The sequence below is a fragment of the Arthrobacter pasteuri genome (genome assembly GCF_054510955.1).
The window spans coordinates 1,025,835-1,083,505 of record NZ_JBTNDO010000001.1; the positions used below are offsets into that span (position 1 = coordinate 1,025,835).

The following is a 57,671-nucleotide window of genomic DNA, read 5'->3' on the forward strand; positions in this document are numbered from 1 at the left end:
GCGTGCCTCTCTCGCCCTCACGCTGCGCCTACGCGGGGGCTGCGGACTGCATCGGGGAGCGGCCCTGGCATTCCGGAGGTGTCAGGCGCGACGGCGCTGCAGCACGTCGTCGAGGTTGATGCGCCCGGTGGCGGGATGGGAATCGACCGATGCGTCCACGGTGCCGGCGGTATCCGCTGCGGTGTCGGCTGCGGTGTCGGCTGCTGCGGCGACGCGGGCAGCAGCTTCCGATGCCTTGATCGGTGTCCTGGTCGACGGCTTCGGCGCCTCGGGGAGGTCCAGGGGGGCCGGCGCCTGGCGTTCGGCCTTCGCCGCATCGACGTAGGTGGGACGGGGTACCTCGACGGGAGCCCACGCCGTCGCTCCTGCCGGCTGGGCCGCCTCGGAGGCTTCGGAGGCTTCGGCCGGCACTGCCTGGTCGCGGACCTCCACCACGGAGGAGCCCGCCGCGGCGAGCGCCGCCGTCCGCCGTTCCATGGCCGTCAGGGGCCGTTCAGCGGTCTCTTCGGCGTTGAACAGGGTGGTCGGGCGTTTCGGTGCAGGCGGGAACGCCGGAGGCACCTCGGCGCGGTCCGGTGCAGGTGCACGCACCGGTGCCATGGCATCGGCGAAGGCACGATTGACACGCGCCTCCCGGCTACGGACGGCGAGCAGCCTCAGGACCGCGACAGCCACAGCGGCGATGCCGACGCAGGCGAGGGGAACGAGGAGGGAGACGATGCCTACGGCTCCGAGGACGAGCGTCACGAGGGCGGCGCAGAGTGCGAGGAGTCCTACCAGCGCCACGGCGATGCGTCCCCACCGCGGCGTGAAGGGCCTGGGCGAAGGACCCGGCCGCGCAGCGGCTGGCGACGGGACCGTCGTCATGGAGTGCGGTTCCAGGGTCTCCCCCGGTCGTGCGGCATCGTCCTGCGGCGCGGTTCTTGTCATCATGCTCCCTCCAGGACTGCCCGTCCTGGCTTTCGGCGATCGGCGTCTGCTGCCGGCGGCCGCCGGCACGGTCTTTCGAAGGACGGACGGCGCTACCCACACCAGCCACAATCCGACGATTGCGGCGAGCACCAGCGAGCTATCCAGGGAGAAGACCACACCTAGAACCGTAGGAGCAGTTGCTCCCCTGCTCCCGCATTGATCCCGGTGTGTCGGCACGGAGTATGCCCCGGAGGGCATTTGAGCGTTCAGTCGGACCGGGTCTGCCGGCCCTCCAGCCACGGCTCCAGCAGGCCCCGCGGGACCTCCTCGGCGGTCAGGGCGAAGCTCCTGTGGTCCGCCCAGTGTCCTGCGATGTGGAGGTAGCGCGGGCGGAGCCCCTCATCCCGGAAGGAGAGTTTCTCCACGACCCGGAGGCTGGCGCGGTTCTCGGGGCGGATGTTGATCTCCATCCGGTGCAGTCCGAGGTCGCCGAAGCAGTAGTCGGTGGCAAGGGCGACCGCGGTGGGTGCGATTCCGCGTCCGGCCCGGTCGGAGTCCACCCAGTAGCCGAGCGTCGCCGTCATGGCGGACCCCCAGGTGATGCCGGAGACCGTCAGCTGGCCCACCAGTCGATCCTCCCGCCAGCCGGGCTCCTGCTCCGTGATCAGGAACGGCAAGGCCGATCCGGCCCGGGCCTGTGCCGACAGGGAGCGCACCATCTGGTGATAGGTGGGCAGGAACCCCTCGGGATCCGGATTGGATGCCTCCCAGGGCGCGAGCCACTGGGCGTTGCGGTGGCGCAACGCCGTCCAGGCCGCCTTGTCCCTGTGGCGGATAGGCCTCAGGGACAAGGCGCCTGTCCTCAGGGTCACGGGCCAGCTGCTCGCCGACCACATGGCGTGCTAGACCGAGATGTCTTTGCTGAAGTCCTTGATCCAGGCGCGGAGGCCCGGACCGAGGTCCTCGCGCTCCGATGCCAGCGTCACAACGGCCTTCAGGTAGCTCAGCTTGTCACCGGTGTCGTAGCGGCGGCCACGGAAGACGACGCCGTACACGCCGGACCCCTCGCCATCGGCGGCAGCAAGGGTCTGCAGCGCGTCCGTCAGCTGGATCTCGTCGCCACGGCCCGGCTTCGTGGTCTCGAGGACCTCGAACACCCGGGGGTGGAGCACGTAGCGCCCGATCACGGCGAGGTTCGACGGCGCGTCCTCGACGGAGGGCTTCTCCACGAGCTGGTTGACGCGGACATGGCTCTCGCCGTCGATCTCCGTGATGTCGGCACAGCCGTAGGCACTGATCTGTTCGGGATCCACCTCGATGAGGGCGATCACGGAGCCGCCCGTCTTGGCCTGGACGTCGATCATGGTCTCGAGCAGGGCATCCCGCTCGTCGATCAGGTCGTCACCGAGCAGGACGGCGAACGGCTCGTCGCCGACGTGCAGCTTGGCGCGGAGGACGGCGTGCCCCAGCCCCTTCGGATCGCCCTGGCGCAGGTAGTGGATGTCCCCGAGCTCGGACGGACGGCGTACCGCGGCGAGCTTGTCGTGGTCACCCTTGGCCTCGAGGGTCTGCTCGATGAAGGGGACGCGGTCGAAGTGGTCCTCGAGCGCGCGCTTGTTCCGCCCCGTGATCATCAGGACGTCGGACAGGCCCGCATCGACGGCCTCCTGGACGACGTACTGGATAGCCGGCTTGTCGACGACGGGCAGCATTTCCTTCGGCATCGCCTTGGTGGCGGGGAGGAAACGGGTCCCGAGGCCGGCCGCTGGGATAACGGCCTTCGTCACACGTGATTGCAAAGTCATGAAGACCACACTACATAACGGCCGCAGGATTCCCGGGTCGTTGTCACAATGGTGACATGACACCTCCCACTCGTGATACGGAGAAGGCCCGCTTGCGCGCCTCGCTGCGCAGTGCCCGTGGAGCCCTGGACCCTACGGACCGGCAGGACCAGTCACGGGCACTGGCCGGGGTCGTGGTCGAGTACGTCCGCAGTCTCCCCTCTGCCCCGAGCGGCACCCCGCGGCAGGGGCCGACCGTCGCCGCCTATCTCGGCGTCGACCCGGAGCCGGATACGGCGCCGCTGCTCGAGGAACTGCACGGCCTCGGCTTCGGCGTCGTCGTTCCCGTCTGCGAGCCGGAGTACCAGCTGTCCTGGGCGTCCTGGTTGCCCGGGATTCCCCTGCAGCGGTCGGTGCGCGCGCCCGTCCATGAACCGACAGGTGCGCGTTCCTCCTTCGACGAGGTGCCCGACGTGGCCGTCATCCTCGTACCGGCGCTGGCCGTGGACGGATCGGGCCACCGCCTCGGCCAGGGCGGGGGCTACTACGACCGCTTCCTGGCACGCTATCCGCTCGGCGCACCGGGAGCCGTCCCCCGGCTGGGCGTGGTGTACCGGCCAGAGGTCCTCCCGGCGGGCACCATCCCGTCCGGGCCCCACGACCAGCCGCTGGGCGGGGTCTTCACCCCGGACGGACTGCTTCGCTTCGGGACGGCCGGCTCGTCGGTGTAGACTGGCACTCGACCCCGGAGAGTGCCAACAGCAGTCGTCCGAAAGAGCCATCCGGGGACCGCGAAGTTCGTCCAGGAGGATTTCCATGCCCATGTACGCCTATGCCTGCAAGGACTGCGGCCACGCCTTCGACATCCAGCAGTCGTTCTCCGACGACTCCCTGACCGACTGCCCCGAATGCGGGGGAACGCTGCGCAAGAAGTTCAACAGCGTCGGAGTCGTCTTCAAGGGCTCGGGCTTCTACCGCACCGACTCGCGCGACACGAAGTCGAGCTCGGATGCCGGATCGTCCTCGACCACCAAGGCGCCGAGCACGACGGCGTCCTCCCCGTCCCCCGCTGCGGCGTCCCCGTCAGGCAAGGCTGCCGCGTCGTCCTGAGCCACGCGTCGTCCTGAGCAGGCGCGCTGTCCTGCACGAACCTGGCGGGCGCTGAGCGCCCGCGCGGGTTCCACGGGCCCGATGCCCACCCCGATGTCCACATAGCCCGGCCACCGGGGTCGCGTGCGGGTCCTGCCGCCTAGGGTCGGTTTATGACCCCGTCCACCCGCCTGCCACGGGCCCCGCTCCGGTACCGGCTCCGCCGGCTCGTGCACCGCCACAAGCGGCTCCTCGCCTGCCTGCTCCTCAGTGCTGCGGCGGGGGTCGCCGTCGAGGCGGCGGTGGGCGACGACCACCCGACGACGGCGGTGGTCAGCGCATCGCATGACCTCGCGGTCGGGACGATCCTGACGGAGGCCGACGTCGCCATCGTCCAGCTCCCCGAAGAGGCCCTCAGCAGGGACACCTTCAGCCTGCCCGAGCAGGTGCTGGGTCAGCAGCTGGCCGCTCCCCTGTCCCAGGGGTCACCCCTGGCTTCGACCGCCCTCGTGGGGGACGGACTCCTGACGGGCACTGCACCCGGCACCGTCGCGGTCCCCCTCCGGCCGGCCGATCCCGCCACCGTCCAGCTGCTCGCCCCGGGCCAACTCGTCGACGTGGTCCTCAGTACGGGCAACGGCTACGACGTCGCTGCGGAGTCCACCGTCCTGGCCCGCTCCGTCGCCGTGCTCTGGACGTCCCCGGGCGGTACCGGGAGCACCTGGCCCGGCGCCGGGGACGCAGGCGGGCTGGTGGTCGTCGCCGCCCGCACGGCCGACGCCGAGTCCCTCGCCGGATCCTCCAGCTCGGGCGACGTCCACCTCGTCCTGACCACCGGCCCCTGAACGCCTACGGCCGCCTACGGACTGGAGGACGCCTATGGCCGCCTACGGACTTGAGGACGCCTATTAACACTGCGACGGACACCGACGGACACCGACCGGTGATCAGCCCCAGTGCGGCGGACGCTGCTCCTTGAGCCACTCGTCGTGGTTGCTCTCGGCGTCTCCCCAAGACCGGGGATCGTCCTCGCCCGCGGTCCTCGGGATGACGGGCGACGAATCGCCGGCCTTGCCGGGCTCGCCGCCGGCGGTGATCCCGCCTTCTGGAGCCTGTTCGTCCTTCCGCATCCCGGCGGGGTCCTTTCGTGTTCGTGGCTGGTCCGGAGTCTCACGTGGCGGCAGCCCGATGAGGGCCGACGCACGCTCCGCGCAACCATCCGGGTCCGTGAAGACCTCGATGGTCCAGAGCGGCATGTACCGCCAGCCCATGCGTTCGAGGACCTGGGGTCGCAGGCGGCTGCGTTCCCGCACCGACATCGACCCGTAGCGGCCGGTGCCGTCCGATTCGATGGCCAGTGGAGCGGGGCGCTCGTCCTGGACTGCGGCGGCGCTCCCGTCCGCCCGGAGGTCCGCCGGCCGTACCGCGACGATGTCCAGGACGCCCGCGTAGTGGTCCCACACCTCTGCGCCGCGGTGCCGCAACCGGTCCACAAGGTCCGCCACCAGCGGATCCTCGTTGCTGCCTGAGGCAGCAGGGCTTCGCCCTGCGCCGCTGCCGAGTTCCCGCTGGAGCAGCTCGAAGAAGTCCAGGGCGCCCGTGGTGAGCCGGTCCGGATCCAGGTCGGACGGCTCGAAGCACGTCAGCACATGCTGCAGGCGCCGGGCCCTCGTCATCGCCATGACGAAGTTGCGGCGGCCGTCCGGGCCCGACAGCGGACCGAACGTGTGAAGTGCCCGTCCGTGCGGAGTCCGGCCGTACCCGAGCGAGAAGATGATGTCGTCGCGGACGAGGCCGCCCGCGCGCTCGACGGGGACGACACGGAATGCCTCCCTGCCCGGGGTGAAGAAGCCGGCGGCCCATGGGAACTCCGCCATCTGCATGCGGATGGCTTCCCCGACCCGGGCCGCGTGCCGGGCGCTGGCCGTCACGACGGCCAGGGAGAGGTTCGGGCGGCGGCGGATGTGCTCGAAGACGAGTTCGACGACCCGGTTCACCTCGACGGCGACGCTCTCCACGCCGTCGTGCTCGGAGCTCGGCATCCCGGTGCCGTTCGGAAGGTATTCGACCACGAGGCCGCGTCCTTCCCCCGTCACCTCGGAGGCCTGCGGAAGCCGGGAGAGCTTGCCGCCGTAGAACGATTCGCTGAGGTAGGTGTCCAGGGCCCGGTCGACACCGCGGTAGATCTCGGTGAGTCCGCGGACGGGCAGCACCTCGCGCAGGGAGTCGAAGGCACTGGGCAGGGGCTCGAGCGTGGACGCGCGGTCGGCGGACTGCACCTCGATGCTGAAGCGGGTGGGGCCGGCGAGGCGATCGTCGCCGAACACCAGGACCTGGGAGGCCCGCGCCACGCAGGGCACCGCACTCTGCAGCGACATCGACTCGCCGTCGAGGATGACGGCGGTGTCGAAGGTGTACCCCTCGGGAACGGCGCCACGGATCGTGAGCGGGCTGACCGCCCAGACGGGCAGCAGCGCAGCCACGAGGTCCCTGTGCAGGCCCGCGAAGACCTCGAGGGTGAGCGTACCGTCCTTGAGTTCCTGCCGCAGGCGAGCGGCGTCCTCCGGGTGGGCCTCCACCGCGGCGCGCCAGCGCTCAGCGAGCGTCCACCGGATACGGGCCGGCCCGGAAGCGACGTGGGCATCGTCCGCGAGGCGGTATTCGGCCTCCAGCCTGCGGAGGCTGTCGCCGTCCGACATGGCGAGGTAGTCGTCGCCGCTGATCATCGCCTCCAGGGCGGACTGCCACCAGGCGAGCTCGAGTTCGGGCCCCACGCGCTCGGCGGGGACCTCCCGCGCGGCGAGGTCGGCGAGCAGTTCACCGAGCCCCTGCTCGCGCATCTCGTCGAGCAGCAGCGTGCGCTCCGGCAGCGTCTCCAGGGTGTCCTTGTCCAGCGCGAGGTCGCGCAGGAGGGCTTCGAGGCCGTCCAGGTCGAGTGCGGCGAGGTCAGGGCTGCCCGCGGTGGGCCGCAGGATCGTGGTCAGCTCGGCGAGGAGGACCTCCACGGAGCGGTAGGACGTGTGGATCTCCGCCAGACCGGTCGGGACCGACGGGTGCCGTTCGGTGAGGGCGTAGCGGGTCCACAGCGTGCGCTGCTGCTGCACCTCGAGCAGGGAGGTGTGCAGGTCCGAGATGTGCACACCCGGACGGATGTACTCCTTGGCCACGCGCCGCAGCCTCGACCTCGTCATCGAGCTCATCTCGATGTCGCGTTCCTTGCGCCACGACGAAGGCGCCGTGGCGGAGATCAGGTCGGTGACGGGACGGTCGAAGATGTCCGACGTGAACTTGTCGAGGCTCTCCCGTACCGCGACCAGGAGTTCGAGCTGCTCGCCCCACTCCTTGAACGTTCCGCCGAGCGTGATGTGCGAATGCTCGGCGACGCGCTGCACCTTGCCCCGGAGCTCGGGGATCTCAGTGGACAACTGCTCCGCGAGGCCGTGCGCGTGCTCGGTCTCCTTGCGGTTGAGCAGTTGCGCCCCGTACCAGGGACTCTCGGTCGAGGCCTTGCTGAAGCTGCCCAGCTCGGCGGCCCGCTGGAGCCGCTCGGTCAGGTCCCTGCGGTCGGCGATGGAGTCGAGCACGCTGCGCTTGAGCCGCACCGTCGTGGACGGCGAGGGGTCGAGCGCGGTGAGTCCAGCGAGGGACTGCATGGCCTGGTAGGGCGAGCATCCCCAGCGGCTGCGGACGTTGTGGAGGCTCCGGACGTGCTCCATCAGCTGGTGGCGGTGTCCGGTCAGCGTGGCATGCAGCGTTTCCAGCTGCGGCTCGGCGGCCTTCTCGTTACGGACGAGGGCACGGATGACGGCCTCGCGCAGTTGCGTCGGACCTGTCTGGCTGCCCACCTGGAGCACGAGGGACCCGAGGTTCAGGCCGTCGAGGTCCTGCACGAATTCATTGAGACTGCCACGGCGCTCCGCCGCGACGACGACGCGCCTGCCGGCGGCCGCCGACCTGGCGGCCACGTTCAGGGCGGTCTGGGTCTGCCCTGTGCCCGGCGGGGTGGCGACGGCGACGCTGATGCCGGCGGAGGCGAGGTCGAGCACATCCTGCTGCGCCCGGTCCGCGTCGAGGATCATGAGTTCCTCGGCGGGGTCCCGCTCTTCGGCCGGAGGGAAGGACACGTCGTCGGCGCTCCCCGACAGGGCCGAGGCGGCTTCGGCGTCGCCCCTGGCCGAGGCCATGAGGGCGGCGAGGACCGGGTGGTCGGGGCGCAGGGCCGGATCGCCCCTGACGCCGGCGAGGTCGGCGAAGGTCGATACCAGGATCCGGTGTTCGACGGACATCCCGCGAACGTCTGCGCTCAGCGCACGCATGCGCTCCAGGACCGGGTGCGGATCGAAGCGTGCGGTGCCGTAGGCCAGCCGGGCGATGGCGGGAGGATCCACCTGGAGACCCTGGTGGTGGCGCAGGTGGCGCACGAGGGCAGGGTTCATCCGGGCCTGCTCGGTGATCTGCAGCTCGTAGTCGTCCTGCGACGGGTGCACCGTCAGGGAGACCGCCGTGAGGAGGATCGGTGCGTTCAGGGTCTCGGAGCGTCCGGAGTCGTCCACCGAACGCCACGACGCCGTGCCGGCCGCGAGGTACCCGACGTCGATACCGCGCTCGGTGCCTAGTTCGAAGATCTTCGCGCGCAGGGCACGGGCAGCGGCTTTCGCGGCGCTGTACTGGACGGGATCACGCAGGAGCGTCGACAGGCGCGTGCGGCGCCCGGCGAGGAGCTGCGCGAGTCCCGAGGGGTGCGCGTGGGTCAGGTCGATGCTCGTCCCGGCCGAGGGCCGGAAATGCAGCAGCGTATCCCCCATCGCCTGGGGTCCGAGGCCCTCGAGCCACGGCAGGAGGAAGTCCTGGGCGGCATCGTCGGACGGTGCCGGGCGCTGCTCCGACCGGGCGCCCTGTCGGTCCGCGTGCGGCTGATCCGCCGGCGTCCCTCCTGCATCCCGCTGGTCCTGCTCCGGCACGACCGCCTTCTTTCCTGCATTGTCACGTGCTGATCTCGACCAGATGGGCATGTCTTCCAAGCTATCCGAAAAGCGAACGGACCCCGCGGATAGCAACGCGGCCCGTGCGGACCGGAGTGGGTTTGATCCCGCTCCGGAGTCCGCCTACTCCCATTCGATGGTTCCCGGCGGCTTGCTCGTCACATCGAGGACCACGCGATTGACGCCGTCCACCTCATTGGTGATCCGGTTGGAGATCCGGGCCAGGAGGTCGTACGGCAGGCGCGACCAGTCGGCCGTCATGGCGTCCTCGCTCGATACCGGACGCAGCACGATCGGGTGGCCGTACGTGCGTCCGTCACCCTGGACACCGACGCTGCGTACGTCGGCGAGCAGGACGACCGGCATCTGCCACACCTCGTTGTCGAGCCCTGCCGCCGTGAGCTCGGCGCGGGCGATCGCGTCGGCCTTGCGCAGGAGCTCGAGGCGCTCCGCGGTCACGTCGCCGACGATGCGGATGCCGAGCCCCGGGCCGGGGAACGGCTGGCGTCCCACGATCTCCGCGGGCAGGCCGAGCTGGGCACCGACGGCGCGCACCTCGTCCTTGAAGAGGGTCCGGAGCGGTTCCACGAGCTCGAACTGCAGGTCCTCGGGCAGGCCTCCCACGTTGTGGTGGCTCTTGATGTTGGCGGCGCCTTCGCCTCCGCCCGATTCGACGACGTCGGGGTAGAGGGTGCCCTGCACCAGGAAGCGGATGGGCTCGCCCTCGGCTTCCGCCTCGCGCATGATGGCGCGTTCGGCCTCCTCGAACGCGCGGATGAACTCGCGCCCGATGATCTTGCGCTTGGTTTCCGGATCCGAGACGCCGGCGAGTGCGTCGAGGAACCGCTTCTGCTCGTTGGCGACGTAGAGCTTCACCCCGGTCGCTGCGACGAAGTCGCGCTCCACCTGCTCGGCCTCGCCCTCGCGGAGGAGTCCGTGGTCCACGAAGACGCAGGTGAGCTGGTCGCCGACCGCACGCTGCACGAGCGCGGCGGCGACGGCGGAGTCCACGCCTCCGGACAGTCCGCAGATCACGCGGGAGTCACCGATCTGCTCGCGGATGCGCTCCACCTGTTCCTCGAGGATGTTCCGCGTGGTCCAGTTCGGGTCGAGCCGCGCACCCCGGAAGAGGAAGTTCTCGATCACGGCCTGGCCGTGCTGGGAATGCTTGACCTCCGGGTGCCACTGCACGCCGTAGAGGCTCTTCTCCTCGTTCGCGAAGGCGGCCACCGGGGCGCCTGCGGTGCTGGCGAGGACGTCGAAGCCCTCAGGAGCGGACTGGACGCTGTCACCGTGGCTCATCCAGGCATTCTGGTGTTCGGGCGTGCCGCTGAGGATGGACCGGGCCTCGCCGTCGGACCGGACGTCCGTGGATCCGTATTCCCGCAGGCCCGTCTTCGCGACGGTGCCGCCGAGGGCGTTGGCCATGGCCTGGAAGCCGTAGCAGATCCCGAGGACGGGCACGCCGGCGTCGAACAGGTCCGCGTCCACCCGGGGCGCACCTTCCGCGTACACGCTGGAAGGACCACCGGAGAGGATGATGGCCGCGGGGTTCTTCGCGAGGATCTGCTCCGTGCTGAGCGTGTGCGGCACGATCTCGGAGTAGACGTCGGCCTCGCGGACGCGGCGTGCGATCAGCTGGGCGTACTGTGCGCCGTAGTCCACGACGAGGACAGGGCGGTGTTCAGAGCCGTTCTCGGGGGTAGTCACCCATCAACAATAGTCCGCGGGAACCGGCGCCGCACATTGATGAAGGGGCAGCGGGGCAGGTGGGGCTGCGGCCGTCAGTAACGGGGCGCGGCCTCGGGGTGCGCCGTGAGGTCGTCCTCGGCCTGGCGGTGGATCCGCTTCTCGACGACGAACGACAGCAGCGGCACCACGCCGCCGAGCGCGATGAGGACGAAGCGGCTGAACGGCCAGCGCAGAAACTGCCAGAGCCGGAAATCGGCGATAAGGTAGACCACGTACAGCCACCCGTGCACGATCAGCACCGCCGTCGACAGGTTGAAGCCGCCGGCCGTCTCCGCGACCACCTCAGGCAGGAACTGGAGGGGGGCACCGCCACCCGCGACGATCTCCGAGCCGAAACCGTACTTCGCGACCATCTCGACGACGACGAGCAGCAGCATGATGCCTGTGGCGTACGCGAGCACCTTGTAGAACGTCAGGGCCGAACGGATCTGTGCATGCGTGCCGCCGAACCGCCGCTTCGGTTTGCCCTTGGTCGGCATGCGGCCGGTTCCGGCAGGGTCGAGGGCTGGCTCAGTCACGGTGGGCACCGCTTTCATGGTCGGATACGGGGGTGGAGAGAACGACGGCGGGGTCGGCGGCGCCGGGATGGGCTGGGCGGGCTTCCTCGGCCGCGTCGGCCTCGTCCTCGAGCGTGCGGCGGTAGTCGTCGGCGACGAGGCGCCACCAGAGGAAGAACGCGAAGCCGGCGAAGACCACCCACTCCACGGCGTAGAAGATGTTCAGCCAGTTGACGGGCGTCTCCTGCGGCTGGGGGCCGACGACGACCTGCTCCAGTCCGGCCGCGAACGGGACCTCCACGCCGTCGACCGCCACGTCGGACGCCACGACGAAGGCCGCGTACGTGGAGAGGTCCCACAGGTTGGACAGCTCGGCCGTCGACAGGGTGGGGACCTGTCCTTCCACGGGACGCTGCACCTCGGGAGCCTCGGGCGGCAGCAGGCGTCCGACGACGGTGGCCGCACCCTGCTGCTCGGGCAGGGACGCGGCATCCCCGGCATCGGGCACCCACCCGAGGACCACGGGGATGACCGAGGCTCCGTCTGTGCGGTCCGGGGCTCCGGATCCGTCGACCTCGAAGGCCTGGAGGACCCAGAGGCCCTCCTCGTCACCGAGGAGCCGGTCCTGCACCAGGACCCGGGTATCGGCCAGGAAGGCGCCCTCCAACGAGACCATCTGGTCGGCGTTCGCAGCGGACAGCGGAGTCCCTGGCTGGAGGACACCGGTCAGGGAACGGACGTTCTCCGTGGTGCTCGGGGCGGGCGGCGGCGCCTCCCGCGAGGAGTTGAACTGCCACTGGCTGAGGAGCACGAAGACCGCGGCGATCGTCATCGCGAGGATCAGCGTGAGGATCCATCGAGGCTTGAGGGCGGTCTTCAACACCCCTTAAAGGTACTTCGTGCCGCTGTAGAACAACGAATGCCGCGGGCGCCGGAGGCCGCGGTCCGGCAGGTGCTCCAGCGGCCGGAAGCCACGGGAACAGCCCTGAGCGTCCGGGCCTAGTGGTCGAAGAACACCAGCGACGAGTTGATGAGTTCGGCGATGACCTCGGCGTCGTGCGCGCGGCGCAGGGACTCGCGGAAGTTCTCCTTGAAGAGGCTCCGCGCGATCGTGGCGAGCACTTCGAGGTGCTCGGAGAAGGACTGGGCCGGCGTCGCCATGAGGAGCACGAGCGTTGCCGGGCCGTCCACAGCACCGAAGTCGAGGCTGTACCCGAACCGCGTGACACCCACGGCGATCGAGGTCTGGTTGACGAATTCGCTGCGGGCGTGCGGGAGCCCGACCCCACCCGGGAGCCCCGTCGCCATCTGGTGCTCGCGCGAGTTGACCTGGTCGAGGAACGCCTGGAGGTCGGAGATGCGTCCTGCCTCGTGCATCCGTCCGGCGAGCTGCGCCGCGGCGTCCTCCTTCGAGGCAGCCTCCATCTCCAGGATCACGAGGTCGGGGGTGGTGAGTACGGCGTCGTGCAGCTCAAGGGACAGGTCGCTCACTGGATGCCTTTCGAAGTTCCGGCCAGCATCGGAGGTCCGGGAACCGGCCGCCGCGCACCGGCGGGGCCGCCGATTGCGGCCTCCCCCGACCCTTCTAGCTTAGCGGGACGATGTCGTGCACACCCATGCGGGCGCTGTCGGCGGAGATGTCGTCGGGCTGTTCCTGGCTGAGCCGCTCGGCAGCTACGCGGGCCTGGTAGTGCTTCACCTCGCGGTCCACCTGCTGGTCGCTCCAGCCGAGGAACGGCGCCATCAGGTCGGCGACCACCGGCGCGGCGGAGACCCCCCGGTCCCACGACTCGATGGAGATCCGCGTGCGGCGCGTGAGGACGTCGTCCACGTGCCGGGCGCCCTCGTGCGTGACGGCGAACACGACTTCGGCGCGCAGGTAGTCGTCCGCCCCCGGCAGCGGCTGCCCCAGTCCGGGATCCTGCCGGATGAGGTCCAGCACCTCGGTGGCCTGCGTGCCGAACCGCTGCAGGAGGTGCTCGACGCGCGCGACGTGCACGCCGGCGTCGTCGGCGAGCCGGGCGCGCATGTTCCACGCGGCCCGGTACCCCTCGGCGCCCAGCAGCGGCACGGTCTCCGTGCAGCTCTCGGGTACCTTCTCGTCGAGCGCGCGGGTGGCCTCGTCGACGGCGTCCTTGGCCATGACGCGGTAGGTGGTCCACTTGCCGCCGGCGACGACCACCAGCCCGGGGACGGGGTGCGCGACGACGTGCTCGCGGGACAGCTTGGCCGTCGAATCGTTCTCGCCGGCGAGCAGCGGACGCAGGCCCGCGTACACGCCCTCGACGTCCTCACGCGTCAGGGGCCGTTTGAGCACCCGGTTCACGTGTTCCAGCACGTAGTCGATGTCCTTCGAGGAGGCTGCGGGATGGGCCTTGTCGAGGTTCCAGTCCGTGTCGGTGGTGCCGATGATCCAGTGGCGGCCCCACGGGATGACGAACAGCACGGACTTTTCGGTGCGGAGGATGAGCCCGACCGTGGACTGGAAGCGGTCGCGCGGCACCACGAGGTGGATGCCCTTGGAGGCCCGTACCTTCAGCTGCCCGCGGTCGGTGACCATGGCCTGGGTCTCGTCGGTCCAGACACCCGTGGCGTTGACGACCTGCTTGGCGCGGATGGCGAACTCGTCGCCGCTCTCCTGGTCCCGGACCCGCGCGCCGACGACGCGCTCGCCTTCGCGGAGGAAGTCCACCACGCTGACGCGGTTCGCCGCCCGCGCGCCGTAGTGCTGGGCGGTGCGGACCATGTTGACCACGTACCGCGCGTCGTCGACCTGCGCGTCGTAGTAGCGGATAGAGCCGACCATCGCGTCGTCCTTGAGGCTCGGCGCCGCGCGCAGCGTGGCCTTCCGGCTTAGGTGCTTGTGGAAGGGGACCCCGCGCGAGTTGCCGCCGCTCATGCTCATCGCGTCGTAGAGGGCGATCCCGGCGCCGACGTAGGGACGCTCCACGAACCGTCTGGTCAGCGGGTACAGGAACGGGACCGGCTTCACGAGGTGGGGCGCGATGCGCTGGATCAGCAGCCCTCGTTCCTTGAGCGCTTCCTGGACCAGGGCGAAATCCAGCATCTCCAGGTAGCGCAGCCCGCCGTGGATCAGCTTGGACGACCGCGACGACGTCCCGGACGCCCAATCACGGGCTTCGACAATGCCGATGGAGAGACCGCGCGTGACGGCGTCGAGCGCAGCTCCGACGCCCACCACGCCTCCCCCGACGATCAGCAGGTCGAGTTCCTGCCCTGGCTCGGAGGTCGCCCTCAGCGCCCGGAGCGCGTCGTCACGGTTCTGCGGACTGAGTGCGCCGGATGCCATGGCCAGACCCTTCATTGGGAGGTTGAGCGCCCCTGGGGAGCTAGGCCAACTCTAATCCCATCAGTCGTTGGAGATATAGGGCGAGAGCACCACTTCTACCCGCTGGAACTCCTTGAGGTCCGAGTAACCGGTGGTGGCCATGGCCCGGCGCAACGCTCCGATCAGGTTCGATGTGCCGTCCGTGTGGTGGGACGGCCCCCACAGCACTTCCTGGAGGGGGCCGACCGTACCGATGTTGACCCTGTCGCCGCGCGGGAGTTCGTGGTGGTGCGCTTCCTGGCCCCAGTGCCAGCCCTTGCCGGGAGCCTCCTCCGCGCGGGCGAGCGCGGAACCGAGCATGACGGCGTCAGCACCCATGGCGATGGCCTTCACGATGTCACCGCTCGCACCCATCCCACCGTCGGCGATGACGTGCACGTACCGGCCACCGGACTCGTCCATGTAGTCCCGACGGGCACCGGCGACGTCGGCGATGGCCGAGGCGAGCGGCGAGTGGATGCCGAGGGCCCTGCGCGTCGTCGTCGTCGCTCCTCCGCCGAAGCCCACGAGCACGCCCGCGGCACCCGTGCGCATGAGGTGGAGCGCCGGGGTATAGCCGGCGGCGCCGCCGACGATCACCGGGACGTCGAGTTCGTAGATGAACTTCTTGAGGTCGAGCGGCTGCTCGTTCTTGGACACGTGCTCGGCGGAGACGGTGGTGCCGCGGATGACGAAGATGTCGACGCCGGCCGCGAGGACCGTCTTGTAGAACTGCTGGGTCCGCTGCGGCGTGAGCGAACCTGCGACCGTCACGCCGGCCTCACGGATCTCGGCCAGGCGGCTGGTGATGAGTTCGGCCTGGATCGGCGCGTCGTACAGCTCCTGCATGCGCCGGGTGGCCGCGGGGCTGAAGTTCTCGGTGCTGAGGCCGGCGATCTCGTCGAGGACCGGCTGGGGGTCCTCGTAGCGGGTCCAGAGCCCTTCGAGGTTGAGGACGCCGAGGCCGCCGAGCCGGCCCATCGCGATGGCCGTGGCCGGCGACATGGCCGAGTCCATCGGTGCCGCGACGACGGGCATCTCGAACTGGTAGGCGTCGATCTGCCAGTTCACGGAGACGTCGAGCGGATCACGGGTGCGCCGGGACGGCACCACCGCCACGTCGTCCAGCGAATATGCCCTGCGTCCGCGCTTGCCTCGGCCAATCTCGATCTCGTAAGTCACTGCTCTAGGTTAGCCGAGCGTCCCCGGCGGTATCGCCGTCTGGTCCTGACCCGACCCGCCGACACGTCCGGCAGCGGCGTAGCAGCGCTCGTCCGCCGCTGGACCTCGCGATGGACGGGGCCTCATCATCTACCGTTGGAGCACCGCTCGAAAAAACCTCTGAGCACGCGCTGCTTGCAGCGGGACAGGAACATCATGGCCGGCGAAACGACTCTCCAGGCACTTCTGCGCACCATGTCACCGGTGCTCAACGAGGGATCCTACGTGTTCTCGATCGTGGAGTCCGACATCCCTTCCGGCGTCCATCCGGTGGTCACGGTCCGTGAGAAGGAGGGCCTGGCCCTCGTGGTCGAGCAGAGCGAAGCCGACACTGCGGGGCTGTCCTACGAGTACGTGGCTGCATGGATCACCCTGGAAGTGCATTCCGCACTGGAGGCTGTCGGGCTGACCGCTGCGATCAGTAACGCCTTGACGGACGCCGGCATCAGCTGCAACGTCGTCGCCGGGTACACCCACGATCATCTGTTCGTGCAACACGACGGGGCACAGGACGCCCTGGCAGCCCTGCGCTCCCTCGGCTAGTTCCTGCTGCAGACCGAGCGGGCCGGCACGGCAGCCGGCACACCACGACGCATCGGCGGCGTCCACCCACGGCTCTCGCCCGCGATGTTTCCCGTATCGGCGCTCACCTGAGAAAGTAACGGCATGACCCTGGACATCGCGGCCTTCCGCGCGCACTTCCCTGCCCTACTCACCGGTACCGCCTATTTCGACGGCCCCGGCGGAACGCAGGCTCCCGCCGTCGTAGGAGCCGCGATAGCCGACGCCGTCACCGGGCCGCTGTCCAACCGCGGTTCCGGCATGGGCTCGGAGAGGAACGCCGAAGCGGCGGTCAGCGGATTCCGGGAGGCGATGGCCGACCTGCTTGCGGCGCATCCTCGCGGTGTCGTCTACGGGCGAAGCGCCACGCAGCTCACCTACGACTTCTCCCGCCACCTCGCCAAGACCTGGCAGCCGGGTGACGAGGTCGTCGTGTCACGCCTGGACCATGACTCCAATGTCCGCCCCTGGCTCCAGGCAGCCGACGCGGCCGGCGCTACCGTGCGCTGGATCGATTTCGACCCGGCGACCACGGAGATCGACGAAGCGTCCGTCGCAGCCGCGATCACCGTACGCACGAAGCTGGTGGCGATCACCGCCGCGTCGAACCTGCTCGGCACGAAACCGCCGGTGCGCCGCATCGCCGATGCCGCGCACGCGGTCGGTGCGCTGGTCTACGTGGACGGGGTGCACTACACCGCTCATGCGGCGGTCGACGTGAAGGCGCTGGCCGCTGACTTCTTCGCCTGCTCGCCCTACAAATTCCTCGGACCTCACTGCGGTGTCCTCGTGGCCGACCCGGAGCTGCTGGAGTCGCTGCAGCCGGACAAGCTGCTGCCGTCCACGAACGCGGTCCCTGAGCGGTTCGAGTTCGGCACCCTCCCGTACGAGATCATGGCCGGTGCCACGGCGGCCGTGGATTTCCTCGCCGCGATCGCTCCCGGTGCCGAGACCGGCCGCCGTGCGCGCCTTCTCGCATCCGCTCACGTGGTCGACGAGCACGAGCACGCGCTGCGCTCCCGCATCGAGGCAGGGCTGGCCGACCTGGGCGACGCCGTCACGCTGCACTCCAAAGCCGAGGATCGGACACCGACACTGCTGGTGACGTTCCCGGGCCGGTCCTCCGCGAACGCCTACCGATTCCTCGCGGATCGGAATATCCTCGCGCCGGCCGGTTCTTTCTACGCGTACGAAGCCTTCCGTCGCCTGGATCTCGAGGACAGCGCCGCCCTGCGGATCGGCCTGGCGCCGTACAACAACGACGACGACATCGACCGCCTCCTGGCCGCGCTCGGCGAATTCGTCGCTTCGTAGCGCGGAATGAGGTCTCAGCGACGATGTTCCTGACACTCTCACCACGCCAAGGCGGGTCTGAACTCGGAGTGATCCCTGTCGAGCTCGACGACTGTGGACTGCTGTACAGCAACGGGAGCGAAACTCGCACGCTCCCGGCTGACGTGCGCGACGTGCTCGCTACACAAACCTGTAGCTGAACGACTATCCGTCCGCGGCCAGGACGCTCAGAATATTGCCTGACGGGTCGGTGAACCAGGCAATGAGCGGCCCACCGTGCCGGTTCACACCCTTACTGTCCGTCATACCCTCGTAGTGGAGGAACTCCACACCCTTCGCGGTGAGTTCATCGACCGCGGTGTCCACATCCGCCACCGGGAAGTTCAGGACGGTGAACGACGCCGGTTCATGGGTGGCGCCCTTGGCATAGACGAGGACGCGGTGATCGGCGGCCAGATCGATCCACAGCATTCCGTGCTCTTCCGTGACACTCAGCCCCAGTACGCCCTCGTAGAACGCCTTCGCTTCCGGGATCTCCCGCACGGAGAAACCGCTGAATGCCTTCGCTGCATCGATCATGCGCCCAGTGTTCCACCACATCTCAACCGCTACCAGCCCCACAGGCAGGTCGATCACCTTCCACGGGCTGCCCGGCACACCGTGGACCTTCGGGTGCGCGCACTGCATCCGGTGACGGCCACTTCCCGCGCAGATCTCGACTACGTCTCAAGGAGGACATTCCTGGGAGGACGCACGTGACAGGAACCGCACATAAGCTCGGGCAATGGAGCAAGAGTCCCCGATCCAGGAGCGCTTCCGGAAGGTGATCGAACCCAAGGTGACGGCCCATCCTGTGAGCCTCGCACTCGACGGCCTGCACACCGGCCGCCGGTCCGATCCCGCGCGGAAGGGGCGCCTCGGCGTGCTGGTCGCCGGCGCGCTGGGAGCAGGGGCCGTCGCCGCATTCGCGTTGGGAGCGGCCCCCTTCATTCCGGCGACGGAGAGCGGTGTAACCGGCGGCGTCCTGGTGGGGTCCGCACTGGGGTGGGCCCTCGTGGCGGTGCTCTCAGTGAGGTTCAGTGACCAGCCGCAGCGATGGGCCGGGGCTCCCGCTCTGTTCCTGGGCGTGAGCGGCATACTCCTGGTGGCATTCGGCGCCCCGATGCAGGACGCACTCGCCTGGGTCTGGCCTCCGGCGCTGCTGGTGCTGGTGGTCTGGATGGCCGTCAAGATCCGGGCGGCAGCCGGCCGAAGCGTACGCGTGCTGCTCCATCCCGTGCTCGCGCTGCTCGTCCTCGCCTCGTTGGCGAGCGGGTACGAAACCGTGCGCGGAGCGGTGTCGGCGGCAAGTCCTCCCGATCAGGGGCAGTTGATCGACGTCGGAGGTCACCGCCTGTACCTGGACTGCACCGGCTCGGGCAGCCCTACCGTCGTGATCGAGCCAGGCGCGGGCCTGACGTCGTCGGATCTCGCCCTGATCGCGCCGACCGTGGCCCGGGACACTCGGGTGTGCGTCTACGACCGCGCGGGGCGTGGGTGGAGCGATCCGGCGACCACGGTGCAGGACGGCGCGCACATCACCGCCGACCTGCACACGCTGCTGCAGCGCGGGAACGAGCCCGGCCCTTACGTGTTAGCCGGGCACTCCTTCGGCGGTCTCTACGTCCTCACGTTCGCGGCCCGCTACCCCGAGGAGGTCGCCGGACTGGTGCTCGTGGACTCGACCGCGCCGGCAGCGGATCCGGTGCCCGAGCCCGCAGGGCCGATGCGCCCGGACGCGACGACCCGTCTCTCCGCGCTGGTCGGCGCAGCAGGGCGGCTCGGCATCGGCGGGCTCCTCCAGATGAACTCGGGCAGTCACCTGCGAAGCACGGTCGACGAATACCTTCTGGCCGCTTCCTCGGTACAGCAGGGCGCCGAACTGAAGACCTTCACCGACAAGCCCCTGGTCGTCCTCACGGCCGGCAGCGGTACCCGACCCGGATGGAACACGGCGCAGGACGCCCTTGCCACGCTGTCGACCAACAGCCTGCACCGCGTCGTCGACGGGGCGACGCACGGGTCCCTGCTCGGCGACGAGCGGCACGCCGCCGCAACCGCCCGGGGGATCCTCGATGCGGTCTCCGCAGTACGGACCGGGATCCCGCTCACCCCCTAGATCGACCGCGGTCACGACGCACGGGGAGCAGCACGCAAGCCGGCTCATCCGACGCGAACCGCGGGAAGACGGCCATCATCGGAGACTTATCCGCTTTCAGCTCCATGGAGGAGGCTTACGTTGCAGTCGATGGAGCAGAGACCGTGCTCGGAGAATGTCCAGATAGATCTGTATCCGGATGAGGCCGCTCTCGCAAGGGGCTTCGAGATGTGGAGCGGTGCACATCAGGGGGAAGTGCACCTCGTCCGTGGCAGTAACTGGATGGTCGTGGACGTGACTGGTGTGGCGACCGGGCAGCCAACTACCTGGGACATCGAACGCTTAGCCGGCGAGTTGCACGGTAATTACTCCGTCGCTGGCACATAGCCGATTGTGCACTCCCATCAGGACTGCAGGTGACCGCAACGGCGCTTATCGTCGTGCCATGGAACTTGCACCCCTGACGTCGGAGAACCTCGGCAGAGCAGTCAGGATCAGACTCCGGCCCGAACAGGAATCGTTCGTCGCACCGGTTGTGCACTCGATAGCCGAGGCTTATGTGACCCCTACAGCCTGGCCACGACTCGTGGTCGAAGGAGATGAGGTGCTGGCCTTCATCATGGGCAACTTCGATCCCGTCCACGAGATCGAAGCATTCCGTGCCGGCATCTGGCGACTCAATGTAGCCGCGTCCGCGCAAGGACGCGGCGTGGGACGGTTCGCCGTCGCTGCCTTGGAGGAGGAGGCGCGAGCACGCGGCGTGGAGCGCATCTCTGTCCTGTGGCAGCGCGGCGAACATGGTCCGGAGAAGTTCTACCTCAAGCTGGGTTTCGTTCCTACCGGAGAGGAACTCTTCGGAGAGGTGGTCGCGTTCAAGGACCTCAGCATCGGAGGAAAAGCGTCCCCCTAGGGGATCGTCCGCAACCACCAGACCCGCGAGGAGTCCCTCCCCGGGAGGCCGTACGCGGCGAAGGGGATGCGGGACGACTGCACGGCGAACCACCTCTATCCCAACGCGGCGGCGCGGGGCTACCGTAAGTGCATGTCAGGCCCTTCAGAGAATCCGCTCGACCACGACGCCGATACGACCGGCGTGCGCATGCGGGATGTGATGGGGCAGTTGCTCCAAAAGCTGAGATACGAGCCGACCGTGAAGCGCATTCGCGCCACGCTCGGCGGGCAGACCGTTGTCGACACCACGCGAGCGATGCTCGTGTGGGAGCCGCGCCGGGTCGTGCCCGGGTACGCCGTCCTGGAACAGGACATTCGCGCCGAGATATCGCTCGGCACGCCAGCGCCGCTCGCGGACAGTGCGGCTGGATTCATGCTTCCCGACCTGTCGAAGATCCCCGTGTTCGACCCACGTATCCCGTTCGATGTGCGCACGACGCAGGGCGAGCCGGTCGAGGTGCGCGTTGCGGGAACGGACGCCGTGGCAGCTGGATTCCGCGCGCGCGATCCCGGTCTCGCCGACTACGTGGTCCTCGCGTTCTCCGACTTCGAGAGCTGGTTCGAGGAAGACGACGAGATCATCAGCCATCCGCACGACCCGTACGGTCGCATCGACATTCGAGGTACCTCCCGGCACGTGCAGCTGATGCTCGACGGCCACATCCTCGCCGACACCACCCGAGCACGGATGCTGTTCGAGACGACCCTGCCTGCCCGGTACTACCTTCCGATCGAGGACGTCGTGGCGCCGCTCGAGCCCAGCTCGACCACGTCGATGTGCTCGTACAAAGGTCACGCGACCTGGTACTCCGCAATCGTCGGCGACAGGAAAGTGGATGACATCGCGTGGCAGTACAGGCACCCACTGAGTGACGCAGCCGACGTGCGGGACTACGTCGCGTTCCTCGACGAGCGACTCGACCTCGTCATCGACGGCGAGCAGCAGAAGCGTTCGCTCACTCCGTGGTCGTGACCTCCGTGGACGATCAGCCAACGAAGTGGACGATCAGCCAACGAAGTGGTTCGGCCTCGGTCCTCGTCAGCTGGAACTAGGCAGGTTTGGCATACGCGGCCGCGCTCATGATCTCATAAGCCACGAACGTCTCATCGTTCTCGACCCAGGCATCATGGCCCGCGGGGATCGAATACGCGTCGCCGGCGTGGATGGTGGTGCGGCTTCCGTCTTCCATTTCCACTTCCAGCGTTCCAGCGGTGCAGATCCCCAGGTGGTTGTTCTGGCAGCTCTCGGTGTGAACCACGGTCTTGATGGTCTCGGACCATCTCCAGCCGGGCTCGAAGGTGAACCTGCCCAGGGTGGTGTTGCCGAGGCTGACCACGTCGACTTCGGTCTTGGGTGGACGGCGCTTCTCATCGGGTTCGTTGAACGACTTCGTTTCGAGAGCATCGACAGCTATGGCGGGCATCTTGTCCTCCTCGGTGGGTCAGTTGTAACCGTTGATCCGGAGCAGAAGCCAGGCCCCGGGAATGAGGCCCGGCGGGACCGGTAGAGGCGCCCCGTCAGGGCCGAACGCTCGCGAGTGGGGCTAACAGCGTGCTCCCAGCCGTCACGGATGTCAACGGGGACGGGCGCCTCAACACCGTCGAAGGCGTACCGGCCTACCGGCCCGTCGTCGTGTCACTGGATAGGACCGGAGACACCACCCCGGCCGGCTTCCTTGACGTTGCGCATTTTCCGGTCTCTCAAGGAGGAAGACCTAGCACGTCAGCGACCCTGAAGGCGGCAGCGAACTGACTGCGGACCTGCCCGCCGGAGCCACAGACCCGGCCGTATGCGGCGTCCTGCGCTGACACCCTGACCGAACTAGCCGCTGCTGGGGGCTGCCAGTTCCAACCTCCCCCCGATGGAGCGCCGTGGGTTCTAGACGGTCTGCGCGGTCAACTTCGCCAGGGCGACCAGTTCCGCGATCTGAAGGGCATTGAGGGCTGCGCCTTTCCGGAGGTTGTCGCCGCTGATGAACATCGCCAGTCCCTTCCCTTCTGGTGCTCCCTCGTCGGCCCGGATCCGACCGACCAGAGAAACGTCGATCCCCGTCGCTTTCAACGGTGTCGGGACATCTGTGAGGGCGACGCCGGGCGCATCACTCAGGAGCTCGATGGCCCGTGCGACGGTGAGAGGCCTGGCGAACTCGGCGTTGACGGAAAGCGAATGTCCGGTGAAGACAGGCACGCGCGTGCAGGTGCCGCTGACGAGCAGATCTGGAAGCTCGAGGATCTTCCGGCTCTCGTTGCGGAGCTTCTGTTCCTCACTGGTTTCGAAGGAACCGTCCTCGACGATGTCGCCCGCGTAGGGAATGACGTTGAACGCGATCGTCTCGGCGAAGACCTTCTCCCCCGGGAAGTCGACTGACGAGCCGTCGTGCAGCAAATTCAGAAGGCCCTGCTCGGCAGCAGCTTCCACTTCGCGAACCAACCCCGGGCCGGCGCCGATCCCAGCACCGGATACCGCCTGGTACGTGCTGACGACCAGGCGTTGCAGTCCTGCTTCACGGTCGAGGACCTTCAAGGCTGGCATGGCGGCCATCGTCGTACAGTTCGGGTTGGCGATGATGCCCTTGCCGGCGTCGTCGACCGCGTGGGGGTTCACTTCACTGACCACCAGCGGAACATCGGGGTCCATGCGGAAGGCCGATGAATTGTCGATGACCGTTACTCCCGCAGCAGCAAACCGTGGGGCCAGGACCCGGGCCGTCGAGGCGCCGGCCGAGAAGATAGCGATGTCCAGCCCCGCCGGATCTGCGGTCTCAGCGTCTTCCACGAGAATCTCCCGATCACCCCAGGAGAGGGAGGTGCCTGCACTGCGAGCAGAAGCAAAGAAGCGTACTTCCGCAACGGGGAAGTCACGTTCGTGCAGCAGCTGCCTGACAAGAGTCCCGACCTGGCCTGTGGCCCCTACAACTCCGACACTGATTTTACGTACCACGAGAATCAACTCCACCGTCTACCGTCGCCCAGGATCCACGCGACCTGGACAGGTAGCTGGAAGGACATGCTTCGACCCGCTTGGAATGCATGCCATTCCCACCCTAACCAGTCCGGCAGGGCCAGGGCCCTTAGCCCACCTTGTGTTGCAGGAGATTGGCCGGAGTCGGTGTCGGCCGCTCGTTTTCGAGGTCGTGGACGTCCGCTGACTGAGCCGTCATGGGACATCGCTGCCGCCGCCCCACAGTCCGTGGTGCTGGCGGTCTAGGGTGAATGGATGGATGCAGCGACCGCAGTAATGCAAGCCCTGATCACCAGCGAGCAAGCTGGGTTGGTCATGGATTTTGACGGGGTACTCTCGCAGATCACCGATGATCCAGGCGCCAGCGAACTCTTGCCCGGCACGGGAGAGATCCTTGCCGGGCTGGCGGCTAAGCTCCCGGTCGTCGCCCTTCTCTCAGGACGGCCGGTCGCATTCCTTGCTGCACGAGCCAGCATCCCCGGAGTAGAGCTCTATGGTTCCTACGGGCTGGAGCACCTCACCGGTCACGGTATCGAGGTCGTACCGGAAGCACAGCAGTGGATGACGGCTGTCGAGGAAGCCACGGCGGTGTTGCACCAGCAGCTGGACGGCGTCGAAGGAATACATGTCGAGGACAAGTCCCTAGCAGTCGCCGTGCACTGGCGGCGCGCACCTGACAGGGACGGTGCCATGAAGCTCATTGCCCCGCTCATTCAGGGAGTCCTCGACACGTACGGGCTACGGCACGAACCCGGCAAGTTCGTGGAGGAACTCCGGATGCCGCTGGAGCAGGACAAAGGCACCGCTTTGCGGAGGATCATCAGCACGGAGAACCTTCAGACCGTCGCGTATGCGGGTGATGACCTTGGAGACCTGCCGGCCTTCGAAGCGGCAACCGCGGCGGGCGGGTACACGCTCGTCATCGACGGTCCCGACATGTCCCCGGAGGTGGGCACGATCGCCGGTGCCCATTTCGACCACCCGCAGGACTTCCAGTCCTGGCTGCGCAAACTGGGCCACGCCCTGCGTTAGCGACCGAGGGTTGCAGAGAACTCACCGCTCAGGCGATACCGAGGGCCAGGCGACCACCACTCCAAGCAGATGCTCCGTGCGGAAGGGATCCCTGAAGAGACTCTGTGCGGTTCCTGATGCTCATCGCATCACTCGACAGCACTACGTCCATGCTTCAGCTTCTCGCGAAGGCGCGGGCTAGGTGGGCGTAGCGGGTACGGAGCGAGGTGATCGCCCGTGCGACGAAGAGAGCTCCTGCTGCGAGCATGATGAACCCGCCTAGGATCAGGTACCAGGTGGTGGCACCCAGAAGCGAGAAGACTCCGGCCAGAGCGAGGGCCACGCCTGCGAGGGCATGAAGGATGATGTCGCGCGTTGATGTGGGTGGTGGTGATGGCCTTTGTCCGTGCGTCCCCATAGTCATGGGCTCGAGCTTATCGAGAGGCTCACTTGCCGATCGATTATCGGACAGAATGCGGCGGGCCTCTGGCAAGTCGCGGGGCCACGAAGCTCCCCCAGCAAGTTAACCTGCCGTTCCAAGCCCTGGTCATCGCCGTTCACTGAGGGACGACACCGTGAGGTGTGCACTGATGCCCCAAGCACGCTCCATCACAGCTCTTGAGATCGGTGCACTCAGTGTTGCTACCAGGGAATTGAGTCCGTTGTGTCCCGGAAGAAAAGTGTCATCGCTCTGACGACCACGGCAGCATTTCTACTGACAGCCGGTGGGGGAACCACCTCTGACGGTGAACCTGCCCCTACAGCGAGCGCAGGCAAGCCTTTGGTCATCTACACGAACTCAAGCTCGGAGGGACGGGGCGAATGGTTGCAGAAGGAGGCGGAGCAGGCCGGGTTCGATATCGAAATCGTCGGTTCCGGTGGCGGACGCGTTGCGCGAAGGTTGATCGCGGAGAAGAGCGATCCGGTTGCCGACGTCGTGTATGGGTTGAACAGCGTCTACTACGAGCAGCTCAAAAGCGACAACGTCCTTGAGCCCTACACGCCGAAGTGGTCTGCTGAGGTTGACGAATCCCTCGCCGACGCAGCGGACGAAAAGTCGTACTGGCCCCTGACAGAACAAGCCATTGTGCTGGTGTACAACGCAGACACGGTGTCCGAGGCTGATGCTCCGAAGGACTGGACGGACCTGTGGGGCAAGGATGAGTACAAGGACCGGTACGAGCGCGGCAGTGGGACGGAGGCAGCCACGACACAGCTTGTCATAGCGGGAATTCTCAGCCGGTACAAGGACGAGTCCGGCGAGCTCGGGGTGAGCGACGAGGGCTGGAGGCAGATCGACCAGTACTTCGAGAACGGTGTTTCCGCCGTCAGGGACCTGGACCTATTCGCCCGTTTCACCGCCGGCGAGGCCGACTTCGGCCAGATGCCTTCCTCCTCCATCCCCGGACGTGAAGAAACCTACGGTGTGACCTCCGGCGCGGTGAGTCCGAAAGTCGGGGTCCCCTACGCTGTGGAGCAGGTCGCACTCGTCAAAGGCTCGGACAACCAGGACGAGGCAAGGCAGTTCATTGACTGGTTCGGCAGCGGTGAAGTCCAGGGCGAATGGGCAGCTGAATTCGGCTCACTGCCGGTCAATGAAAAGGCACTCGAGAGCGCGAAGCCCGAGGTCGTCGAGTTCGACGAGCAGTTCACGCACCAGAAGATCGACTGGGCCTTCGTTCAGGAGAACCTCGGATCCTGGCTACAGAAGATCGAGATGGAATACATGCCCTAGCAACAGGGAAACGGATGCAACATTCCAGGAGTGCCCTGCCCATTCATGAAACGGTTGCTGGCGCGTCGTCCCGGATCGGGGATGGTAGGAACACATGGTCCGCCATCCGCTTGGCAATGGTGTCCCAGTGGTATTTCTTCAGCAGCCTCCGCAGCTGGGGCTGAAGATCGGAGCGGTCGAAACTGCGCAGGATCTCGCATGCGTCCGCGAAACCTGCGGCGTCGTCCCGGAGGTAGACGACGTGTCCGAACTCGGCGGCAACGTCCGGCACCCGGGTCGATATCACGGGCAGGTTGCAGGCCAGGTACTCCAGGGTCTTGGTGGGGCTTATCGAGCGTGTTTGATCGTTCAGCGCGAAGGGCATCAGTGCAACGTCGAACTCCGCCATCAACCGCGGCAGGTCCTCATAGCGCTGCTGTCCGAGATACGTGATGTTGGGTGCCTGCGGGAGCTGCCCGGGGTTGAGTTTCGCGAGGGGACCGATCATCCTGATTTCCCATGCGGGTAGTCGTTGCGCGAGGTCCGCGATCAGGTCGAGGTCGAGGCGTTCGTCGAGAACCCCTACGTACCCGGCGACGGGTGCCCTACCCGCTCTCGGCCGCGTTTCCGGGGTCCGGTATCGCGCCGGAGCGTAGTGTTCGGGGCTGACACCGCTGGGAAAGAATTCGGCGTCGTAGCGCCCCTGCTCGAGAACGGTCCGGTGCAGGGAGCGTCCTCCCGCGAGAACCACGTCCGCGCGGGCCAACGTGCGTAGATGCTGCTTGGCCAGGCCAGGGGCGGCATGCTTGAAGGAGGCCAGGTCATCCATGACGTCGTACACGATGGTCGTTGGCTGAAGTGCCAGGGCGATGTCCAGGGCCAGGGGCGTGTACAGCCACACCACTCGATCGCCCCGGGGAGGGCCGATGAGGTCCGGCAGTCGACGAACGTAGTCCGGAATCAGGTCTTCCTCGTATCCGACGTGGCGTCCATGCTCCGGAATTTCGAGCCAGACCCGCGTGAGGTTGTCGGACACTTTGGATGCCAGTCGGTGTTCGGTGACGCTCGACCCCGCCGGTGTCGCCGGTTCCTCCACGAACCAGGTCTTCCGGTGTCGGCCCAGGCGTGAGATGAGCTGTTGGGGACGCTGCCAGACCCCGTTCCAGCGCAGGTGAGACAGAACGATGAGTTCATCGTGCATTGACGGTCCTTTCGATGAATGGAGGGCCGGATTCGGCGAATACCCCGGTCCGGGTGGCTAGCGGGCCTCCCGACTGTTCTGCCCCTGGATTGCCATACGGTCGTGACGGGGCGGAAGGAGGGTAGAGGGTGATGGCCTCTGCCTGTTTTGCTGCCGCGTAACCGTGGCACCGGCCGGGAAAGGACGCATCGGCGGCCGGGTGCGGCAGGACCTTCAGGCCCTCCGACCCGGCGTACCGCCAGCCCGTTCCCAGTTCCTGAAGTGACCGGTGCTTGATGTCGTAGTAGCCCCGCGCTACCCCGAGCGCTGTTCCGGCGGCGCCGTGGGCCGCTGCTGCCAGGTGCAGGTGGAACCTCGAGGTGTACCACTGCTGTCCGGTCCGGGCGGGAAGCCCGTCGTTCCACAACTCGGCGAAGGAAACCAGATCCGCCTCGGACACCAGCCCCTCAAGTGCCTCGAACATCTGCCGGTCCGATCCGGGTAGCGCTTCGACATATCCGACTGTTTTCCCCTCATCAAGACAGTTCCTGATGCGTTCCCTGAGCAGGTTGGCCACCACGGCGAAGGACTCCGGACGGATGAGGTCCTGCTGAACGCAGATCATGACATCCCGGGCCTGGTGCGGGACTGGCGAAAACGGTGGAAGGTCCGTCGTGATGCCCAGAAACAGGTCATCCAGTCCGGCCGGCAGCCCGAAGCGGTGGGCGCTGGGCCTGTCCCGGCAGGAGACGTGGTCGAAGCTCTGCAGGGCGGGCGCCAGGTGCGGCAGGTCCTGGGACTCGGGAAGCAACCCCAGTCCCGTGCCGTAGAGGGCGGCCCCCGATAGCTGCCGGGCGGCTGCCATGCCGGCGACCACGCCGACCTGGTGCGGCCAGAGTGCGTTGATGTATCCGCCGCCCAGCAGGTGCATCGATCCTGCGCGGGTCAGCGGCTCGAAGTCCGTATCGGTTCCGCCCAGGACGAGCGATTCAACGAACACCCACACCCCGGCAGCGTCCCTCTGCGGGCTCCTGGCGCAAGCCCGCCACAGGGTATCGGTCACCAGAAGGCGCGGGTGCATACCCTGGAACAGGGCCTGAGCCGAAACGGGATGTGGGCAGTCCAGCACGACTGCCGCGTCGGGACGGACGCGGGCAAGGAATCGCAACCATCCGACAACAATTGCCTCGTCCCCGAAATTCGGGTGGCCCGCCGCAGAAACCAGATACACCACATCGCCCATGCGGCGACGCTAGTCCCACCACATGACAACCAAACGCCCTCAAGATGAACTCCCCCCAAACCGACAGGACCGCCCGCCGGACCAGCCTCTTTGCGTTCTCAGCGGGCACTCACGTTTCAAACCCACAGTGACTCGACGACTCCAGCGATGCCGATCAGAACCAGACTGCCGAACACGGATAGCGAGACAATGCTGGCAACCTTCGAGGTTCTTCTCAGCCTGCGAAGATCATCGTCCTTTCGGAAGGCAAACCTCACGGAGAAAGCAGCCATCATTGCCAGCACCGGCATTGAGAGGATGAGTGCGAGAAAGAATCCCAGTCCGTCCCAACCGCCGGCGTTCTCGGACAGGAACCACAGAGGAATGCCGATGACGAACGGCAGCACAGCCAGGATGAGCGCACGGTACCTGATCCACTCCCACATGACCGTCCCCCTTGAGAAGTGGTGGGAAGCCGGAACCGGCCTCCCACGATGCCTCATAACTCCTACTGCCATTCCGGCCAACGGACTCCCATCCGATGGTGCTGAGGACGATACAACTCCGGATCGCCATCCTTGAAGACTCGCGCACGCGGCTGCCTTTCCCGGCCGGATCATCATGCATCCCGAACGCCCGGCGGTAGTGCACGGCCGAGCCTCCTTCGGTTCTTCTTCGGTCTTACTTCGCTCTTTCCTCCAAATTCACTTAGGGAGAGATGCCAAGGTGGGTTCAATCAGTCATGCGGCATAGGGGTAGCAGGACCGATTGACGGCACGCGCGGCGCATCTCCCGGCTCGCTCGGACATGACGTCCGACCATGCTGAGGCTGCATCCTCGTAGCCCAGTACCAGTACCTGTTTCATCCGCACCATGTTCACCGCCTGTTGTGCTCTCATCAGGTTTTCATCCCGGCAGTCCCGCTCAGGGGGCGAGCTCTTTCTGTTGTCTCATCGATACAGGTCTCGCATAAGCTTCCGGTCTCATTCAAGGAGCTTCATCATGACCACTTCACCGGCACGCACTCACCGCAAGAGGAAGATCGCCGCTGTCACCGCCGTTCTCATCGTGGGAGGTAGCGGTGCGTTCGCGTTCTGGTCCTCGATGGGCGCCGGCACAGGATCTGTCAGCACCGGCACGAGCGCCCCCTTCACGGTCACCGCAGGCACCGCGACCGGGGGCGCGCTGACTCCCGGGGGTCCGACTCAGACCGTGCCGTTCACCGTCACGAACCCCGGCACCGGGTCGCAGAACCTCGCAGCAGTGACGGTCGCGGTCGCCGGGCCCGCCGGCACGGCCTGGACGGAGGTTACAGGGTGCTCGGCGTCGGATTACACGGTCGGCACACCACTCATCACTGCCGGCCAGATCGCATCCGGGGCCAGCGTGTCCGGAACGGTCACCGTCACCATGAACAACCTCACCACCAATCAGGACGCCTGCAAGAACGTGTCCGTCCCGCTGTACTTCAGCGCCCGCTGAACGCCCCGGGTGGGGCGCACGCTGCGTCCCACCCGACGCAGGCCACGACGCTCAAACACCACGATCCGTGGACCTCCACCTGAGCCAGGTGATGGTGATGCCAGGACAGCTACCTCCTACCGCGTGAAACCGACGAGCCGCCATGAATTCCAGGACTGATCTATCTGCCGCTCCGAACAGGTGGCGGTCACGTCGGGAGTCCTCGCGCCCATTTTTCGTGCCACTGGTCGCCGTCGTGCTCGCATTCATCATCAGCGCCGCACCCTTCCTTCCGTGCATGGTCGCCGCTTCCCCGGCAGCCCAGGCGGCCTACACCAGTGCCGGAACCGGAACAGGAAGCGCCACGACCGGATTCCTGGCCGCACCGACTGGCGTCACCGTCCCGTCGACCACCACCGGGGTTGTCCCTGTGTCCTGGACCGCGCCCGCCGGCGCCCTGACACCGCTCGCGTATCACGTGGTCCGCACTACCAACGGCGTTCGATCACCTGCCTGCGGAACGACGCCGGGCAGCACTATCGCGGCCACAAGCTGCACAGATTCTCCCCCGACGGCCGGCCCTCATACCTACACAGTGACGGCAATCCACAGATCCTGGACGTCGACGAGCAGTCCCAGTGGAAGTATCACGCTCACGGCCGGAAGACTCGCATTCACCGTTCAGCCCGGTGATGTCCCGGCGAACGGAACGATCACTCCTTCTGTACAGGTGGCATTGCAATCCACGCAAGGGGTACCCGTCCGGACGGCGAGTCAGCCCATCACCCTGGCAATCGGTGCAAATCCCGGCGGAAGCACCCTCACCGGCACCCTCACGGCCATGACCAACACCGACGGCATCGCGACTTTCAGCGACCTACGCCTCGACAAGCTAGGCACCGGGTACACGCTCGCCGCCACCAGCAGCGGCATCCCCGCAGCTATCAGCACGGGCTTCGCCGTGACCTCGTCGGTGTTCGTGTTCACCACCGCCGCGACGAACGGCATCGCATCAGCAACCGCAGGGCAAGGCCCCATCACGGTTCAGCGCGTCAACTCCGCCGGCGCACCCGTTACCGCTCCCGCAGGTGGATTGAGTCTCATCCTCGCATCCACCACAGCCGGAAGCGCGTCCTTCGCTGCCGCCCCCAACGGGCAGACCATCACGACCATCACCATCCCCGCCGGAGCCTCGAGCGCGACGTTCTACTACGGCGATACCAGGGCGGGTTCCCCCGTGGTCCGCGTCAGCGCAAACGGTGTGACCTCAGGGTCCCAGGCACAGACCGTCACCGCCGCTCCGGCCTCGAAACTGGCCTACACCACACAGCCCATCTCCGGGACGACCTCCACCACCGCGGACCTGGGGCCTCTCACCGTCCAGCTCCAGGATCCTTTCAACAACCCGGTGGTCGCGCCGGCTGCGGGAGTCCCTGTCAGCCTCGCCTCCACCACCACCGGAACCGCAGTGTTCTCCCCCACGCAGGGAGGGAGAGCCACCGCAGCCACTACCACCATCCCGTCAGGGTCCTCCACCCTCACCTTCTACTACGGTGATACACGCGCCGGTACCGCCACCATCAGCGCAACAGCCGGTGCTCTCCTGGCCGCGTCCCAGGCGATCACCCTGACCAGCCCGGTTGCCACACACCTGGCAATCACCAGTCCGACCATCACAGGCACCGCAACGGCAACCACAACCCTGGGCCCCATCACCGTCCAACTACGGGACGCTGCCGGGCTACCCGTCACGGCGCTCGGTCAAGGAACGACGCTGACCGTCGCCTCCACCTCTACAGGCACCACCAGGGTTTCCTCCACCCAGGGCGCGACGACCACGGGCACCATCACCGTTCCTGCCGGCGCCGCCAGCACCACGTTCTACTACAGCGACACACTGGCCGGCACGCCGACGGTCACCGTCGCCGCGACGGGTCTGACGAGTGCGAGCCAACAGGTCACCGTTCGCGCAGCCGCCCCGGCACGTCTGACCTACCTCACCGCACCCGCCAGAGGACAAGCGTCGAGCACCACGAACGTAGGACCGATGACGGTGCAGCTCGAGGACACCTTCGGCAACCCTTCCCCCGCCCCCGCAGGTGGAACCCTGCTCAACCTCACGTCGAACTCCACCGGCACGAGAATCTTCTCCACCATGCGCGGAACAACCACCAACACCCCGACCATCACCATCCCGGGAGCAGCAACGAGCACCACGCTGTACTACGCCGATACGCTCGCAGGAACACCCACCCTCACAGTCACCGGCGCGAACCTCACGCCCGCCGCTCAACAGCAGACCATCACCGCGGCCGCCCCGGCCCAGGTCCAGTTCCTGCAGAACCCCACCAACGTGCGCAAGGGCGTCCTCTTCTCCCCCACCATCACCGCAACCATCCTGGACCAGTTCGGCAACAGGACGACAAGTACCGCTGCCACAACACTCGAGCTCAGGACCAGCACAGGAGCAACGGGAGCCAGAGGCAACCTCGGCGGAAGCACCACGGTGAACGCCGTCAATGGCCTCGCCACCTTCAGTGGACTCACCGTCGGCGGACCGGCATCCGGCCCCTACGCGCTCCTGGTCACCAGCAGTCTCCTCACAAGCGGACTCAGTTCCGTCTTCACTGTGGGCTGACCAGCTCCTGCTACGTGTCCCCAGCCCGGAGATCAACTCCCGAGCTGTGGGCACGGTCTAGCTTTCATGGGGTGAGCGCAGAAAAATCAAGCATGGGTTCACCTCCGCGAAACCGCGATACGGTCCTGTTGAAGTACCCGCTCACGGGTAGGTTCCGGGCACGGAACAGCCCCGCGCGAAGAGTGCCGAGTCACGGCACGGACCTGATGGGAACGGCCTTCGCCATCGACTTCATCCCCGTGGATTCCTACGGGCGGTCAGCGCCCTGGAACTGGCGGGCAGTTGTGGCGACGGAACGACCGGAAGGATTTTTCGGGTTCGGTGCGACCGTCGTTGCACCCGGCACGGGCGCCGTCGTCATCGCCCACGACGGCGAAGACGACCACGAGGCCCGACGATCACAACTCACGCTCATCTCCTACATGGCGGGACAGGCGCAGCGCATCCAGCGGGGTGCGAGCGCGATCGCCGGCAATCACGTCGTGATCGCCCTCGGTGACGACGGCCCCTTCGTGCTGATCGCTCACCTGCGGAAGGACTCGGTCCGCGTCGGTGTCGGCGACCTGGTCGAAGCCGGTCAGGTGCTGGGCCAGGTAGGGAACTCAGGGAACAGCACACAACCGCATGTGCATGTGCAAGTCACCGACAGCACTCAATGGTCCCGGGCGCAGGCCGTGCCCATCGCCTTCGAGACCCCGGATGGCATCGAGCTACCGGGCGAGTTCCAGATCATCTGCGTGTCCTGAGGAGAGGCATCCGGACGCTTGGGTATTCCGTTCCCGAATCTCCGGTGAGGAACAGCGCCTCTCCGAAGCCCGCCGGGGTGCTCCTGCACAGGAGGGCGTCATGAAACCGCAGAGCTGTTCCGGGCAGTGGTCTTCACGCCGCAGTGATGACGAGGGCGGTGCTGTGACCGCCGAAGCCGAATGCGTTGGTGAGGGCAGTCTTCGAGCCGGCGCATCCGGTCGTGGTCTCGATGACGTTGAGGTTGATCTTCGGGTCCAGGTTTTCGAGATTGAGTGTGCCTGGCAGTAGTCCCGTCCGGAGGGCCTGGACGGTCACGATGGCACCGAGCGTGCCGGCTCCACCCAGCAGGTGTCCTGTCATGGACTTGGTGGACGTGACAGGCACATCCTCCCCGACGACAGCAGCGATGGCGCCTGCCTCCAGGAGGTCACCGACAGGAGTCGATGTTGCGTGCGCATGGATGAAGTCGACATCGGATCCGGAAAGCCCTGCCGCTGCAAGAGCTTTCTGCATGACGCGGTGCTGTATCGCCTGGTCGGCCGCCACGATGTCACCTGCATCGGACGTAACCGCGGCCCCGGCGATCCGCCCGAGAATCTCGACCCCACGCGCCCGGGCGAAATCTTCCCGTTCGAGGACGACGATGCCGGCACCCTCGGCCATCACGAACCCGTTCCGGTCCCGGTCGAAAGGCCGGGAAGCCCCGGTCGGATCATCGTTGCTCGTGGAGAGCGCCCGGAGCTGAGCGAAACCGCTGATCGCCAGCTCGTTCACGCAAGCATCGACTCCCCCAGCGACGACGACATCCACAGCACCCGAGGTGATCATCTCGACGCCCTGGGCGATCGCTTCAGCTCCGGAGGCGCAGGCACTCACTGGAGTGCGGGCCCCTCCCTGGGCGCCGATATCGATGGACACCCACGCAGAAGGACCATTGACCATCATGTGCGTCAACGTATGGGGGGAGACCCGGCGTGGACCGCCGTCATCCAGGTTCCGGACCTGCGACACCACCGTGCCCAGACCTCCGTAGCCGGATCCGATCACCACCGCGAGCCGGTCGGGATCAACGGCCGGCTGCCCGGCCTGGACCCATGCCTCACGCGATGCCACGAGTGCCAGATGCCCACAACGATCCATCCGCCGGTATTCCCTCGTCGACAGGAGAGTAGCGGGATCTGCGGCGACGAGCCCGGCTACGCGCACCGGCAGCTCCTGCGCCCACGGTTGGTCCAGGACCGTGATGCCCGACCGGCCCTCCACAAGCTCGTTCCAGGTCTGGGCGACCGTACCCCCGACAGGAGTCATGGCACCCATACCGGTCACTACAACCCCAACCGCCTTCGCAACCACAGGAACCCGTCCTCCTTCTGTTCAGACAACAAAACCGTTAACCCCGCCAGCAGCACGGCCAACCACGGAATAGAACCGGGGACCGCATACCCGCCTCGCGGGTAGGACGCCCGTTGCTGGAACGATCTCCGTCCCCCATCATCGCAGGGTCGGCCCGTGGCGGCACCGAGCATGAAGGGAACCTATGGAAGCGTGAACGGCACAGCATGGGTTCGAACAGACGGGTGAACCAGTAATGGAGTAGTAAGAGGGCATGATGCATGCCATATTCGACAGCCACTTCCACATCATCGACCCCAGTTTTCCGCTGATACCCAATGATGGGTACCTCCCTCCTGACTTCACCGTGGATCACTACCGCTCCCACACGGAGGCTCTGGGGATTTCCGGCGGCGTCGTCGTCTCGGGGTCCTTCCAGGGCTTCGAGCAGAGCTACCTGGTGCATGCCCTCGGAGAGCTCGGACCGGAATTTGTGAGTGTGGCGAATCTTCCTGCGGATATTCCTGACTCCGGGATAGAGGAACTGGCCGTGGCCGGTGTTCGAGCTGTGCGCTTCAACCTCTACCGTGGAGGGTCCGAGGGCATCAGCGAACTCCTACGGTTGAGCGCCCGGGTTGCGGCGGTCGCCGGTATGCACACCGAGCTCTATGTCGATGCGACGGATCTCGACGCGCTCGAACCGACGCTGGCACGGTTACCGCGGGTCAGCATCGATCACCTGGGAATGAGTGGGGCCAATCGGGAGGTTCTGCTCCGACTGGCGGAGAAAGGCCTGCGCGTGAAGGCGACGGGTTTCGGGCGCGTCACCCTGGACGTCGTCGAGGCCCTCCGCGCGGTTCACGCCGTCAACCCGACCGCGCTCATGTTCGGTTCCGACCTGCCGTCCACCCGGGCCAGGCGACCGTTCGCCGCCACCGATATCTCCCTCATTGCCGAAGCTCTCGGCGAGTCGGCTCTGCCGGCAGTGCTCCGCGAGAACGGACGGTCCTTCTACCGCATGGGATCCGGCATTGCGCCGGCGCTCGGGTCGGGGTGACAGGACTCGGACCGTTCCCCCGCGAGCCCGGGCCCCTACGTCCTCGGGGGCTTCGCCGTGATACCTCTGGTACACCCGCTACTCAGGCCGCCGGCTGTCGGATTCGGCTGGGTCGGACCGGACTTTCCGCAGGACGTCGGTGTGGCCGCCGAGTTCCGCCAGCTCGTGGGCCAACTCCTGAAGTTCGGCGCCACCGGCCATCAGACCTGTGAGTTGATCGAGTTCGATGTCCTTCTTGTCGTAGTAGCCGATGCTCCTGCCACGTTTGAGGAGCAGGAACCTGTCCCCCACCGGGTAGGCGTGGTGCGGGTTGTGGGTGATGAAGATGACGCCGAGGCCGCGCTCGCGTGCCTGCAGGATATAGCGGAGGACGACGCCGGACTGTTTCACGCCCAGTGCCGCCGTCGGCTCGTCCAGGATCAACGCCTTGGCACCGAAGTGGACCGCACGCGCAATGGCCACGCACTGCCGCTCACCACCGGAGAGCTGACCGATGGGTTGGTTGACGTCGCGAAGGTCGATGCCCATGTCCGCCAGCTCCTTCTTGGTGACCTCCTTCATCCGCTTGACGTCCAGCCGCCTGAACAGCCCCTTGCCGACGGTCAGTTCCGAGCCCAGGAAGAAGTTGCGCCAGATGGGCATGAGCGGCACGACGGCAAGGTCCTGGTAGACCGAGGCGATGCCGGCATCAAGGGCCTCGCGGGGGCTGGCGAGTCTGCGCTCCTGGCCCAGAATCCTGAACGTCCCCTCGTCGTGCTGGTGCAGCCCGGCGATGATCTTGATCAGCGTGGACTTACCGGCGCCGTTGTCGCCGAGCACACAGGTCACCCGTCCTCGATCAACGGTCATGGTGACATCGCTCAGGGCGATGATGTTGCCGTAGTGCTTACCTACGCCGTCCAACTCCAAAAGGTGGTCAGGGGCAGGAGTCGGCGGGTTCTGTTCGTTGTGCGGCAGGGTCTGCTGATTGATCCGACCGGTGCTCATCGTGGCCGTGCCTTTCCTATTTCAGTTCCGCACGGCGTTTGACGATCAGGTTCACGATGGTGGCCAGCAGCAACATCAGGCCCAGGAAGAACTTGAACCAGTCGGGGTTCCACTCTGCGTAGACGATTCCCTTGTTGGCCATACCGAAGATGAAGGCCCCGATGGCCCCTCCGATCGCCGAGCCGTAGCCGCCTGTGAGCAGGCAACCGCCGATGACCGCCGCAATGATGTACAGGAATTCATTGCCGATACCCTCGCCGGACTGGACGGCGTCGAAAGCGAAGAGGTTGTGCATACCGAGCACCCAGCCGCAGAAGCCGACGCCCATGAAGAGCCCGATCTTGGTGGCCCTGACGGGTACGCCCACGGCGCGAGCCGCGTTCTCGTCTCCGCCCACGGCGAAGATCCAGTTGCCTATTCTCGTACGCAGCAGCAGCCAGGACGCAATCACCACGAGGACGATCCAGATGAGGATCGGGCTTTTCAGGTCCATGCCGCCGATGGTGAAGCTGCTGGCGAAGACAGCCCGGGCTGATTGGAAGCCATCCATCGAGGCGATCGACGGCGTGGCGACGCTGCCACCGATCAGCCTGGTCAGCGCCAGGTTCAGCCCTGTCAGCATGAGGAATGTGGCCAGGGTGACGATGAAACTCGGCAGTTTCGTCTTCATCAGGATCCAGCCGTTGACGAAACCGATCAGCAGGGAAACGATCAGGGCCAGACCGACGCCCACCCAGAGGTTCATGGAGAAATACCAGCTGAACAAGGATGCGGTCAGGGCCGAACTGATCACGGCGACACCGGCGGAAAGATCGAACTCCCCGCCGATCATCAGCAGTGACACGGCCACCGCCATGATGCCGAAGGTCGAAGAGCCGTAGAGCACCGTGGCGAAGGAGTTCGGCTGCAGGAACACAGGGGCGGCGGCCGAGAAAAAAATGAAGAGGACGATGGCGCCCACCAGGGCGCCGACTTCCGGACGGCCCAGCAGGTTCTGGACGACGGTGCGCCTGCCGACCCGTTCATCCAGCGTGGGATCTTCTATGAGTGTTGCCATGTACTTCTCCTCATCGGGCTGCTGCCGGGGACGGCCAGAGCTCCCCCGACGTCCTTGGGCGTCCTAGCGGATGCCCTCCTTCGCGAACTGGAGCACCGCTTCGGCGTTGGACCTGTCGACAATCGCCGGTCCGGTCAGGACCGGCTGCCCGCCACCGATCTGGAAACCGCCGCGGCTGGCCTCCCAGAGCGCATCTACAGAACCATAGCCCTGCAACCACGGCTGCTGGTCGACGGTGAACTGCACCCTGCCGTCGATGATGTTCTGGGCGAGCTCGCCATTCAGGTCGAAGGAAGCAACTTTCACCTCGTCCTGCAGATCCAGCGATTCCACGGCCTGAAGGATGGTCTGGGTGAAGGGTGCCCCCAGCCCGATGATGGCATCGACGTCCGAGGCAGCCTGCAGCTTCGCGGTCACCGTCGAAGAGACCTGGGTCATGTCCGTTCCCGTGACATAGACGATCTCACTACCGGGAACCTTCGATTTCACACCAGCACAGCGGGCCTCCTGTGCCACGTTGCCCTGCTCGTGGATCACGCAGATCGGGTGCGTACTGCCCTCTGCAGCCAGTTCGGCGCCCACTGTCGCGCCGGCTAGGCCTTCGTCCGAACCGAAGTGGGTGAAGGCTCCCATCTCCGCCGACACGTCTGCCCCGGAGTTGATACTGACGATCGGAATGCCGGCGTCAGAGGCGCTCTTCAGCGCATCCCTGAGCGCATCGGGCTTGGCCAGGGTGACGACGATTCCGTCGACGCCCTGATCGACGGCCTGCTGAACCAGCTGGGCCTGCCGCCCGCCTTCGGGGTCCGAGGTGTACAGCAGATCGACGTTGTCCTTCGCGGCCGCCTCCTCGGCTCCCTTACGCACGATGTCCCAGAACGTATCACCGGGACCGGCGTGGGTGATCATGGCGACCTTGATCTCCGGGGTGTCCGCCACCTGCCCGCCGCGATCCGCCTCTCCGGCGTCCGGATCCCGTCCGCCCTGTGACGAGCAGGCGCTCAGAGCCAGCGCAGGGACGACCACCGCGGCCACAACCCCTGCCCGCCAGGAAAACTTCTTCACTACCGATCTCCTTCTGATCTACATGCCAGGTCGAAGCCGGATGCTCCGATGCGTGGCCCGAACCTCGTGTAACTCGCTGCCTCGACCGGATGCCTATGCCGCCGCCCTGCCCGCTGCAGGCCTGGCGCCATTTCCCTGAAACCCGTCAGCCCTGAACGCGGTGGCGTGGGCCGGGTCTCGACGCCTGGTGCTCGATCGGTACGTACACCGCGTCTGTGGAGCCTCGCCCGGAAGATCGATGAACGTATCGGCTGCGCTGCCGGGAACAGGTTGCAATGGTTTCCGGGACCGCACCGGCGACGACGCCGACTGCGCAACGCCCTCAGCAATGAACGCTAGCAACGGTACCGACGCGACGCAGGCCCAAAGAATCACCCGGAGCACTAGCGGCACGCTGATCGGGTGCGCTACGGGGGCAAGGGTGGAGACACCGCTACCGGGAATGATCTCACGGTAGGACAGGAAGCACGGGTGTGCGGGGTCAAGCCGGAGCGGTCCAGCTTCTGGTGCTCGGCCAGAGCCGTCAGGACGGCGGACTCGTTCTGGTCCAACAGTTCCATCCCTCCGAGATTGATCCAAGCAACTGCCAAGTGGGCGGCGGGTGGGTCAAGCAGCAACACAAGCCTCCGGCTCGCCTCAGATGTGCAAGAGGCGATGGGCCGGGGGCATGATCAGGAGGAACACCCCCATACGCTGATCGCCCGGGGTCCCCACGGGAAGTGCTGAGCCCCGTGCCCGCCGAGCATCTCCTAGCGAAAGGCAGTCCCCGTGAGCACGTGCGATCCCTTGCCGCTGCCGTTTCCGATAGGTCGACCGATCGTTGGAGCGCCCATGGCAGGAGGACCTTCCACACCGGACCTGGTTGCTGCCGTCACCACCACGGGCGGCATGGGTTTCCTCGCCGGCGGATACAAGACCCCTCAGCAGCTCGCGGCCCAGATCACCGCCACGAGGGCGCTCACCGAGGGCCCCATCGGGGTGAACCTCTTCGTCGTCTCGGCCAACGACGTCGATGAGGATGAGCTCGAGGCATACCGGCAGGAACTGCAGCAGGACGCCGACCGGTACGGCACCCGCGTGGGCTCTCCCAGATGGGACGACGACTCCTGGAGCGCCAAGCTCCAGATCATCCGTGATCTGCGGCCCGAGGTGGTGTCGTTCACCTTCGGCTGCCCGGACACGGAGGTGTTGCACGAGCTCGTCCAGATGGGCATTCATACCGCCGTCACGGTCACCTCCGAGGCTGAGGCGCGCACGGCGGCTGAACGTGGAGTACAGGTCCTCATCGTGCAGGGCCCCGACGCCGGCGGTCACCGGGGTACCTTCGACCCGGCCGAGGAACCCGGCACCGATCCCCTTCCTGAATTGATCGGAACCATCAGGAAGGCAGTCGACCTGCCGCTCATTGCAGGAGGCGGCATCAGCACCCGAGAGCAGGTCCGGGCGATCCTCGACACCGGAGTGGCCGCCGTCCAGCTCGGCACCGCGCTGCTCCTGGCGGACGAGGCTGGAACGAACCCTGCCCACCGGTCAGCGCTCCAGGACCCCGCGTTCAGCGAGACGAAGGTCACCCGGGCGTTCACGGGCAGGCCGGCCCGGGGACTGCGGAACCGGTTCATGGATGACCATCCCAGAAGCGGTCACGCCTACCCGCAGATCCACTACATGACCGCGCCTCTGCGCGCCGCGGCAGCGGCTTCCTACGATCTGCAGGGACTGCATCTCTGGGCAGGCACCGGCTACCGCAACACCCGCACCGGATCAGCAGCGGGCATCATCGAAGCCCTCACCCCTTGAACCCGGAGAGCTTCCGCGGTCAGGCGTCCGGGAGCTGGCTCTCGAACATGCGGTAGTACCTGCCCCGCAGGGCCACGAGTTCGCGGTGCGTGCCGGATTCCACCACGCGGCCGTCCTCGAGCATGTACACCACGTCCGCCTTCTCGATCGTGGCGAGGCGGTGGCTGATCGCGATGATCGTCCGTGAGCGGTCGGCGAACAGACGCGTGAAGATCCGGTGCTCGGCCAGCGCGTCGATGGCCGACGTCGGCTCGTCCATCACGACGAAGGGCGCATCCCGGTAGAAGTTCCGTGCCATCGCGAGGCGCTGCCACTGCCCGCCCGACAGTCCGCTGCCTTTCCTGCCGCGGGGGTCCTCCATCCAGTTGCTGACGTAGCTGTCGAAGCCGCTCGGCATCTTCCCGATGAACTCCGCCGCCTCGGCGTCCTCAGCCGCCCGGCGCACGCGGTCGTCGTCGCGCGGTCCGTGGACGTCGCCGAAGTAGATGTTGTTCGCCGCCGTCGCGAACTCGTACCGCAGGAAGTCCTGCGACATGACGGCCAGGTGCCGGTGCCAGTCGCCGATACCGACCTCCCGCAGGTTCCGACCGTCGAGCAGCACCTCTCCCCTGCCCGGCTGGTACAGCCCTGCGAGCACCCGGATGAGCGTGGACTTCCCCGCACCGTTCTCGCCCACGATCGCGACGTGCGTGCCGCGCTCGAAGGACATGGAGATGCCCTTCAGCACCTCCGCCTCGCTGCCCGCGTAGGTGAAGGAGATGCCGCGGAGCTCGACGGCGGACGGCGGTGCGTCCAGCCGCCCGGGAGCCGCCGTGGACAGCGGGAAGTCCATGAACTGCTCGTAGTCCTTGAGGTTCGCGAGGTCCTCGTCGATCGAGCTGAGCGAGGACACGAGGTTGTTCGCGGTGCTGAGCGCCCGGCTCACGATCTGCTGCACGTAGAGGAACTGGCCCACCGGCTGGGCCCGCGCGATGATCTGCCCGACGATCCACACGAGCGCCAGCAGCTCGGCGCCGTACTGCACCGCATCCGCGAGGAGCTGCTTCGGGATGTAGCGTTTCTGGAAGTCCAGCCGCCGCTTCTCGTCGGCGTCCCGCAGCGTGGAGCGCAGGTCCATCAGATAGCGGACGATCCCGTAGAGGCGCATCTCGGCGATGTGCTGCGGCTTCATCAGGTTCGTCTCGATCATGCGCCGCTGCCGCCGCGAGTCCACCTGGGTGTTCCAGTGCGCCATCTGCTCCCGCGACAGCCGGAACTGCAGGTAGACGCTGGGGATGATCGCGACCAGGACGATGAGGGCGATCCACCAGCTGACGAGGAGCAGCGCGCCGATCGCCAGGACCACCGAGACGAGCTGCGTGAAGATCGCCGCGATGCGGTCGAGGACCCTCGCATAGGAGTCCGAGAAGCGGCGCGCCCGGTCGTAGAGGTCCACCGTCTCCTTGTCGTCGTACCGCCAGAACTCCAGGGCCAGGAAGCGCTCGTACATGCGGTCACCGACGATGGCGCCGACCCGGAAGCTCAGGACCTGCTGGATGTAGCGGTCGACGCTGGTGAAGGAGCCCCAGAGCAGTCCGAGGACGGCCGTGACGACCACGTAGGTGATCGCGGAGCGGCCGGCGTCGGGATCGCCCGCGTACGCAGCGGCGAGCGCCGTCGTCGTCAGGGAGGCGAAATAGGTGGTGACCAGCGGGAGGACAGCCGAGATGAGCGAACCGGCCACCTTCATGGCGACCGCACCGGGTGAGGCCTTCGCGCTGACCACCAGCACCTGGCCGACGGCGCGGGCGTACGGGCCGAGCCGGAGCTTGCGGCGGGCGGTGACCTCGGGCTGCGGGAGCCCGCTCATACGGCATCAGCCCCTCCCGGAAGGAGGGGCTGAGGAGACGCGGTCGCGTTACTTGGAGCCGTAGTTGGGTGCCTCGACCGTCATCTGGATGTCGTGCGGGTGGGATTCCTTGAGGCCCGCAGCCGTGATGCGGACGAACTTGCCCTTGGCCTTGAGCTCGGGGATGGTCCGGGCGCCGGTGTAGAACATGGTCTGCCGCAGGCCTCCCACGAGCTGGTACGCCACGGACGCGAGGGGTCCGCGGTACGCGACGCGTCCCTCGATGCCCTCGGGGATCAGCTTGTCGTCACCGGACACATCCGCCTGGAAGTAGCGGTCCTTGGAGTAGGACGTGTTCTTGCCGCGCGTCTGCATCGCGCCCAGCGAGCCCATGCCGCGGTAGGTCTTGAACTGCTTGCCGTTGACGAAGATCAACTCGCCGGGTGCCTCCGCCGAACCCGCCAGGAGCGAGCCGAGCATCACGGTGTCGGCGCCGGCCACGAGGGCCTTGCCGATGTCACCGGAGTACTGCAGGCCGCCGTCGGCGATGACGGGGACGCCCGCGGGGATGGCTGCCTTCGCGGATTCGTAGATCGCGGTGACCTGCGGGACGCCGACGCCCGCGACCACGCGGGTGGTGCAGATGGATCCCGGGCCCACGCCGACCTTGATGCCGTCGGCGCCGGCATCGATCAGGGCCTGTGCACCCTCGCGGGTGGCGGCCTGGCCACCGATGATGTCGACGTGCGCAACGGACTTCTCGGCCTTGAGGCGGGCGATCATCTCGAGCACCCCCGCGCTGTGCCCGTTGGCGGTGTCGACGAAGAGGGCGTCCACGCCCGCCTCGACGAGTGCCATGGCGCGCTCCCAGCCGTCGCCGAAGAAGCCGATGGCCGCGCCGACGCGGAGGCGTCCGTCGTCGTCCTTCGTGGACAGCGGGTACTGCTCGGCCTTCGTGAAGTCCTTGACGGTGATGAGGCCGCGCAGCACGCCCTCGTCGTCGACGAGGGGAAGCTTCTCGATCTTGTTCGTGGCGAGGAGATTGATGGCGTCGTCGCCACTGATGCCCACCCGCCCGGTGACGAGGGGCATCTTCGTCATGACGTCCTTGACCAGGATGCGCGGGAAGTCCCGCTCGAGGACGAAGCGCGTGTCGCGGTTGGTGACGATGCCGAGGAGGTGTCCGGTGGCGTCGACGACGGGCAGGCCGGAGACGCGGTAGTGGCCGCACAGCTCGTCGAGTTCCTGCAGGGTCGCATCCGGACCGATGGTCAGCGGGTTGGTGATCATCCCCGACTCGCTGCGCTTCACCCGGTCCACCTGATCCGCCTGGTCGGAGATGGACAGGTTGCGGTGGATGACGCCCAGGCCGCCCTGGCGGGCCATCGCCACGGCCATGCGGGACTCGGTCACGGTGTCCATGGCCGAGGAGAGCAGCGGTGTCTTCACCGTGATGCGCTTGGAGATGCGCGACGACGTGTCGGCCTCCGAGGGGATGACGTCCGTGTGACCGGGGAGCAGGAGGACATCGTCGTACGTCAGGCCGACGAATCCGAAGGGGTCGTGGGTTTCGTTCTGGCCGGACTGCTGGCTCACTGCTGCGCCTCTTTCGGTATCACCGGGTGGGGGTAGGGGCCTTCGGCTGGATGCGCCGGCGGGCTCTGACAGTCTAGAACGGATCACTGGGGTGCCCTATTCCGGTGACAGTGCTCACGTCACCAGCCGACCACGGACCGGAAGCGTTCCTCGAAGGCCGGGATCATGGTTTCGACGTAGGTCTTGCTGAGGTGGTCGCGGTCCATGTAGACGCGGACGTTCCCGATCACCCCGGAGCAGGTGGCCTCGGCGCAGACGAGGTCTGTCATGTCCAGGTGTCCGAGCCCGGGCAGGCGGTCCGCGACGGCCGCGAGGGGCGACGCCGGCGCCAGCGCCTCCGAGATGGGGACGTCGCAGGCGGACGGGTCGGCGGCGTTGAGCGCCGTGCACTCTGCCATGTCCTCCTCGAACCGGGGTGTGTCCCGGAGCCCGACGACGGGGATACCGGCTGCGAGAAGGGGCGCGATCCCCTCCTCGAACCCGGCGGGGACCTCCTCCGCCGGCGAACTCCAGTCCGTCCGCGTGCCGACGGTGAGCACGGCGTCGGGGGCGAGGCCGAGCGCGTAGTCGCGGGCGGCCTCATTGAAGGCGTGGCATTCGGGGTCCACCGTCGCCGGTGAGTCGACGAACCTGCAGTTGGGCCTGTGCACCGACACGGCGACCCAGTTGTTCGAGCCGGCCATCGCACCCACGGCCGTCATCCACATCTGCGAATGGGAGTCGCCGAGCACCAGGACGGTCCGTTCCGCGGTCGCCGCGTCGCCGGTCTGGACGCACGAGGACAGCAGCGGGTCGGCCGGCATCAGTGCCTCCGAGCAGGGTCCGTCGACGGCGGCCCACTCCGCGCCGAGACTGCTGGCCAGGGGCTTCACCAGCGCATCCTCGGCGCCGCGGAACTCGAAGCCGGGAGCCAGGGCCGCGGCACCCGGATTGTCTGCACGCGTCTGCTGCTCCACCGCCGCCTCCTGCGCCTGGACGCGGTACTCCCAGCCCGAGAGGGGCACGGCCACGAGGCCGAGGGCCAGCGCGGCCACGAGGCCGGTGCGCCTGCGCTTGAGGGACGGCCACGTCCAGGAGCGCACCGGTTCTTCGACGAAGCGGGTGGTGAGCACGGCCAGCACGAGCGAGGCCGCGATGACGAGGCCGCCGTCGAGCAACCCTGCCTCCTGTTCGTCCGCGACGATGAGCCAGATCACGAGGATGGGCCAGTGCCACAGGTACAGCGCATAGGACGCACTCCCGAGCCGGAGAACGGGCGGCGAGGACAGCCACCGATCGACGCCCGCGGGGCTGTCCGTCCGGCCGGCCACGATGACGGCCGCGGCCGCGAGGGTCGGCCAGAGCGCGATGTAGCCCGGGAACTGCTGCTGCACCTGCAGGAGGACGCCGCAGGCCAGCATCATGGTCACGCCTGCCCAGCCCAGCACGACCCTCACCCGCACGGGAAGGACGAGGCGGGGCAGCACCAGTGCCACCAGCGAACCGAGCGCGAACTCCCAGAGCCGGGCGCGGGTGTCGAAGTAGGCCGCGGCCTGGTCCGCTCCGGTCTGCCGGACGGAGAAGACGAGCGACAGCACGAAGACGGCACCGAACAGGGCGATCAGCACGGGCCGGAGACGCAGGCGCGTGCCGGCGACCACGACGGCGCACACCGCGAACAGGAGCGGCCAGAGCAGGAACACCTGCCCCTGGATGGAGAGCGACCAGAAGTGCTGCAGCGGGCTCGCCGCACTGTGGTCGAGGGCGTAGTAGTCCACGGCGTCACCCGCGAGCTGCCAGTTCTGCCGGTAGGTCAGCGACGCCCAGGTCTGATCGAAGACGGACCGCCAGCGCGAACTCGGGATGAAGACGGCGGTGGCCGCCAGGACGGACAGCAGGACGACGACGGCGGCGGGCAGCAGCCGCTTGAGCAGGCCCAGCCAGTACGCGGCAAGGGCGAGTGGCTGCCCGGACTCGAGGCGCCGCGTGAACGTGACGGTGAGGAGGAAGGCCGAGACGAGCAGGAACACGTCCACGCCGCCGGACACCCGCCCGAGCCACACGTGGTAGACCACGACCATGCTGACGGCCAGCGCGCGTAGTCCCTGGACCTCGGGCCGGAACCGGCGCTCAACCCGGCCGTCCGGACGTTTCCGGGCGGCCGGGGAGGGTGGGGCCTGCAGGGCGGAATCCACGCTGTTCCTCCTCGGAGGTCTGGAGAATGGGCGGACGCAAACCTCCAGTTTACCTTTCCGGAACCTGCCCTTGCGCTGGGGGCCCTCGGGGACCGATCCGCCGGTCGCCCGCGTAGCACGTACCCTAGAAGGAGTATCTCCCCGGGAACGCCGGGGACCACCTGAATGGAGCCGCCGGGTTCGCCGGCCGCGACGACGAACGTCTGACGGCCTGCGCCCCGTCTCCCCTCACCAACGAGAGAAACCTAATCTGTGAATAAAAGACCTGCCGCACTGAAAGCACCACGGGAACTGGCCAAGGGAGCCATGCGCATCGTCGCTCTCGGTGGCATCGGTGAGATTGGCAGAAACATGACCGTCTTCGAGTTCGACGGGAAGCTGCTGATCGTCGACTGTGGCGTCCTGTTCCCCGAGGAACACCAGCCGGGCGTGAACGTCATCCTCCCCGATTTCTCCTACATCCGCGACCGGCTCCAGGACGTCGTCGCCGTGGTGCTCACGCACGGGCACGAGGACCACATCGGCGCCGTTCCCTACCTCCTCAAGGAACGCGCGGACATCCCCCTGGTCGGTTCGAAGCTGACGCTCGCCTTCATCGAGGCAAAGCTCCAGGAACACCGCATCACCCCGAAGACCATCCAGGTCAAGGAGGGCGACCGCCGCACCATGGCCGGGTTCGACCTCGAGTTCGTCGCCGTGAACCACTCCATCCCGGACAGCCTCGCCGTCGCCATCCGCACCGCGGCCGGCACAGTGCTCCACACCGGCGACTTCAAGATGGACCAGTTCCCCCTGGACCGCCGCATCACGGACCTCGGCGCCTTCGCGCGCCTCGGCGCCGAGGGCGTGGACCTGTTCCTCACGGACTCCACGAACGCCGACGTCCCTGGTTTCACGACCTCCGAGAAGGACCTGGCACCGGCGATCGAGGCGGCATTCCGCTCGGCGCCGCGCAGGATCATCGTCTCCAGCTTCGCGAGCCACATCCACCGCATCCAGCAGATCATCGACACCGCCGAGCGCCACCGCCGCAAGGTGGCCTTCGTGGGCCGCTCGATGGTGCGCAACATGACCATCGCCGCGGACCTCGGCTACCTCAAGATCCCGCAGGGCCTCCTCGTCGACTTCAAGAAGCTCGAGCGCAGCGACGACCACAAGGTGGTCCTGATCTGCACCGGCTCGCAGGGTGAGCCCATGGCCGCCCTGTCGCGCATGGCCAACAACGACCACGCCATCCGCATCAGCGAGGGCGACACCGTGCTGCTGGCCAGCTCGCTCATCCCGGGCAACGAGAACGCCATCTACAGCATCATCAACGCCCTGACGGAGATCGGCGCCAACGTGGTCCACAAGGGCAACGCCAAGGTGCACGTCTCCGGCCATGCCAGCGCCGGCGAACTCGCGTACTGCTACAACATCGTCAAGCCGCGCAACGTCATGCCGGTGCACGGCGAGTGGCGCCACCTGCGGGCCAACTCGGCGATCGCGGTCGCGACGGGCGTCGATCCCCGCAATGTCGTCATCGCACAGGACGGCGTGACCGTCGACCTCGTGCGGGGCCGCGCCACGATCTCGGGCAAGGTTGAGGCCGGGCTCGTCTTCGTCGACGGCGACAGCGTCGGCGGCATCACCGAGGAGGACCTCGTGGAGCGCCGCCGCCTGGCGGAGGAGGGCGTCGTCACCGTCCTCGCGATCATCGACCCGGACAACGGTGACATCGTCGAGGCCCCCGAGTTCTTCACCAAGGGCTTCTCCTGCTCCGACGGGGACCTCGACAAGGCCGGCGCCGCCGTGGAGAAGGCGCTCCGCGATTCCGCGTCGAACCGTCAGAGCGGCCGCCGCCAGGATCCGGAGGACATCATCGAGCGGGCCACGGCCAACTGGATGCGCCGGTACTACAACCGCCAGCCGGTCGTCACGGCGATCGTCGTCGACGCCTGACCGAGCACCGACCCGACGCCCCGGCACCCGCGAGAGTGCCGGGGCGTCGTCGTCTCCCGGGCCGTCGTCGTGTTCCTGATCGTTCGAACGCGGGCCGCCGTGTCCAGGGCCGTCACAGCGGGCCGGATGCACAGCAGCACCCCGGCTCCGAGGAACCGGGGTGCTGCTGGTACTGCTATGTCACAGGTTGGGCCGGGGCCCGGGTGTCCTAGTGCGAGTGGCCGTGGCCCTCGTCGTCGGACTCCTCGGGCTTCTCGACCACGAGGGTTTCCGTGGTGAGCACCAGCGCCGCGATGGAGGCCGCGTTGCGCAGGGCGGAGCGCGTCACCTTCACGGGGTCGATGATGCCGGCATCCACGAGGTTCTCGTACTCGCCGGACGCGGCGTTGAAGCCGTGGCCGTCCTCGAGGTCGGAGACCTTCGCGACGACGACATAGCCTTCGTGGCCGGCGTTCTCCGCGATCCAGCGCAGCGGCTGTGCCAGCGCGCGGCGTACGAGGCCGACGGCGGTCGCAGCGTCGCCCTCGAGCGCCAGGACGTCGGGGTCGGTGTCCAGCGCCTTGCCGGCGTGGACCAGGGCCGAACCGCCACCGGCGACGATGCCCTCTTCGAGGGCTGCGCGCGTCGACGACACGGCGTCCTCGATGCGGTGCTTCTTCTCCTTGAGCTCGACCTCGGTGGCTGCGCCGACCTTGATGACGCCGATGCCGCCCGCGAGCTTCGCGAGGCGCTCCTGGAGCTTCTCACGGTCCCAGTCGGAATCGGTGCGCTCGACCTCGGCGCGGATCTGCGACACGCGGTCGGCGACGTCGGACTCGCTGCCGGTGCCGTCGACGATCGTGGTGGCGTCCTTGGTGACGGTGATCCGGCGAGCGGAACCGAGCACCTCGAGGCCGACCTGGTCCAGCTTCAGGCCGAGGTCGGGCGAGACGACCTGCGCACCGGTGAGCGTGGCGATGTCCTGCATCATGGCCTTGCGGCGGTCGCCGAAGCCCGGAGCCTTGACGGCGACGACGTTCAGGGTGCCGCGGATCTTGTTGACCACGAGCGTGGAGAGCGCTTCGCCCTCGATGTCCTCGGCGATGATGAACAGCGGCTTGCCGGCCTGCAGGGCCTTCTCGAGCAGCGGCAGGAATTCCTGCAGCGAGGAGATCTTGCCGGAGTTGATCAGGATGAGCGCGTCCTCGAGGACGGCTTCCTGACGCTCCGCGTCGGTGACGAAGTACGGCGAGAGGTAGCCCTTGTCGAACTGCATGCCCTCAGTGAGGACCAGTTCGGTCTGCGTGGAGGAGGACTCCTCGATGGTGATCACGCCATCCTTGCCGACCTTGTCGAAGGCCTCCGCGAGGAGGTCACCGACCTCGGTGCTCTGGGCGGAGATGGAGGCGACGTTCGCGGTCTGCTGACCGACGACCTCGCGGGCGTTCTCGAGCAGGCGCTTGGCGACGGCCTCGACCGACACCTCGATGCCGTGCTTGAGCGCACCCGGTGCGGCGCCTGCGGCCACGTTGCGGAGGCCCTCCTTGACCAGGGCCTGCGCCAGGACGGTCGCGGTGGTGGTTCCGTCACCGGCGACGTCGTTGGTCTTGGTGGCGACCTCCTTGGCCAGCTGCGCGCCGAGGTTCTCGTAGGGGTCGTCGAGCTCGACTTCGCGGGCGATCGTCACGCCGTCGTTCGTGATGGTGGGGGCGCCCCACTTCTTGTCGAGCACGACGTTGCGTCCGCGGGGGCCCAGCGTCACCTTGACGGTGTTCGCGAGCTTGTCCACGCCGGCCTCGAGGGCACGGCGGGCGGCGTCGTTGAATTCCAACTGCTTTGCCATTGTTGGTTCCTTTCAGGCTTGTGCAGCGAGAAAAACCCCGGCCACTGCGGGCCGGGGCTCTTCCAATCGGGTACTACTTGACGACGACTGCGAGGACGTCGCGGGCGGAGAGCACCAGGTACTCCTGGCCACCGTGCTTGACTTCGGTTCCGCCGTACTTCGAGTAGATGACGATGTCGCCCTCGGCGACGTCGACGGGGACGCGGTTGCCGTTGTCGTCGACGCGACCCGGTCCAACTGCTACGACTTCACCCTCCTGGGGCTTCTCCTTGGCCGTGTCCGGGATGACGAGGCCGGAAGCAGTGGTCTGCTCGGCTTCGAGGGGGCGGACGACAATGCGATCCTCAAGGGGCTTAATAGAGACCGACACTCGGGCTCTCCTTTGCGTTCGTTACCAATGGAATGAAGGCCCTCGGGCTGGGCGTGAACCGTCGTCGCGGTGCCGGCGAACGCTTCCCTCGGGATTAGCACCCACATGGAGTGAGTGCCAACTCCGACTGTATGCAACGGCTAGCACTCGGTCAAGGCGAGTGCCAGCCGTTGCACGTCTACCCCCCTCCTGTGAGCGACGTCACAGCCAATAGGTGATGCTTCGTTTGCGTAATTCTCGAGCGGCACTCTAGATTCGAGAAGGTAAGGCATTCCTTACTTCCGATCCCCGGCCTGCCGGCCCTTCCCTTCCCGGAGTTCACCCCATGGCACACCTGCGCTTCGCCGTCCTTTCCGCAGCCGCTGCGGCCACCCTGGCCCTGACCGCCTGCGGCGGTTCCTCCGAAGCTGCGGATGCCCCTGCGACGACGTCGACCGTCGCGATCGACCACGCGCAGGGCACCACGGAGGTGCCGGTGAACCCCGAGACCGTCTTCACCTTCGACCTCGGCGCACTCGACAGCCTGGACGCCCTGGGCATCGACGTTGACGGCGTACCGCAGGGAACCCTGCCCACCCAGCTGTCGGCCTATGAGGGCGGTGACATCACCGGCATCGGGTCCATGAAGGAACCCGACTTCGAGGCGATCGCCGCGGCCGACCCGGACCTGATCATCATCTCGAGCCGCGTCGCCGACTCCTACGACGAACTCTCGGAGATCGCGCCGACCATCGACCTGACCGTCGACGCCGCCGAGCCGATCGCGAGCTTCACCGCGCACACCGAATCCCTCGGCCGGATCTTCGGTGCCGAGGACGAGGTGGCGGAGCGCCTCGCGGCCCTCGACAGCAAGATCGCCGAGACGAAGGAAGCCGCGGCGTCCGCCGGAAACGGTCTGGTCCTCATGACCAGCGCTGGCGAGGTCACGGCGTACGGCGCCGGGTCCCGCTTCGGCCTGATCCACGATGTCCTCGGCGTCGAACCCGCTGCCGAGGTGAAGTCCGAGGGCACGCACGGCGAGGCCGTCTCCTTCGAGTACATCGCCGAGATCAACCCCGCCCACCTCTTCGTCATCGACCGTGACGCCGCCGTCGGCGAGGCCGGAGCCGCCGCCTCCGCCGTCCTGGACAACGAACTCGTCAACGGGACGGACGCCGCGAAGAACGACGCCGTCGCCTACCTCGACTCCGCGAGCTGGTACCTGATCGGCTACGGCCTGAACAACCTCGACGCCATGGTCTCGGCCGTTCACGAGGCCGTCGCGGCCTGATCCGCCGCGCCGCACCTGCGGCGGGCGCCCCCATGGCAGCACTCTCCCTCCGGTCCCAGCGGCCGGCACAGCAGCGCGGTTCCCGATGGCCGGCCCTCTGGCCGGCCGGTGGAGCCGTGCTGCTGCTTGCCCTCATCAGCCTCTTCACCGGTGTCTCCGACGTCTCCCCCGACGACCTGCTCGCGGGCGACGCCGGCGTCTGGCAGACCTTCCTGGTGAGCCGGGTCCCCCGCACGCTCGCCATCGTCCTCGCGGGCGTCGCGCTCAGCATCGCCGGGTTCATCCTGCAGCTCATGGCCCGCAATCGATTCGTCGAGCCCTCGACCGTCGGCACCGTGGAATCCGCGACCGCCGGGATCCTCGTGGCGACACTGCTGCTGCCCGGTGCCCCGATCGTGGCCAAGATGGGCATCGCCGCAGTCTTCGCCCTGGCCGGGACCGCGCTCTTCCTGTCCGTCCTGCGGCGGATACCGCTGCGGAACACGCTGATCGTGCCCCTCGTCGGCATCATGCTCGGCGGGGTCATCTCGGCGGTGACCACGTTCTTCGCCTACCGCTTCGACCTGCTGCAGACCCTCAACACGTGGATGATCGGGGACTTCTCCGGACTCATCCGCGGCCGCTATGAGCTCCTCTGGATCGTCGCCGTCCTCGCCGTCGTGGGCTACGTGTGCGCCGACCGCTTCACCGTCGCGGGCATGGGCCAGGAGTTCACCACCAACCTGGGCCTGAACTACCGGCGCACCATGAACCTCGGTCTGGTGCTGGTCAGCCTCATCAGCGCCGTCGTCGTCGTGGTGGTCGGCTCCATCCCGTTCCTCGGGCTGATCGTCCCCAACCTCGTCTCCCTGCTGATCGGCGACAACGTGCGCCGTGCAGTCCCCTGGATCGCCGTGTTCGGCGCGGGCTTCGTCCTCCTCTGCGACATCCTCGGCCGCGTCATCCGCTTTCCCTACGAGGTGCCGGTGGGCGTGATCGTCTCGGTGGTGGGCAGTGCGCTGTTCATCGCCCTGCTCGTTCGGAGGAACGCCGGTGCGCGCTAGGACCAACGCCCTTCCCGCCGCCGTTGTGCAGTCCGGCCGCACGCCGGTCCGGTCACTCCCTCCCGCCTTCTGGCTGGTGGCGCTCGGGGTCACGGCGGCCGCCCTCATCGCGGCGTTCCTCCTCGTCGGACTCGAGGGCGACATCGCGTACGTGCTGCTACGCCGGCTCAACCGCGTCGGGGCGATGGTGCTCGTCGCCGTCGCGGTCGGGGTGTCCACCGTCCTGTTCCAGACCGTGACCGGCAACCGGATCCTGACGCCGTCGATCATGGGCCTGGACGCGCTCTACATCCTCATCCAGACCGCCCTGGCCTTCGCCCTCGGCGCCTCGACGCTCCTGACGCTCGCCGCACCGATCCGCTTCGCCGTCGAGGTCACCCTGATGGTTGCGTTCTCCTGGCTGCTCTACCGCTGGCTCTTCACGGGCGGAGGGCGCAGCCTGCACCTCCTGCTGCTCGTCGGCATCGTCTTCGGCGTCTTCTTCCGGGGCGCCTCGACACTGCTCCAGCGCCTGATGGACCCGAGCGAGTACATCATCCTGCAGGACCTGTTCTTCGCGAGTTTCAACCGCGTCGACCCGACCCTGCTGATCCTCTCCGCGATCGCCGTCAGTGGGCTGTGCATCCCGGCCTGGCGCCTGCGACACCGCCTCGATGTCCTGGCACTCGGTCGGGACACCGCCGTCGGTCTCGGCGTCGACTACCGGCGCACCGTGACGCTGGTCCTCGTCATCTGCTCGGTGCTCGTCGCCGTCTCCACCGCCCTGGTGGGTCCGGCCACGTTCTTCGGCCTGCTGGTCTCGGCGCTCGCCTACCAGTTGTGCAGCTCCTTCCGGCACGCTGCCGTGCTCCCTCTCGCCGTCCTGCTCGGCGTGATCGCCCTCGTCGGCGGCCAGCTCGTCCTCGAGCAGGTCTTCGAGTTCGACACGGCGCTCAGCATCGTCATCGAGTTCACGGGCGGCCTCGTCTTCCTCGCCCTCCTCATGAAAGGTCGCGTCCGGTGATCACCCTGAGTTCCGCCACCAAGCGCTACGGCACCGCGACGGTGGTCGACGACGTCAGCTGCTCCATCCCCCGGGGCGGCGTCACCTCGATCATCGGCCCCAACGGGGCCGGCAAGTCCACCCTGCTGTCCCTGATGAGCCGCCTGCTCCCGCTGGACGCCGGGACCGTGGAGGTGGACGGGCTGGACGTCAGCACGACGCCGGGACCCGCGCTCGCCAGGACGCTGTCCATCCTGCGTCAGGAGAACCAGCTCACGGTCCGCCTCTCGGTGCGGGACCTCGTGGGGTTCGGCCGGTTCCCGCACAACAACGGCCGGCCCACGGTGGCCGACCGGGAGCACATCGAGCGGGCCCTCGACTATCTCGACCTCACCGGCCTGGCGGACCGCTTCGTCGACGAGCTCTCGGGCGGGCAGCGCCAGAGGGCGTTCATCGCCATGGTGCTCGCACAGGACACCGACTACATCCTGCTCGACGAGCCGCTCAACAACCTGGACATGAAGCACTCCGTGGACATGATGCGCCTGCTCCGCCGGCTCGTGGACGACCTCGGGAAGACCGTGGTGCTCGTCATCCACGACATCAACTTCGCGTCCTGCTACTCCGACACGATCGTCGCGATGCGCGACGGCGCGATCATCCACCAGGGGACGCCCGAGGAAATCATGACGCCGCAGGTGCTGCAGGATGTGTACGACGTGGACATCCAGGTGGAGCACATCCGGGGCAACAGGATCGGCGTCTACTTCGCCTAGGCTGGCTGCATGGCTTCGGACAACATCGCGGACATCCTGACCCCCGAAGGCTGGGAGCTGGTGAACTCCCTCGGCCCCTACGCCGAAGCCGACAGTTTGCGGCTCACCGAGCGGCTGCGGAAGGCGGGCCACTCTCCCGACGCCGTCGCCGCCGCCCTTACCCAGTCGCGGCTGCGGGCGAAGGCTGCCGCCAAGTTCGGGCCCTTCGCCGAGCACATGGTCTTCACGTCGGCAGGGCTCGAGCAGGCCACGCGCCTGTCCGTCGCCGCGCGCCACGCGCAGCGCTTCGTCGACGCGGGACTGGTCACGGTCGCAGACCTCGGGTGCGGTCTCGGCGCCGACAGCATGGCCCTGGCCACCCTCGACCGCCGGGTCACCGCCGTCGAACTCGACGAGACGACCGCCGCCGCCGCGACCATGAACCTGCTGCCCTTCCCCAACGCCCGCGTCGTCAACGCCGACGCCTCGTCCGTGGACACGGCGGAGTACGACGGCGTCTGGCTGGACCCGGCGCGCAGGACGACGACGTCGTCGGGCACCTCCCGCCTCTTCGACCCGGAGGCGTTCTCGCCCCCGCTGTCCTTCGTCCAGGACCTCGCCGACAGCGGGAAGCCGGTGGGCGTGAAGATGGGCCCGGGCATGCCGCACGAGTCCATCCCGTCGGCCTGCGAGGCGCAGTGGGTCTCCGTGGACGGCGACGTCACGGAGGTGGCGCTGTGGTTCAACGCGCTCCGCCGCGAGGGCGTCCGCCGGGCCGCCCTCCTCCTCGGCCCGAGGGGGGCCGCGGAGATGGTGTCGGATGCGGAGTTCGGGAACGGCCCGACCGCCCCCGTCGGCGAGCCCGGCGGCTACCTGTACGAGCCGGACGGCGCCGTCATCCGCGCCGGACTCGTCGCGGACCTCGCCGCGGACCTGGGCGGGCACCTGCTGGATCCGATGATCGCCTACATCTGCGCGCCGTCGTTCACGGACACCCCGTTCGCCCGGGCGTACCGGGTGCTCGCGGTACGGCCTTACAACGTCAAGGCGCTCAAGGCCTGGGTCCGCTCCGAGGGCATCGGCGTCCTCGACATCAAGAAACGCGGCATCTCGGCCACGCCGGAGGACGTGCGCAAGCAGTTGCTGACCGGCTCCGGCAAGGGACGGAACAAGGCGACCCTGGTGCTCACGCGCATCGGCGACGAGCGCGTGGCCATCGTCGTCGAGCCCGTTCCGGCCTCCTAGCGGCACCGAGCCACACATTCTGCCCGGCCGCAACCGGCCCGCCACGCCCCCGCCCGCGCGCCTGCCTTCCTAGACTCGGGAGGACGAGAATACGGGACGAGCGGGAGGCAGCGCATGGCGAACGGTACAGCGGGATCATCGGAAGCACGGCACGGCGTGCTGTTTGACGTGGACGGCACCCTCGTGGACTCCAACTACCAGCACACCATCGCCTGGTGGCAGGCGTTCCGCCGCTTCGGCCACGACGTACCGCTGGCGGAGATCCACCGGGCCATCGGGATGGGCGGCGACAAGCTCGTGGCGCACCTCCTCGGTGACGACCGGGACACCGGGCAGGACGAGGAGCTCGACTCCACGCACGGCGCCGTCTTCTCCACCTACTGGCCGGCCCTGCGAGCCTTCGAAGGAGCAGCGGAACTCGTACGCCGGTGCGCGGACGACGGCCTCACAGTGGTCCTCGCGTCCTCCGCCTCGCAGCAGGAACTGGGCGTGCTCCGGGACATCATCGATGCGGACGAGGCCATCAGTGCGGCGACGAGCTCCTCGGATGCGGAGAACAGCAAGCCCTCCCCGGACATCCTGGAGGCGGCACTGGAGGCCGGCGGACTCGAGGCGGCGAATGCCGTGTTCGTCGGTGACTCCGTGTGGGACGTCCTCGCGGCGTCGGAGCTGAAGATCCCCACGATCGGCCTCGCCTCGGGCGGCACGAGCGATGCGGAGCTGCGCGAGGCAGGGGCCGTCGAGGTCTACAAGGACATCCGGGCGCTGCTCGACGCGTTCGACGGCGGAGCACTGCACCAGTTGGCGACGTCCTCCCCGGGAGCCTGAGCCGGGCCTGCGGCCCCTGCTAGTCCTCGCTGCTGAGGAGCCGTCGTCGGGCGCTCAGAAGCTCGACTTCGGGCCTCGCTGCAACGTATCGCTCCACCCGGTCCAGCACGTCCACCACATGCTGCCGGTCGCCTCCGACCACCCCCGCACCCACGACGGCCCGGCGGTGCAGGTCCTGGTGCCCGACTTCGGCGACGGACAGCTCGAACTTCCGGCGGAGGTCCGACACCAGCGGACGCACCACCGACCGCTTGCCCTTCAGCGAGTGCACGTCGCCGAGCAGGACGTCGAACTCGATGAACCCGATCCACATGGCGATACTCCTTGTCGTCCAGTGCCCCCGGGCCCGCTCCTGTCTGTGTACTGTAGCGGAGCCTCTCCACCCCATTCGCGGGAAAGAAGCGTAGGGTGGGGGGAGTTGTCTAGAAGAAGGCGGCTGTTTTCGGTTCTTCTCTTCGTTGCCCTGATGATTGCACCGGGTACCCAATAGCAGAGCACCATCCCCGATAGGGGCGTGCAGCATGAACGACCAGGAAGCCCTTCTTCCACAGCCATCCGCAGGTGGTCCCTCGACCCGCGCGGCCTCCGTCTCCAGTCCCAGCGCCGGCCCCGGCCGTACCCTGACGACTTCACCACTTTCTGCCGTCGCCTCCGCACCCTGATCCACTGCGTGCCGAGCCGACCCTCCCCGTCGCCCCCTCCTGACCGGCACTTCTTCGGCACCTGCTTCCAGCATCGCTTTCAGCACTTCTTTCACCACTGCTTGACACTGCAAAGGACCACCATGACGCAGCACATCGACGATTTCCTGCACGACTGCACCACCGTCACCGCCGACGGCTCGCTCGTATCCGTCGACGAGGTCGAGGGACTCTACCTGTACTGGCGCTCCCTCCGCGCCGCCGACTCCACGCCGGACCGCGTGGAGGATTCCACGGACGATTCCGCAGACGATTCCGCAGAGGATTCCACGGAGACTGCCGCCGTCCTCGACGCCCTGTACGCCCGTGGGGTGGAGCCGATCCAGCGGAACGGCGTAGATTACGTCGAGGGGCTCGTCCTGACGGGGCCGGTCATGGC

At 67.4% G+C, this 57,671-nt stretch carries 51 protein-coding genes (2 of these 51 cut by a window edge); 23 read left to right on the top strand and 28 right to left on the bottom strand.

Going from position 1 to position 57,671, the window contains the following annotated elements; genetic code table 11:
- The 4 genes from ACX80H_RS04740 to galU form a co-directional block, all read right to left on the bottom strand.
- Positions 1-21, bottom strand: partial view of a phosphotransferase gene (locus tag ACX80H_RS04740; RefSeq protein ID WP_459311410.1) — the 5' portion only. Its footprint begins 1,257 nt before the window's first position; only the first 21 of its 1,278 coding nucleotides appear in the window; the start codon lies at positions 19-21; its stop codon lies beyond the left edge, outside the window.
- Positions 22-81: 60 nt separating this feature from the next.
- Entirely contained in the window at positions 82-933 is an 852-nt protein-coding gene (locus ACX80H_RS04745) for a hypothetical protein (RefSeq protein WP_459311412.1), read from the bottom strand.
- A gap of 245 nt (positions 934-1,178) precedes the next feature.
- The gene (locus ACX80H_RS04750) at positions 1,179-1,808 is read right to left on the bottom strand and encodes a GNAT family N-acetyltransferase (protein ID WP_459311414.1); all 630 of its coding nucleotides are present in this window, start codon (positions 1,806-1,808) and stop codon (positions 1,179-1,181) included.
- A 6-nt stretch (positions 1,809-1,814) separates the two neighbouring features.
- Complete coding sequence (galU, locus tag ACX80H_RS04755) at positions 1,815-2,717, bottom strand: UTP--glucose-1-phosphate uridylyltransferase GalU (RefSeq protein WP_459311416.1); 903 nt, start codon at positions 2,715-2,717, stop codon at positions 1,815-1,817.
- 56 nt (positions 2,718-2,773) lie between these two features.
- On the opposite strand from galU, the gene ACX80H_RS04760 reads away from it, so the two are divergent.
- The 3 genes from ACX80H_RS04760 (at position 2,774) to ACX80H_RS04770 (ending at position 4,630) form a co-directional block, all read left to right on the top strand.
- Entirely contained in the window at positions 2,774-3,427 is a 654-nt protein-coding gene (locus ACX80H_RS04760; RefSeq protein ID WP_459311418.1) for a 5-formyltetrahydrofolate cyclo-ligase, read from the top strand.
- A gap of 85 nt (positions 3,428-3,512) precedes the next feature.
- On the top strand, positions 3,513-3,806 hold the full coding sequence (locus ACX80H_RS04765; protein WP_459311420.1) for an FmdB family zinc ribbon protein: 294 nt from the start codon (positions 3,513-3,515) through the stop codon (positions 3,804-3,806).
- 152 nt (positions 3,807-3,958) lie between these two features.
- Positions 3,959-4,630, top strand: a complete 672-nt coding sequence (locus ACX80H_RS04770) for an RcpC/CpaB family pilus assembly protein (protein ID WP_459311421.1) — start codon at positions 3,959-3,961, stop codon at positions 4,628-4,630.
- 102 nt (positions 4,631-4,732) lie between these two features.
- On the opposite strand, the gene ACX80H_RS04775 is transcribed toward ACX80H_RS04770, so the two are convergent.
- The 7 genes from ACX80H_RS04775 to ACX80H_RS04805 all read right to left on the bottom strand — a co-directional run bounded on the left by ACX80H_RS04775 (position 4,733) and on the right by ACX80H_RS04805 (position 15,526).
- On the bottom strand, positions 4,733-8,797 hold the full coding sequence (locus tag ACX80H_RS04775; protein ID WP_459311423.1) for a DUF4011 domain-containing protein: 4,065 nt from the start codon (positions 8,795-8,797) through the stop codon (positions 4,733-4,735).
- Between the two features lie 93 nt (positions 8,798-8,890).
- Positions 8,891-10,477: a glutamine-hydrolyzing GMP synthase gene (guaA, locus tag ACX80H_RS04780; RefSeq protein WP_459311425.1), complete on the bottom strand. Its 1,587-nt coding sequence runs from the start codon at positions 10,475-10,477 to the stop codon at positions 8,891-8,893.
- A 74-nt stretch (positions 10,478-10,551) separates the two neighbouring features.
- Complete coding sequence (locus ACX80H_RS04785) at positions 10,552-11,055, bottom strand: DUF3817 domain-containing protein (RefSeq protein ID WP_459311427.1); 504 nt, start codon at positions 11,053-11,055, stop codon at positions 10,552-10,554.
- Positions 11,030-11,899 (bottom strand): SURF1 family protein, encoded by an 870-nt coding sequence (locus ACX80H_RS04790; protein WP_459311429.1) that lies wholly within the window; start codon positions 11,897-11,899, stop codon positions 11,030-11,032. The genes ACX80H_RS04785 and ACX80H_RS04790 overlap by 26 nt, the downstream gene beginning before the upstream one ends.
- Positions 11,900-12,015: 116 nt before the next feature.
- Positions 12,016-12,507 (bottom strand): PTS sugar transporter subunit IIA, encoded by a 492-nt coding sequence (locus tag ACX80H_RS04795; protein WP_459311431.1) that lies wholly within the window; start codon positions 12,505-12,507, stop codon positions 12,016-12,018.
- A gap of 94 nt (positions 12,508-12,601) precedes the next feature.
- The gene (locus tag ACX80H_RS04800; RefSeq protein WP_459311432.1) at positions 12,602-14,326 is read right to left on the bottom strand and encodes a glycerol-3-phosphate dehydrogenase/oxidase; all 1,725 of its coding nucleotides are present in this window, start codon (positions 14,324-14,326) and stop codon (positions 12,602-12,604) included.
- Positions 14,327-14,386: 60 nt separating this feature from the next.
- Positions 14,387-15,526: a GuaB3 family IMP dehydrogenase-related protein gene (locus ACX80H_RS04805; RefSeq protein WP_459311433.1), complete on the bottom strand. Its 1,140-nt coding sequence runs from the start codon at positions 15,524-15,526 to the stop codon at positions 14,387-14,389.
- 195 nt (positions 15,527-15,721) lie between these two features.
- Between ACX80H_RS04805 and ACX80H_RS04810 the strand changes: the two genes are divergently transcribed.
- A complete protein-coding gene (locus ACX80H_RS04810) occupies positions 15,722-16,108 on the top strand; it encodes an ACT domain-containing protein (RefSeq protein ID WP_459311435.1) in 387 nt (128 codons plus the stop codon).
- Between the two features lie 123 nt (positions 16,109-16,231).
- Positions 16,232-17,440, top strand: coding sequence for a cysteine desulfurase-like protein (locus tag ACX80H_RS04815; protein ID WP_459311437.1), 1,209 nt, complete (start codon positions 16,232-16,234; stop codon positions 17,438-17,440).
- A gap of 183 nt (positions 17,441-17,623) precedes the next feature.
- Here ACX80H_RS04815 and ACX80H_RS04820 read toward each other — a convergent pair whose 3' ends face one another.
- Positions 17,624-18,076 carry a VOC family protein gene (locus ACX80H_RS04820; RefSeq protein WP_459311438.1) on the bottom strand — a complete coding sequence of 151 codons (453 nt, stop codon included), beginning with the start codon at positions 18,074-18,076 and terminating at the stop codon, positions 17,624-17,626.
- Positions 18,077-18,203: 127 nt separating this feature from the next.
- Here ACX80H_RS04820 and ACX80H_RS04825 point away from each other — a divergent pair, with 127 nt between their 5' ends.
- From ACX80H_RS04825 to ACX80H_RS04835, 3 genes are all read left to right on the top strand, one after another.
- Complete coding sequence (locus tag ACX80H_RS04825) at positions 18,204-19,577, top strand: alpha/beta hydrolase (RefSeq protein ID WP_459311439.1); 1,374 nt, start codon at positions 18,204-18,206, stop codon at positions 19,575-19,577.
- A 424-nt stretch (positions 19,578-20,001) separates the two neighbouring features.
- Complete coding sequence (locus ACX80H_RS04830) at positions 20,002-20,466, top strand: GNAT family N-acetyltransferase (RefSeq protein ID WP_459311441.1); 465 nt, start codon at positions 20,002-20,004, stop codon at positions 20,464-20,466.
- A 132-nt stretch (positions 20,467-20,598) separates the two neighbouring features.
- Positions 20,599-21,480: a DUF427 domain-containing protein gene (locus ACX80H_RS04835; protein WP_459311443.1), complete on the top strand. Its 882-nt coding sequence runs from the start codon at positions 20,599-20,601 to the stop codon at positions 21,478-21,480.
- Positions 21,481-21,556: 76 nt separating this feature from the next.
- On the opposite strand, the gene ACX80H_RS04840 is transcribed toward ACX80H_RS04835, so the two are convergent.
- Together ACX80H_RS04840 and ACX80H_RS04845 are read right to left on the bottom strand one after the other, a co-directional pair.
- Positions 21,557-21,931, bottom strand: a complete 375-nt coding sequence (locus tag ACX80H_RS04840; protein WP_459311445.1) for a cupin domain-containing protein — start codon at positions 21,929-21,931, stop codon at positions 21,557-21,559.
- Between the two features lie 455 nt (positions 21,932-22,386).
- Positions 22,387-23,463: an aspartate-semialdehyde dehydrogenase gene (locus tag ACX80H_RS04845; RefSeq protein ID WP_459311447.1), complete on the bottom strand. Its 1,077-nt coding sequence runs from the start codon at positions 23,461-23,463 to the stop codon at positions 22,387-22,389.
- Between the two features lie 282 nt (positions 23,464-23,745).
- Between ACX80H_RS04845 and otsB the strand changes: the two genes are divergently transcribed.
- Positions 23,746-24,501, top strand: a complete 756-nt coding sequence (gene otsB / locus ACX80H_RS04850) for a trehalose-phosphatase (RefSeq protein WP_459313364.1) — start codon at positions 23,746-23,748, stop codon at positions 24,499-24,501.
- 154 nt (positions 24,502-24,655) lie between these two features.
- Here the strand turns inward: otsB and ACX80H_RS04855 are convergent, their stop codons facing one another.
- Positions 24,656-24,904, bottom strand: coding sequence for a hypothetical protein (locus ACX80H_RS04855; protein ID WP_459311448.1), 249 nt, complete (start codon positions 24,902-24,904; stop codon positions 24,656-24,658).
- Between the two features lie 357 nt (positions 24,905-25,261).
- On the opposite strand from ACX80H_RS04855, the gene ACX80H_RS04860 reads away from it, so the two are divergent.
- Positions 25,262-26,215, top strand: a complete 954-nt coding sequence (locus ACX80H_RS04860; protein WP_459311449.1) for an extracellular solute-binding protein — start codon at positions 25,262-25,264, stop codon at positions 26,213-26,215.
- A 43-nt stretch (positions 26,216-26,258) separates the two neighbouring features.
- On the opposite strand, the gene ACX80H_RS04865 is transcribed toward ACX80H_RS04860, so the two are convergent.
- From ACX80H_RS04865 to ACX80H_RS04875, 3 genes are all read right to left on the bottom strand, one after another.
- The gene (locus ACX80H_RS04865; protein ID WP_459311451.1) at positions 26,259-27,395 is read right to left on the bottom strand and encodes a glycosyltransferase; all 1,137 of its coding nucleotides are present in this window, start codon (positions 27,393-27,395) and stop codon (positions 26,259-26,261) included.
- On the bottom strand, positions 27,385-28,617 hold the full coding sequence (locus ACX80H_RS04870) for a polysaccharide pyruvyl transferase family protein (RefSeq protein WP_459311452.1): 1,233 nt from the start codon (positions 28,615-28,617) through the stop codon (positions 27,385-27,387). Before ACX80H_RS04870 ends, ACX80H_RS04865 begins: the two co-directional genes overlap by 11 nt.
- Before the next feature lie 116 nt (positions 28,618-28,733).
- A complete protein-coding gene (locus ACX80H_RS04875) occupies positions 28,734-29,042 on the bottom strand; it encodes a hypothetical protein (protein WP_459311454.1) in 309 nt (102 codons plus the stop codon).
- Positions 29,043-29,598: 556 nt separating this feature from the next.
- Here ACX80H_RS04875 and ACX80H_RS04880 point away from each other — a divergent pair.
- From ACX80H_RS04880 to ACX80H_RS04890, 3 genes are all read left to right on the top strand, one after another.
- Complete coding sequence (locus tag ACX80H_RS04880; RefSeq protein WP_459311456.1) at positions 29,599-30,078, top strand: hypothetical protein; 480 nt, start codon at positions 29,599-29,601, stop codon at positions 30,076-30,078.
- A 715-nt stretch (positions 30,079-30,793) separates the two neighbouring features.
- Positions 30,794-32,695 carry a beta strand repeat-containing protein gene (locus ACX80H_RS04885; protein WP_459311458.1) on the top strand — a complete coding sequence of 634 codons (1,902 nt, stop codon included), beginning with the start codon at positions 30,794-30,796 and terminating at the stop codon, positions 32,693-32,695.
- 206 nt (positions 32,696-32,901) lie between these two features.
- Complete coding sequence (locus tag ACX80H_RS04890; RefSeq protein WP_459311460.1) at positions 32,902-33,441, top strand: M23 family metallopeptidase; 540 nt, start codon at positions 32,902-32,904, stop codon at positions 33,439-33,441.
- 133 nt (positions 33,442-33,574) lie between these two features.
- Here ACX80H_RS04890 and ACX80H_RS04895 read toward each other — a convergent pair whose 3' ends face one another.
- The gene (locus ACX80H_RS04895; RefSeq protein ID WP_459311461.1) at positions 33,575-34,795 is read right to left on the bottom strand and encodes a beta-ketoacyl-[acyl-carrier-protein] synthase family protein; all 1,221 of its coding nucleotides are present in this window, start codon (positions 34,793-34,795) and stop codon (positions 33,575-33,577) included.
- A gap of 253 nt (positions 34,796-35,048) precedes the next feature.
- On the opposite strand from ACX80H_RS04895, the gene ACX80H_RS04900 reads away from it, so the two are divergent.
- A complete protein-coding gene (locus ACX80H_RS04900; RefSeq protein ID WP_459311463.1) occupies positions 35,049-35,831 on the top strand; it encodes an amidohydrolase family protein in 783 nt (260 codons plus the stop codon).
- Positions 35,832-35,909: 78 nt separating this feature from the next.
- Here the strand turns inward: ACX80H_RS04900 and ACX80H_RS04905 are convergent, their stop codons facing one another.
- From ACX80H_RS04905 to ACX80H_RS04915, 3 genes are all read right to left on the bottom strand, one after another.
- The gene (locus ACX80H_RS04905) at positions 35,910-36,818 is read right to left on the bottom strand and encodes an ATP-binding cassette domain-containing protein (RefSeq protein ID WP_459311464.1); all 909 of its coding nucleotides are present in this window, start codon (positions 36,816-36,818) and stop codon (positions 35,910-35,912) included.
- Positions 36,819-36,834: 16 nt separating this feature from the next.
- Positions 36,835-37,875 (bottom strand): ABC transporter permease, encoded by a 1,041-nt coding sequence (locus ACX80H_RS04910; protein ID WP_459311466.1) that lies wholly within the window; start codon positions 37,873-37,875, stop codon positions 36,835-36,837.
- A gap of 63 nt (positions 37,876-37,938) precedes the next feature.
- Positions 37,939-38,940, bottom strand: a complete 1,002-nt coding sequence (locus ACX80H_RS04915) for a substrate-binding domain-containing protein (protein ID WP_459311468.1) — start codon at positions 38,938-38,940, stop codon at positions 37,939-37,941.
- A 768-nt stretch (positions 38,941-39,708) separates the two neighbouring features.
- On the opposite strand from ACX80H_RS04915, the gene ACX80H_RS04920 reads away from it, so the two are divergent.
- Entirely contained in the window at positions 39,709-40,737 is a 1,029-nt protein-coding gene (locus ACX80H_RS04920; protein ID WP_459311469.1) for a nitronate monooxygenase, read from the top strand.
- A gap of 19 nt (positions 40,738-40,756) precedes the next feature.
- Here ACX80H_RS04920 and ACX80H_RS04925 read toward each other — a convergent pair whose 3' ends face one another.
- From ACX80H_RS04925 to ACX80H_RS04935, 3 genes are all read right to left on the bottom strand, one after another.
- Complete coding sequence (locus ACX80H_RS04925; protein ID WP_459311471.1) at positions 40,757-42,586, bottom strand: ABC transporter ATP-binding protein; 1,830 nt, start codon at positions 42,584-42,586, stop codon at positions 40,757-40,759.
- Between the two features lie 48 nt (positions 42,587-42,634).
- Positions 42,635-44,161 (bottom strand): IMP dehydrogenase, encoded by a 1,527-nt coding sequence (gene guaB / locus ACX80H_RS04930; RefSeq protein WP_459311473.1) that lies wholly within the window; start codon positions 44,159-44,161, stop codon positions 42,635-42,637.
- 119 nt (positions 44,162-44,280) lie between these two features.
- Positions 44,281-46,335 (bottom strand): acyltransferase family protein, encoded by a 2,055-nt coding sequence (locus ACX80H_RS04935; protein WP_459311475.1) that lies wholly within the window; start codon positions 46,333-46,335, stop codon positions 44,281-44,283.
- 306 nt (positions 46,336-46,641) lie between these two features.
- Here ACX80H_RS04935 and ACX80H_RS04940 point away from each other — a divergent pair, with 306 nt between their 5' ends.
- Positions 46,642-48,276: a ribonuclease J gene (locus ACX80H_RS04940; protein ID WP_459313365.1), complete on the top strand. Its 1,635-nt coding sequence runs from the start codon at positions 46,642-46,644 to the stop codon at positions 48,274-48,276.
- Positions 48,277-48,484: 208 nt separating this feature from the next.
- Here the strand turns inward: ACX80H_RS04940 and groL are convergent, their stop codons facing one another.
- Together groL and groES are read right to left on the bottom strand one after the other, a co-directional pair.
- Positions 48,485-50,098 carry a chaperonin GroEL gene (gene groL, locus ACX80H_RS04945; RefSeq protein WP_459311476.1) on the bottom strand — a complete coding sequence of 538 codons (1,614 nt, stop codon included), beginning with the start codon at positions 50,096-50,098 and terminating at the stop codon, positions 48,485-48,487.
- 73 nt (positions 50,099-50,171) lie between these two features.
- Positions 50,172-50,468: a co-chaperone GroES gene (groES, locus tag ACX80H_RS04950; RefSeq protein WP_055768411.1), complete on the bottom strand. Its 297-nt coding sequence runs from the start codon at positions 50,466-50,468 to the stop codon at positions 50,172-50,174.
- 325 nt (positions 50,469-50,793) lie between these two features.
- Here groES and ACX80H_RS04955 point away from each other — a divergent pair, with 325 nt between their 5' ends.
- The 6 genes from ACX80H_RS04955 to ACX80H_RS04980 all read left to right on the top strand — a co-directional run bounded on the left by ACX80H_RS04955 (position 50,794) and on the right by ACX80H_RS04980 (position 56,591).
- Complete coding sequence (locus tag ACX80H_RS04955) at positions 50,794-51,738, top strand: siderophore ABC transporter substrate-binding protein (RefSeq protein ID WP_459311477.1); 945 nt, start codon at positions 50,794-50,796, stop codon at positions 51,736-51,738.
- Positions 51,739-51,770: 32 nt separating this feature from the next.
- Positions 51,771-52,781, top strand: coding sequence for an ABC transporter permease (locus ACX80H_RS04960; protein WP_459311478.1), 1,011 nt, complete (start codon positions 51,771-51,773; stop codon positions 52,779-52,781).
- Positions 52,771-53,784: an iron chelate uptake ABC transporter family permease subunit gene (locus tag ACX80H_RS04965; protein WP_459311480.1), complete on the top strand. Its 1,014-nt coding sequence runs from the start codon at positions 52,771-52,773 to the stop codon at positions 53,782-53,784. Before ACX80H_RS04960 ends, ACX80H_RS04965 begins: the two co-directional genes overlap by 11 nt.
- Positions 53,781-54,539, top strand: coding sequence for an iron ABC transporter ATP-binding protein (locus tag ACX80H_RS04970; protein ID WP_459311481.1), 759 nt, complete (start codon positions 53,781-53,783; stop codon positions 54,537-54,539). The genes ACX80H_RS04965 and ACX80H_RS04970 overlap by 4 nt, the downstream gene beginning before the upstream one ends.
- A 9-nt stretch (positions 54,540-54,548) precedes the next feature.
- Positions 54,549-55,763, top strand: a complete 1,215-nt coding sequence (locus tag ACX80H_RS04975; protein WP_459311483.1) for a THUMP-like domain-containing protein — start codon at positions 54,549-54,551, stop codon at positions 55,761-55,763.
- A gap of 114 nt (positions 55,764-55,877) precedes the next feature.
- A complete protein-coding gene (locus ACX80H_RS04980) occupies positions 55,878-56,591 on the top strand; it encodes an HAD family hydrolase (RefSeq protein WP_459311485.1) in 714 nt (237 codons plus the stop codon).
- Between the two features lie 19 nt (positions 56,592-56,610).
- Here the strand turns inward: ACX80H_RS04980 and ACX80H_RS04985 are convergent, their stop codons facing one another.
- Positions 56,611-56,904 (bottom strand): DUF503 domain-containing protein, encoded by a 294-nt coding sequence (locus tag ACX80H_RS04985; RefSeq protein ID WP_087076704.1) that lies wholly within the window; start codon positions 56,902-56,904, stop codon positions 56,611-56,613.
- 471 nt (positions 56,905-57,375) lie between these two features.
- Here ACX80H_RS04985 and ACX80H_RS04990 point away from each other — a divergent pair, with 471 nt between their 5' ends.
- Positions 57,376-57,671, top strand: the 5' portion of a protein-coding gene (locus tag ACX80H_RS04990) for a hypothetical protein (RefSeq protein WP_459311487.1). 94 nt of this gene lie beyond the right edge of the window; the window shows 296 of its 390 coding nt (coding positions 1-296); it begins with the start codon at positions 57,376-57,378; its stop codon lies beyond the right edge, outside the window.

What these genes read in the sequence shown, in the direction of transcription:
- ACX80H_RS04745 (WP_459311412.1), bottom strand. Translation starts at nt 933, where the DNA reads ATGATGACAAGAACCGCGCCGCAGGACGATGCCGCACGACCGGGGGAG.
- ACX80H_RS04750 (WP_459311414.1), bottom strand. Translation starts at nt 1,808, where the DNA reads ATGTGGTCGGCGAGCAGCTGGCCCGTGACCCTGAGGACAGGCGCCTTG.
- galU (WP_459311416.1), bottom strand. Translation starts at nt 2,717, where the DNA reads ATGACTTTGCAATCACGTGTGACGAAGGCCGTTATCCCAGCGGCCGGC.
- ACX80H_RS04760 (WP_459311418.1), top strand. Translation starts at nt 2,774, where the DNA reads ATGACACCTCCCACTCGTGATACGGAGAAGGCCCGCTTGCGCGCCTCG.
- ACX80H_RS04765 (WP_459311420.1), top strand. Translation starts at nt 3,513, where the DNA reads ATGCCCATGTACGCCTATGCCTGCAAGGACTGCGGCCACGCCTTCGAC.
- ACX80H_RS04770 (WP_459311421.1), top strand. Translation starts at nt 3,959, where the DNA reads ATGACCCCGTCCACCCGCCTGCCACGGGCCCCGCTCCGGTACCGGCTC.
- ACX80H_RS04775 (WP_459311423.1), bottom strand. Translation starts at nt 8,797, where the DNA reads ATGCCCATCTGGTCGAGATCAGCACGTGACAATGCAGGAAAGAAGGCG.
- ACX80H_RS04785 (WP_459311427.1), bottom strand. Translation starts at nt 11,055, where the DNA reads ATGAAAGCGGTGCCCACCGTGACTGAGCCAGCCCTCGACCCTGCCGGA.
- ACX80H_RS04800 (WP_459311432.1), bottom strand. Translation starts at nt 14,326, where the DNA reads ATGGCATCCGGCGCACTCAGTCCGCAGAACCGTGACGACGCGCTCCGG.
- ACX80H_RS04810 (WP_459311435.1), top strand. Translation starts at nt 15,722, where the DNA reads ATGGCCGGCGAAACGACTCTCCAGGCACTTCTGCGCACCATGTCACCG.
- ACX80H_RS04815 (WP_459311437.1), top strand. Translation starts at nt 16,232, where the DNA reads ATGACCCTGGACATCGCGGCCTTCCGCGCGCACTTCCCTGCCCTACTC.
- ACX80H_RS04825 (WP_459311439.1), top strand. Translation starts at nt 18,204, where the DNA reads ATGGAGCAAGAGTCCCCGATCCAGGAGCGCTTCCGGAAGGTGATCGAA.
- ACX80H_RS04830 (WP_459311441.1), top strand. Translation starts at nt 20,002, where the DNA reads ATGGAACTTGCACCCCTGACGTCGGAGAACCTCGGCAGAGCAGTCAGG.
- ACX80H_RS04835 (WP_459311443.1), top strand. Translation starts at nt 20,599, where the DNA reads ATGTCAGGCCCTTCAGAGAATCCGCTCGACCACGACGCCGATACGACC.
- ACX80H_RS04840 (WP_459311445.1), bottom strand. Translation starts at nt 21,931, where the DNA reads ATGCCCGCCATAGCTGTCGATGCTCTCGAAACGAAGTCGTTCAACGAA.
- otsB (WP_459313364.1), top strand. Translation starts at nt 23,746, where the DNA reads ATGCAAGCCCTGATCACCAGCGAGCAAGCTGGGTTGGTCATGGATTTT.
- ACX80H_RS04855 (WP_459311448.1), bottom strand. Translation starts at nt 24,904, where the DNA reads ATGACTATGGGGACGCACGGACAAAGGCCATCACCACCACCCACATCA.
- ACX80H_RS04865 (WP_459311451.1), bottom strand. Translation starts at nt 27,395, where the DNA reads ATGCACGATGAACTCATCGTTCTGTCTCACCTGCGCTGGAACGGGGTC.
- ACX80H_RS04870 (WP_459311452.1), bottom strand. Translation starts at nt 28,617, where the DNA reads ATGGGCGATGTGGTGTATCTGGTTTCTGCGGCGGGCCACCCGAATTTC.
- ACX80H_RS04875 (WP_459311454.1), bottom strand. Translation starts at nt 29,042, where the DNA reads ATGTGGGAGTGGATCAGGTACCGTGCGCTCATCCTGGCTGTGCTGCCG.
- ACX80H_RS04880 (WP_459311456.1), top strand. Translation starts at nt 29,599, where the DNA reads ATGACCACTTCACCGGCACGCACTCACCGCAAGAGGAAGATCGCCGCT.
- ACX80H_RS04890 (WP_459311460.1), top strand. Translation starts at nt 32,902, where the DNA reads ATGGGAACGGCCTTCGCCATCGACTTCATCCCCGTGGATTCCTACGGG.
- ACX80H_RS04900 (WP_459311463.1), top strand. Translation starts at nt 35,049, where the DNA reads ATGATGCATGCCATATTCGACAGCCACTTCCACATCATCGACCCCAGT.
- ACX80H_RS04905 (WP_459311464.1), bottom strand. Translation starts at nt 36,818, where the DNA reads ATGAGCACCGGTCGGATCAATCAGCAGACCCTGCCGCACAACGAACAG.
- ACX80H_RS04910 (WP_459311466.1), bottom strand. Translation starts at nt 37,875, where the DNA reads ATGGCAACACTCATAGAAGATCCCACGCTGGATGAACGGGTCGGCAGG.
- ACX80H_RS04925 (WP_459311471.1), bottom strand. Translation starts at nt 42,586, where the DNA reads ATGAGCGGGCTCCCGCAGCCCGAGGTCACCGCCCGCCGCAAGCTCCGG.
- ACX80H_RS04940 (WP_459313365.1), top strand. Translation starts at nt 46,642, where the DNA reads ATGCGCATCGTCGCTCTCGGTGGCATCGGTGAGATTGGCAGAAACATG.
- groL (WP_459311476.1), bottom strand. Translation starts at nt 50,098, where the DNA reads ATGGCAAAGCAGTTGGAATTCAACGACGCCGCCCGCCGTGCCCTCGAG.
- ACX80H_RS04955 (WP_459311477.1), top strand. Translation starts at nt 50,794, where the DNA reads ATGGCACACCTGCGCTTCGCCGTCCTTTCCGCAGCCGCTGCGGCCACC.
- ACX80H_RS04960 (WP_459311478.1), top strand. Translation starts at nt 51,771, where the DNA reads ATGGCAGCACTCTCCCTCCGGTCCCAGCGGCCGGCACAGCAGCGCGGT.
- ACX80H_RS04975 (WP_459311483.1), top strand. Translation starts at nt 54,549, where the DNA reads ATGGCTTCGGACAACATCGCGGACATCCTGACCCCCGAAGGCTGGGAG.
- ACX80H_RS04980 (WP_459311485.1), top strand. Translation starts at nt 55,878, where the DNA reads ATGGCGAACGGTACAGCGGGATCATCGGAAGCACGGCACGGCGTGCTG.
- ACX80H_RS04985 (WP_087076704.1), bottom strand. Translation starts at nt 56,904, where the DNA reads ATGTGGATCGGGTTCATCGAGTTCGACGTCCTGCTCGGCGACGTGCAC.